59 protein-coding genes and 1 riboswitch (1 of these 60 running past the window's edge) are annotated in these 53,687 nt (G+C 66.1%); of the genes, 26 read left to right on the top strand and 33 right to left on the bottom strand.

Annotated elements, in window-relative coordinates; all coding sequences use genetic code 11:
* The 11 genes from IEG05_RS03720 to IEG05_RS03670 form a co-directional block, all read right to left on the bottom strand.
* Nucleotides 1–940 carry the 5' portion of a D-amino acid dehydrogenase gene (locus IEG05_RS03720; RefSeq protein WP_046617410.1) on the bottom strand. It extends 320 nt beyond the left edge of the window, so only the first 940 of its 1,260 coding nucleotides appear in the window; the start codon lies at nt 938–940; the stop codon falls past the left edge of the window.
* A 159-nt stretch (nt 941–1,099) separates the two neighbouring features.
* A riboswitch (glycine riboswitch) is annotated at nt 1,100–1,187 on the bottom strand.
* 188 nt (nt 1,188–1,375) lie between these two features.
* Complete coding sequence (gene madM, locus IEG05_RS03715; protein ID WP_191121668.1) at nt 1,376–2,140, bottom strand: malonate transporter subunit MadM; 765 nt, start codon at nt 2,138–2,140, stop codon at nt 1,376–1,378.
* A 3-nt stretch (nt 2,141–2,143) separates the two neighbouring features.
* Nucleotides 2,144–2,542, bottom strand: a complete 399-nt coding sequence (gene madL, locus IEG05_RS03710; RefSeq protein WP_046617408.1) for a malonate transporter subunit MadL — start codon at nt 2,540–2,542, stop codon at nt 2,144–2,146.
* A gap of 120 nt (nt 2,543–2,662) precedes the next feature.
* Complete coding sequence (mdcH, locus tag IEG05_RS03705) at nt 2,663–3,589, bottom strand: malonate decarboxylase subunit epsilon (RefSeq protein WP_046617407.1); 927 nt, start codon at nt 3,587–3,589, stop codon at nt 2,663–2,665.
* Entirely contained in the window at nt 3,586–4,203 is a 618-nt protein-coding gene (locus tag IEG05_RS03700; protein ID WP_046617406.1) for a malonate decarboxylase holo-ACP synthase, read from the bottom strand. The genes mdcH and IEG05_RS03700 overlap by 4 nt, the downstream gene beginning before the upstream one ends.
* Before the next feature lie 71 nt (nt 4,204–4,274).
* Nucleotides 4,275–5,060 (bottom strand): biotin-independent malonate decarboxylase subunit gamma, encoded by a 786-nt coding sequence (mdcE, locus tag IEG05_RS03695; protein WP_191121667.1) that lies wholly within the window; start codon nt 5,058–5,060, stop codon nt 4,275–4,277.
* A complete protein-coding gene (locus tag IEG05_RS03690) occupies nt 5,057–5,923 on the bottom strand; it encodes a biotin-independent malonate decarboxylase subunit beta (protein ID WP_046617404.1) in 867 nt (288 codons plus the stop codon). The genes mdcE and IEG05_RS03690 overlap by 4 nt, the downstream gene beginning before the upstream one ends.
* The gene (locus IEG05_RS03685; protein WP_014818584.1) at nt 5,916–6,215 is read right to left on the bottom strand and encodes a malonate decarboxylase subunit delta; all 300 of its coding nucleotides are present in this window, start codon (nt 6,213–6,215) and stop codon (nt 5,916–5,918) included. Before IEG05_RS03685 ends, IEG05_RS03690 begins: the two co-directional genes overlap by 8 nt.
* 2 nt (nt 6,216–6,217) lie before the next feature.
* Nucleotides 6,218–7,090 (bottom strand): triphosphoribosyl-dephospho-CoA synthase, encoded by an 873-nt coding sequence (locus tag IEG05_RS03680; protein WP_046617403.1) that lies wholly within the window; start codon nt 7,088–7,090, stop codon nt 6,218–6,220.
* A complete protein-coding gene (mdcA, locus tag IEG05_RS03675) occupies nt 7,090–8,757 on the bottom strand; it encodes a malonate decarboxylase subunit alpha (protein ID WP_046617402.1) in 1,668 nt (555 codons plus the stop codon). Before mdcA ends, IEG05_RS03680 begins: the two co-directional genes overlap by 1 nt.
* Nucleotides 8,758–8,930: 173 nt before the next feature.
* Nucleotides 8,931–9,695, bottom strand: a complete 765-nt coding sequence (locus IEG05_RS03670) for an SDR family oxidoreductase (RefSeq protein WP_046617401.1) — start codon at nt 9,693–9,695, stop codon at nt 8,931–8,933.
* A 250-nt stretch (nt 9,696–9,945) separates the two neighbouring features.
* On the opposite strand from IEG05_RS03670, the gene phnC reads away from it, so the two are divergent.
* The 13 genes from phnC (at nt 9,946) to phnP (ending at nt 20,520) form a co-directional block, all read left to right on the top strand.
* Nucleotides 9,946–10,776: a phosphonate ABC transporter ATP-binding protein gene (gene phnC / locus IEG05_RS03665; RefSeq protein WP_191121666.1), complete on the top strand. Its 831-nt coding sequence runs from the start codon at nt 9,946–9,948 to the stop codon at nt 10,774–10,776.
* Between the two features lie 48 nt (nt 10,777–10,824).
* Entirely contained in the window at nt 10,825–11,829 is a 1,005-nt protein-coding gene (gene phnD, locus IEG05_RS03660; protein WP_046617399.1) for a phosphonate ABC transporter substrate-binding protein, read from the top strand.
* A gap of 62 nt (nt 11,830–11,891) precedes the next feature.
* Complete coding sequence (gene phnE, locus IEG05_RS03655; protein ID WP_046617398.1) at nt 11,892–12,686, top strand: phosphonate ABC transporter, permease protein PhnE; 795 nt, start codon at nt 11,892–11,894, stop codon at nt 12,684–12,686.
* Nucleotides 12,687–12,720: 34 nt separating this feature from the next.
* Nucleotides 12,721–13,428 carry a phosphonate metabolism transcriptional regulator PhnF gene (phnF, locus tag IEG05_RS03650; protein WP_046617397.1) on the top strand — a complete coding sequence of 236 codons (708 nt, stop codon included), beginning with the start codon at nt 12,721–12,723 and terminating at the stop codon, nt 13,426–13,428.
* An 11-nt stretch (nt 13,429–13,439) separates the two neighbouring features.
* Entirely contained in the window at nt 13,440–13,886 is a 447-nt protein-coding gene (phnG, locus tag IEG05_RS03645) for a phosphonate C-P lyase system protein PhnG (RefSeq protein WP_046617396.1), read from the top strand.
* Nucleotides 13,886–14,494, top strand: coding sequence for a phosphonate C-P lyase system protein PhnH (gene phnH / locus IEG05_RS03640; protein ID WP_046617395.1), 609 nt, complete (start codon nt 13,886–13,888; stop codon nt 14,492–14,494). The genes phnG and phnH overlap by 1 nt, the downstream gene beginning before the upstream one ends.
* On the top strand, nt 14,494–15,603 hold the full coding sequence (locus IEG05_RS03635) for a carbon-phosphorus lyase complex subunit (protein ID WP_046617394.1): 1,110 nt from the start codon (nt 14,494–14,496) through the stop codon (nt 15,601–15,603). Before phnH ends, IEG05_RS03635 begins: the two co-directional genes overlap by 1 nt.
* Nucleotides 15,600–16,469 (top strand): alpha-D-ribose 1-methylphosphonate 5-phosphate C-P-lyase PhnJ, encoded by an 870-nt coding sequence (locus IEG05_RS03630; protein ID WP_046617393.1) that lies wholly within the window; start codon nt 15,600–15,602, stop codon nt 16,467–16,469. Before IEG05_RS03635 ends, IEG05_RS03630 begins: the two co-directional genes overlap by 4 nt.
* Nucleotides 16,466–17,278, top strand: a complete 813-nt coding sequence (gene phnK, locus IEG05_RS03625; RefSeq protein WP_046617392.1) for a phosphonate C-P lyase system protein PhnK — start codon at nt 16,466–16,468, stop codon at nt 17,276–17,278. The genes IEG05_RS03630 and phnK overlap by 4 nt, the downstream gene beginning before the upstream one ends.
* Before the next feature lie 11 nt (nt 17,279–17,289).
* A complete protein-coding gene (gene phnL / locus IEG05_RS03620) occupies nt 17,290–17,994 on the top strand; it encodes a phosphonate C-P lyase system protein PhnL (protein ID WP_046617391.1) in 705 nt (234 codons plus the stop codon).
* On the top strand, nt 17,984–19,129 hold the full coding sequence (locus IEG05_RS03615; RefSeq protein ID WP_046617390.1) for an alpha-D-ribose 1-methylphosphonate 5-triphosphate diphosphatase: 1,146 nt from the start codon (nt 17,984–17,986) through the stop codon (nt 19,127–19,129). The genes phnL and IEG05_RS03615 overlap by 11 nt, the downstream gene beginning before the upstream one ends.
* A 96-nt stretch (nt 19,130–19,225) precedes the next feature.
* Entirely contained in the window at nt 19,226–19,780 is a 555-nt protein-coding gene (phnN, locus tag IEG05_RS03610; RefSeq protein WP_046617389.1) for a phosphonate metabolism protein/1,5-bisphosphokinase (PRPP-forming) PhnN, read from the top strand.
* Nucleotides 19,771–20,520, top strand: coding sequence for a phosphonate metabolism protein PhnP (gene phnP, locus IEG05_RS03605; RefSeq protein WP_046617388.1), 750 nt, complete (start codon nt 19,771–19,773; stop codon nt 20,518–20,520). The genes phnN and phnP overlap by 10 nt, the downstream gene beginning before the upstream one ends.
* A 271-nt stretch (nt 20,521–20,791) precedes the next feature.
* Here phnP and IEG05_RS03600 read toward each other — a convergent pair whose 3' ends face one another.
* Both IEG05_RS03600 and IEG05_RS03595 read right to left on the bottom strand, forming a co-directional pair.
* On the bottom strand, nt 20,792–21,034 hold the full coding sequence (locus tag IEG05_RS03600) for a hypothetical protein (RefSeq protein ID WP_046617387.1): 243 nt from the start codon (nt 21,032–21,034) through the stop codon (nt 20,792–20,794).
* A 71-nt stretch (nt 21,035–21,105) separates the two neighbouring features.
* Nucleotides 21,106–21,534 carry a DNA methylase gene (locus IEG05_RS03595; RefSeq protein WP_017244205.1) on the bottom strand — a complete coding sequence of 143 codons (429 nt, stop codon included), beginning with the start codon at nt 21,532–21,534 and terminating at the stop codon, nt 21,106–21,108.
* A 371-nt stretch (nt 21,535–21,905) separates the two neighbouring features.
* On the opposite strand from IEG05_RS03595, the gene IEG05_RS03590 reads away from it, so the two are divergent.
* The 3 genes from IEG05_RS03590 to IEG05_RS03580 all read left to right on the top strand — a co-directional run bounded on the left by IEG05_RS03590 (nt 21,906) and on the right by IEG05_RS03580 (nt 25,429).
* Complete coding sequence (locus tag IEG05_RS03590; RefSeq protein ID WP_014818565.1) at nt 21,906–22,859, top strand: TAXI family TRAP transporter solute-binding subunit; 954 nt, start codon at nt 21,906–21,908, stop codon at nt 22,857–22,859.
* A gap of 138 nt (nt 22,860–22,997) precedes the next feature.
* On the top strand, nt 22,998–25,025 hold the full coding sequence (locus tag IEG05_RS03585) for a TRAP transporter permease (RefSeq protein ID WP_046617385.1): 2,028 nt from the start codon (nt 22,998–23,000) through the stop codon (nt 25,023–25,025).
* Nucleotides 25,022–25,429, top strand: coding sequence for a DUF1850 domain-containing protein (locus tag IEG05_RS03580; RefSeq protein WP_044313714.1), 408 nt, complete (start codon nt 25,022–25,024; stop codon nt 25,427–25,429). The genes IEG05_RS03585 and IEG05_RS03580 overlap by 4 nt, the downstream gene beginning before the upstream one ends.
* 959 nt (nt 25,430–26,388) lie before the next feature.
* On the opposite strand, the gene IEG05_RS03575 is transcribed toward IEG05_RS03580, so the two are convergent.
* The 3 genes from IEG05_RS03575 to IEG05_RS03565 form a co-directional block, all read right to left on the bottom strand.
* A complete protein-coding gene (locus IEG05_RS03575; RefSeq protein WP_042925848.1) occupies nt 26,389–27,108 on the bottom strand; it encodes a ferritin-like domain-containing protein in 720 nt (239 codons plus the stop codon).
* Nucleotides 27,109–27,118: 10 nt separating this feature from the next.
* Nucleotides 27,119–28,288 (bottom strand): hypothetical protein, encoded by a 1,170-nt coding sequence (locus tag IEG05_RS03570; protein ID WP_046617384.1) that lies wholly within the window; start codon nt 28,286–28,288, stop codon nt 27,119–27,121.
* A gap of 216 nt (nt 28,289–28,504) precedes the next feature.
* On the bottom strand, nt 28,505–29,563 hold the full coding sequence (locus IEG05_RS03565; RefSeq protein WP_046617383.1) for an aminopeptidase: 1,059 nt from the start codon (nt 29,561–29,563) through the stop codon (nt 28,505–28,507).
* Between the two features lie 145 nt (nt 29,564–29,708).
* Here IEG05_RS03565 and IEG05_RS03560 point away from each other — a divergent pair, with 145 nt between their 5' ends.
* From IEG05_RS03560 to IEG05_RS03550, 3 genes are all read left to right on the top strand, one after another.
* Complete coding sequence (locus tag IEG05_RS03560) at nt 29,709–30,134, top strand: PA0061/PA0062 family lipoprotein (protein ID WP_019405990.1); 426 nt, start codon at nt 29,709–29,711, stop codon at nt 30,132–30,134.
* Nucleotides 30,135–30,227: 93 nt separating this feature from the next.
* Nucleotides 30,228–30,644, top strand: coding sequence for a PA0061/PA0062 family lipoprotein (locus IEG05_RS03555; RefSeq protein WP_023446384.1), 417 nt, complete (start codon nt 30,228–30,230; stop codon nt 30,642–30,644).
* A 40-nt stretch (nt 30,645–30,684) separates the two neighbouring features.
* Nucleotides 30,685–31,683: an LLM class flavin-dependent oxidoreductase gene (locus tag IEG05_RS03550; RefSeq protein WP_046617381.1), complete on the top strand. Its 999-nt coding sequence runs from the start codon at nt 30,685–30,687 to the stop codon at nt 31,681–31,683.
* A gap of 359 nt (nt 31,684–32,042) precedes the next feature.
* Here IEG05_RS03550 and IEG05_RS03545 read toward each other — a convergent pair whose 3' ends face one another.
* The 6 genes from IEG05_RS03545 to IEG05_RS03520 form a co-directional block, all read right to left on the bottom strand.
* Nucleotides 32,043–32,258: a dodecin gene (locus IEG05_RS03545; protein WP_014818555.1), complete on the bottom strand. Its 216-nt coding sequence runs from the start codon at nt 32,256–32,258 to the stop codon at nt 32,043–32,045.
* 170 nt (nt 32,259–32,428) lie between these two features.
* Complete coding sequence (locus IEG05_RS03540; RefSeq protein ID WP_046617380.1) at nt 32,429–32,644, bottom strand: KTSC domain-containing protein; 216 nt, start codon at nt 32,642–32,644, stop codon at nt 32,429–32,431.
* Entirely contained in the window at nt 32,641–34,446 is a 1,806-nt protein-coding gene (locus IEG05_RS03535) for an ABC transporter ATP-binding protein (protein ID WP_046617379.1), read from the bottom strand. Before IEG05_RS03535 ends, IEG05_RS03540 begins: the two co-directional genes overlap by 4 nt.
* Nucleotides 34,443–35,597, bottom strand: coding sequence for a glycoside hydrolase family 1 protein (locus IEG05_RS03530; protein ID WP_046617378.1), 1,155 nt, complete (start codon nt 35,595–35,597; stop codon nt 34,443–34,445). Before IEG05_RS03530 ends, IEG05_RS03535 begins: the two co-directional genes overlap by 4 nt.
* 89 nt (nt 35,598–35,686) lie before the next feature.
* Nucleotides 35,687–36,907: a UDP-galactopyranose mutase gene (glf, locus tag IEG05_RS03525; RefSeq protein ID WP_046617377.1), complete on the bottom strand. Its 1,221-nt coding sequence runs from the start codon at nt 36,905–36,907 to the stop codon at nt 35,687–35,689.
* Nucleotides 36,895–38,079, bottom strand: a complete 1,185-nt coding sequence (locus IEG05_RS03520) for a glycosyltransferase family 1 protein (RefSeq protein WP_046617376.1) — start codon at nt 38,077–38,079, stop codon at nt 36,895–36,897. Before IEG05_RS03520 ends, glf begins: the two co-directional genes overlap by 13 nt.
* A gap of 418 nt (nt 38,080–38,497) precedes the next feature.
* Here IEG05_RS03520 and galE point away from each other — a divergent pair, with 418 nt between their 5' ends.
* On the top strand, nt 38,498–39,559 hold the full coding sequence (gene galE / locus IEG05_RS03515) for a UDP-glucose 4-epimerase GalE (RefSeq protein ID WP_046617374.1): 1,062 nt from the start codon (nt 38,498–38,500) through the stop codon (nt 39,557–39,559).
* Nucleotides 39,560–39,617: 58 nt separating this feature from the next.
* Here the strand turns inward: galE and IEG05_RS03510 are convergent, their stop codons facing one another.
* Both IEG05_RS03510 and IEG05_RS03505 read right to left on the bottom strand, forming a co-directional pair.
* Nucleotides 39,618–40,118 (bottom strand): DUF3060 domain-containing protein, encoded by a 501-nt coding sequence (locus IEG05_RS03510; RefSeq protein ID WP_046617373.1) that lies wholly within the window; start codon nt 40,116–40,118, stop codon nt 39,618–39,620.
* Nucleotides 40,119–40,421: 303 nt separating this feature from the next.
* Nucleotides 40,422–41,324: a LysR family transcriptional regulator gene (locus IEG05_RS03505; protein WP_046617372.1), complete on the bottom strand. Its 903-nt coding sequence runs from the start codon at nt 41,322–41,324 to the stop codon at nt 40,422–40,424.
* 182 nt (nt 41,325–41,506) lie between these two features.
* Between IEG05_RS03505 and trpB the strand changes: the two genes are divergently transcribed.
* The 3 genes from trpB to IEG05_RS03490 all read left to right on the top strand — a co-directional run bounded on the left by trpB (nt 41,507) and on the right by IEG05_RS03490 (nt 44,049).
* Nucleotides 41,507–42,718, top strand: coding sequence for a tryptophan synthase subunit beta (trpB, locus tag IEG05_RS03500; protein ID WP_046617371.1), 1,212 nt, complete (start codon nt 41,507–41,509; stop codon nt 42,716–42,718).
* Complete coding sequence (gene trpA, locus IEG05_RS03495; protein WP_046617370.1) at nt 42,715–43,536, top strand: tryptophan synthase subunit alpha; 822 nt, start codon at nt 42,715–42,717, stop codon at nt 43,534–43,536. Before trpB ends, trpA begins: the two co-directional genes overlap by 4 nt.
* A gap of 183 nt (nt 43,537–43,719) precedes the next feature.
* Nucleotides 43,720–44,049, top strand: a complete 330-nt coding sequence (locus IEG05_RS03490; protein WP_042925870.1) for a DHCW motif cupin fold protein — start codon at nt 43,720–43,722, stop codon at nt 44,047–44,049.
* Between the two features lie 110 nt (nt 44,050–44,159).
* Here the strand turns inward: IEG05_RS03490 and IEG05_RS03485 are convergent, their stop codons facing one another.
* From IEG05_RS03485 to IEG05_RS03470, 4 genes are all read right to left on the bottom strand, one after another.
* Nucleotides 44,160–44,348: a DUF1289 domain-containing protein gene (locus tag IEG05_RS03485; RefSeq protein WP_046617369.1), complete on the bottom strand. Its 189-nt coding sequence runs from the start codon at nt 44,346–44,348 to the stop codon at nt 44,160–44,162.
* A gap of 2 nt (nt 44,349–44,350) precedes the next feature.
* Nucleotides 44,351–44,722, bottom strand: a complete 372-nt coding sequence (locus IEG05_RS03480; protein WP_191121665.1) for a hypothetical protein — start codon at nt 44,720–44,722, stop codon at nt 44,351–44,353.
* Nucleotides 44,723–44,928: 206 nt separating this feature from the next.
* Nucleotides 44,929–46,170, bottom strand: a complete 1,242-nt coding sequence (locus IEG05_RS03475) for a type II toxin-antitoxin system HipA family toxin (protein WP_052742188.1) — start codon at nt 46,168–46,170, stop codon at nt 44,929–44,931.
* Nucleotides 46,167–46,403: a helix-turn-helix domain-containing protein gene (locus tag IEG05_RS03470; RefSeq protein ID WP_224742675.1), complete on the bottom strand. Its 237-nt coding sequence runs from the start codon at nt 46,401–46,403 to the stop codon at nt 46,167–46,169. The genes IEG05_RS03475 and IEG05_RS03470 overlap by 4 nt, the downstream gene beginning before the upstream one ends.
* A gap of 258 nt (nt 46,404–46,661) precedes the next feature.
* Here IEG05_RS03470 and yghU point away from each other — a divergent pair, with 258 nt between their 5' ends.
* The 3 genes from yghU to IEG05_RS03455 all read left to right on the top strand — a co-directional run bounded on the left by yghU (nt 46,662) and on the right by IEG05_RS03455 (nt 49,216).
* Nucleotides 46,662–47,504, top strand: a complete 843-nt coding sequence (yghU, locus tag IEG05_RS03465; RefSeq protein WP_023446402.1) for a glutathione-dependent disulfide-bond oxidoreductase — start codon at nt 46,662–46,664, stop codon at nt 47,502–47,504.
* 297 nt (nt 47,505–47,801) lie between these two features.
* Complete coding sequence (locus IEG05_RS03460) at nt 47,802–48,611, top strand: hypothetical protein (protein WP_191121664.1); 810 nt, start codon at nt 47,802–47,804, stop codon at nt 48,609–48,611.
* 212 nt (nt 48,612–48,823) lie between these two features.
* Nucleotides 48,824–49,216, top strand: a complete 393-nt coding sequence (locus IEG05_RS03455) for a hypothetical protein (RefSeq protein ID WP_046617500.1) — start codon at nt 48,824–48,826, stop codon at nt 49,214–49,216.
* Nucleotides 49,217–49,313: 97 nt separating this feature from the next.
* Here IEG05_RS03455 and IEG05_RS03450 read toward each other — a convergent pair whose 3' ends face one another.
* The 5 genes from IEG05_RS03450 to IEG05_RS03430 form a co-directional block, all read right to left on the bottom strand.
* The gene (locus tag IEG05_RS03450) at nt 49,314–49,817 is read right to left on the bottom strand and encodes a DUF4126 family protein (RefSeq protein ID WP_046617366.1); all 504 of its coding nucleotides are present in this window, start codon (nt 49,815–49,817) and stop codon (nt 49,314–49,316) included.
* Nucleotides 49,818–49,914: 97 nt separating this feature from the next.
* Nucleotides 49,915–50,127 carry a hypothetical protein gene (locus IEG05_RS23220; RefSeq protein WP_224742674.1) on the bottom strand — a complete coding sequence of 71 codons (213 nt, stop codon included), beginning with the start codon at nt 50,125–50,127 and terminating at the stop codon, nt 49,915–49,917.
* 321 nt (nt 50,128–50,448) lie between these two features.
* Complete coding sequence (locus IEG05_RS03440; RefSeq protein ID WP_042925877.1) at nt 50,449–50,742, bottom strand: GNAT family N-acetyltransferase; 294 nt, start codon at nt 50,740–50,742, stop codon at nt 50,449–50,451.
* 212 nt (nt 50,743–50,954) lie between these two features.
* Complete coding sequence (locus IEG05_RS03435; RefSeq protein WP_191121663.1) at nt 50,955–51,581, bottom strand: Type 1 glutamine amidotransferase-like domain-containing protein; 627 nt, start codon at nt 51,579–51,581, stop codon at nt 50,955–50,957.
* A gap of 156 nt (nt 51,582–51,737) precedes the next feature.
* The gene (locus IEG05_RS03430) at nt 51,738–53,549 is read right to left on the bottom strand and encodes an ABC transporter ATP-binding protein (RefSeq protein ID WP_191121708.1); all 1,812 of its coding nucleotides are present in this window, start codon (nt 53,547–53,549) and stop codon (nt 51,738–51,740) included.
* Nucleotides 53,550–53,687: the final 138 nt, after the last annotated feature.

The raw sequence follows: 53,687 nt of genomic DNA, 5'->3' as shown, positions 1-53,687 counted from the left end.
CGCGGAAGCGGTCGTCGCCGAGGCGGCTGCTGACCAGCTTGGTTTCATCGTCGAGCAGGCTGACGATGGGTGCCGAGGCACGGCTGACTTCGTCGGCCAGGTTGACCGTGATCGAGTAGCCCTTGACCGGATAGATGTTCACCCGGTCGCCGAGCTGCGCGGCGAGATCGCGGCTGGCGGTGCCGGCGCAGATCACCAGGCCGTCGAACTCCAGCCGCTCGCCACCGGCAACGCCGCCCAGCGTCACGGTCGCGCGCTTGCCGTCAGTGGCCACCGCCTGCACGTCCTCGCCATACAGGCAGCGCACGCCGAGGCGCTCGATCGCCGTGGCCAGACCATGAGTGAACTTGTGGATGTCGCCGGTGGAATCGCACTCGGTGAAGTAGCCACCGTAATAGGTGCCGGCCAGGGTCGGTTCGATGGCGCGCATCTCTTCCGGCGTCACGCTGCGCCGCGGCAGACCGCCTTCGGCAAGCAGGCGCGAGACCAGCCCGGCATGCTCGAAACCGGCCTTGTCGCGGTAGATGTGCAGGATGCCCTTCTTCTTCAGGTCGAAGTCGATGCCTTCGGCTTCCGCCCAGGCGAACAGATGCTCGCGCGCGGCGATGGCCAGACGCGCGGTTTCGACGGTGTTCTGCCGGTAATTGGGGATCGAGCCGATGAACTCGGCGAACCAGGAGAGCTTGTGCCAGCTGGGCTTGGGATTGACCAGCAGCGGCGCATCGCTCTTGAGCATCCACTTGAGGCCCTTGACGATGGTCGACCAGTGGTTCCAGACCTCGGCATTGGAGGCCGACAGCTGGCCGCCGTTGGCGAACGAGGTTTCCATCGCAGCGTAGCGGTGCTTTTCCAGCAGGGTGACCGAGAAGCCGCGCTTGGCCAGGGCATAGGCGGTGGTGACGCCGGTGATACCGCCACCGATGACTGCGATTGTTTTCATTGTTGTCGCTCCAGAACGTCAGGGGGTCATAGCCCGTGCGCCCAACGCGCGGCGGGCGCCCCCTCTGTTCTGGACCTGAGAGATTCACGAGCGCGTGACGGCTCGCTTGCTCCTTCGGTGCGCCCGGCGACGAAAACCGGGCGGCTCTTCAGAGTGTCAGCAGTGATAGCGGTCCTTTTGCCTGAGAGTTTCCGGGGCGGTTGCTCCTTCGGCGCTGCCATGCGGCAGTCTCTCCCGCAATCACATCGATTCGCGTCAGCGCCGCTTGCGGCATTCTGTCGCGATTCGAAGCCTACCCTGCCAGAAAATGCGAGCGCTGTAACCCCCACGTTCGGATGACGCGGACGGGAGACTCGAGGCATCCATGGAACGCGCTGCGGAACCGCGCTCGCCTGGAGCGACAGGACCGAGCCCGGCCGCTCACCGGCGCAGCGGTTAGCCCAACAATCCGCGCATGACGAAGAACAGCAGCGATGGCCCGAGCAGGCAGCCCAGCGCGGTGTAGAACGCCGCAGTCAGGCAGCCGTAGGGCACCAGGCGGGCATCGGTGGCCGCCAGGCCGCCGGCCACACCGCTGGAGGTACCGATCAGGCCGCCGAAGATCACCGCCGCACGGGGGTTGTTCAGGCCGATCATCGGCGCCACGAACGGCGTCGCGATCATCACCAGAATCGCCTTGACCAGAGCTGCGGCGATCGACAGCGCCATGACTTCGGAGCTGGCGCCAATCGCCGCGCCGGTGACCGGGCCGACGATGTAGGTCACAGCGCCCGTGCCGATGGTGGTCAGGCTGACCGCGTCGGTGTAGCCGAACGCCATGGCCACCGCGACACCGGCGATGAAGGAGGAGAACACGCCGACGAACAGCGCCAGCACACCCACCAGACCGGCGCGCTTGAGCTCCTCGACGCTGACGCCGAAACCGGTGGCGACGATGGCGAAATCACGCAGCATGGCGCCGCCGAGCAGGCCGATGCCGGAGAACAGCGCGATATCCACCAGGCCCTTCTGCCCGCCGGTCACCACGCCGCCGATGTACGACAGCAACAGGCCGATGAGGATGGCGACCGCCGAGCCGTGCAGGCGGCCGTTGGTGAGCTTGTCCGACAGCCAGTAGGAGATCCACATGGTCGCGCCGATGATGGCGAAGCCGCTGATCAGGCCGTAGCCGGAGATCACTTTCATCAGAGATTCGTACATGGATCAACCCCCCGTGGTCAGTGGCTTGGCTTCATCGGCTTCAAGCTTTTTTCGGCCGATCCGGTCGAGCACCGGCACCAGCGCGAAGGCCACTGCGACAGCCGCCACACCGGCGAGAATGGCCATCGGGCCGCCGCTGAGGGCGCCATAGACGTTCTGTTGTGCCGCCATCGCGACCACGATCGGGATGTACACGGCACTCCAGAATTTCACCCCCTGTTCGGTCTCCATGTTGAACAGGCCGCGCTTCTTCAGGTAGCTGCCGAGCAGGATCAGCAGGACCATGGCGATACCCACGCCGCCGACGTTTGCCGGTACGCCCAGCAGCTTGCCCAGCAGCTCGCCGGCGAAAATGCCGGTGAGGGTACACAAGGCCAGGAAGGCCACACCAAAGATGATCATTGTTCTTGTCCTTTTTGGTTGCGCCGCCTGCAGAGGGCTTGGCGCGTGTTGTCGAGGTAGTTGTTTTTATCCATCGATCAGCCGCGAGTAAGGCTTGCTCGCGCTGAATGTGCACGCGGTCTATCGGCTCTGGCTGCCCTCCTGACGCAGCAAGGCGTCCAGTGTGTCGAGCCGGGCGCCGTCGAATGCGGCCAGCGTACCCTGTTCGAAAACCCGTCGTGCCAGGCCGGTCAGTACCGAGCCCGGGGGCAGTTCGATATGCAGACGCACGCCGCGTTCGTAGGCGGTGCGCAGGGTGCCGTGCCAGTCGACGACGCGGCACATGTTGAAGGCCAGGTCGTCGCGCAGACGCTCGATATCGAATATCGGGCGTGCGGACGAGCTGCTCAGATAGCGAACTTGCGGAGCGCGCAGGCTGACGTCGGCGAAGGCTTCGGCCAGCTGCCGCGCCGGCTGCTCGAGCAGCACGCAATGCGACGGCACGCTCATCGCCAGGCGCCGCGCACAGGAGGCGCCGAGGGCCTTGGCGCGGGCGGCGACCGCGGCCATGGCGGCGTCGCTGCCGGCGATGACGAGCTGGTTGTCGGCGTTGATATTGGCCAGGTAGGCGGGCTCCGCGGCCTCCGTCAGCAGGCCCTCGACAGTGCCCAGCGACAGGCCGAGGATGGCGGTCATGCCGTAGCCGTGCGGGTACGCCCGCTGCATCAGCTCGCCACGCAGCGCAACCAGTCGCACCGCATCGCGATAGTCCAGCGCCCCGGCGACCACCGCCGCGGCATAGGCGCCGATGGACAGCCCGGCGACATAGTCCGGCCGCTGGCCATCGCGCATCAGCAGCCGCGCTCCGGCGACACCGGCGATCAGCAGGCAAAGCTGCACGGCACGGGTCGATTGCAACGCGTCGGCCGAATCAAGCAGCAGCGCATCCTCACCCAGCACCGCACTGGCCTGCGTCAGGCATTCGTGCACTTCGGGCTCCTGCGGCAGGCGCTGGAGCATGCCGGGTTTCTGCGCGCCCTGGCCGGGAAAGGCGAACAGGCTGCTCATGCCGCACGCCCCGCTTGCCAGGGATCGCCGACCAGCCGGGGGCCATCCGCGGTCTTGACCAGCACCCGCGCGCCGTCACCGGCCCATTCCCTGAGCGCCACACCGCCCAGCGGGGTCTCCAGCTGCAGGTCGACGCGGCAGGCGCGGCGTTCCAGCAGCTGCAGCAACGGGCGCGCCTCGCTGCGTGGCAGCGGATGCTCGGTTCTGAGCAGCAGATCGAGATCGCTGTCTGGATGCGCCGTCGGCAGTCCGGTGGCGAGCTGAAAGCCCGCCGAGCCGGTGACGCCCCATACATACCCCAGCGCATCGAGCAACGGGCGTAGCTCGGCCAGCACGCGGAACACCGGCAGATCCTCACTGGCCTGACGAGCGAGCAGATCTTCCGGCGCCAGCCGATGACCAATCTCCTCAACCGGCATCAGCGCGGCCAGGCGTTGATCACGCGTCGCCCCGCGCAACCCGACCGCCACCTGCCCAGGCGCGATGACGGCACGCCGCACCACCACCGGCTGGCCAGCCGCGAGCACAGCGACCGCCCAGGCGGGCGCATCGGCCGGCAGTTGCTCGGGACGCATGCCCCAGAGCAGGTCGTGGGGGCGGGGAGTGTCGTGCATCTACAGCCTCCTCGTGATTGTTGTTGTCGAGTCGCTGATGGGTTCGGCGGATACTGTCGCTCAGGTGTTCGCTACCACTGCGCGCGCAACAGCTCGCGCACCCGCGACGACGCCTCGCGGTTCGGCGCACCGAGTCGGCCGCGCAGGTCGCTGCTGCTGCCGATGTCCGCCACGGCCTTGTCCAGGCAGTCGCGCACCCGCTGCAGGTCGTCCGCCGAGGGCTGCTCGATGCTGTCCACCGAGAGGGTTTCCCAGAGCAGGCCGAGGGTCGCGTAGTTGTCGATGTCGTAGGCCATCGGCGGCACCGATTCGGCCAGCGCTTCCAGCTCCTCGACGCTGCGCAGGGTGATGCGCGCCGCGGCGGCCTTGCCCATGGCATGCACCATCACGCCCGGATCGCGCAGGGCGATGATCCGCTGGGCCTGATAACCGTGGGCGAGAAAGGCGCCGGACATGGCCTTGCCCACCAGCAACGCGATCACCGGATGCCCGGCCAGCCGCGCACGGGCATAGCCGTCCACGGCACCGGCTAGCGCCTGGTGAATGCCCAGCGCCTCCTCGCGGCGGCCATAGGCCTGGCTCGGCACGTCGACCACCGCAACCACCACACGCTTGTCCGCCTTGTCGCGATCGGCGGCGATCACCTCGTCCAGCGCCTGGCCCAGCGCCCAGCCATCGAGCAGGCCGACCTCGCCGTTGCGCGCGCGCGAGAAGGGATTCTCGGCATCCGGCACCACGGCGATATAGCGGGCGGCGCGCTCACCGAGCGTGCCATCGACCACCTTTACCGAGGCCGGATAACCTGCCAGTACCTGACCGCCGGCCAGGGCTTGCAACCAGTTCAGTCCACGGCTCATTGGGCATCTCCTTCGTAGAGGGCTCGCACGGCGGCAGCATCGAGCTGCGTGCGGGTATCGACGTCCGCCAGCCGCTGGAGAAACCAGGCGTGGCGACGGCTGCGCGGCTGCACCGGCTTGCCGAGTGCGAACAGCTCGTGCAGCTGCGCGCGGATCGCATCGGTGTCGTCGGCGACATAGGCGTCCACCAGACCCGAGGCGTAGCGCTGCTCGCCGCCGGTCAGGCTCCAGATGAACGGACGGTCACGCGAGTCGTACTCATCGAGCCCGGCTTCCTGTTCGATCACCTGCGGACCGTTGAGACCGACGCGGGCCTCACGGGTGACGACCAGGTAGCTGCACAGCCCGGCGGCGATGGACATGCCGCCGAAGCAGCCGACGGAACCGGCGACCACGCCGATCACCGGCTGGTAGTCGCGCAGCTCGACGATGGCCGCCTGGATCTCGGCGATGGCGGCCAGGCCCAGGTTGGCTTCCTGCAGACGCACGCCACCGGTTTCCAGCAGGAGCACGGCGCGGGTCGGGATGCCCTTGCGGTTGTCTTCGGCAGCCAGTTCCAGCGCACCGGCAATCTTCGCGCCGCCGACCTCGCCCATGCTGCCGCCCTGGAAGGCGCCTTCGATGGCGGCGATCACCGCCGGCTGGCCGTCTATGGTGCCTTTGGCCACCACCACGCCGTCGTCGGCCTGGGTGACGATGCCCTGCTTGGGCAGCCAGGGCGAGCTGACGCGATCGAACGGGTCGAGCAGTTCGCGGAAGCTGCCTTCGTCCAGCAGTGCGCGGGCACGCTGGCGGGCACCGAGTTCGACGAAGCTGCGCGACGCGAGTAAACGGGCCACGGTGTTAGCGGACACATCAGTCATGGCCGACCTCCTCCAGTCCCTGCTCCAGGCGCAGACGCACTACGCCGGGTGTGGCCCCAAAATCGTGAATATCGATGTTCAGTGCTGGCAGGTTCTGCTCGCGGAACATCCGCTCGAACAGTTGCTGCCAGCGCTGCTCGGCGCCGTTGACCGAGGTGACCACTTGGATCGCCAGCTTGCCGGCCTGACCGGGTTCCAGCAGCACTTCCAGATCGCCCGAGCCGACCACGCCGACCAGGGCCTTGCCGCGGGCGGGTTGCCCGGCGGCGAATTCGAAAGACAGGGTTTCCATGTTCAGTTGCTCCCAGTCGGCGCCGGCGCATGCGGCGCCAGACGGTCGAGGAAAAGGGTGGAGGCCAGGAGGTCGGCGGCGCCCCCCGGCGAGGCGTTGAGGGCGAGCATGTCGCGATCGAGCAGGCGCAGCTGGCGACGACCGGCGAGGGTCGCGGCACCACCGGCTTCGAGCACGGCGCGGGCACCAGCCTGCATGCGGGTCAGCCCTTCAAGACCGGCGCGATGCAGCACGCAGGTGTCGGTCAGGCTGCTCATGATCGCCAGCAGTGCATCGAGCCTGGCGTTCTGCTCGCCGGCGCCGGCGCGGCGACTGGCCAGCAGCTGCGGCAAGCCGTGCTCGATGACCGCGGGAAAGCCGTGCTGCGCCTGTTCGCGGGCGCCGAGCACGCCGTAGCGACGGCAGACCCGCGCGCCGTGACTGTCCGGGTTGTGCGGCGCGGCCGGGTCGTCCAGCCGCGCCAGGGCGGCCGCGCTGGCGGCGATCCCGCCGGCCGAAGCGCCGCTTTCCAGCATGGCCGCCGCGCTGAGCAGCCCCAGCGCCCAGATCGCGCCGCGATGGGTGTTGACCCCGGCGGTGACGCGCAGCATCTCCGCTTCGCCGTCGCGGCCCAGCTGGCCGAGGGTTTCACGCAGCGCCTGGCTGACCCGACCTTCGCACCGCGCGGCATCGGCCATGGCGGCGAACGCCGGCCACAGCGACTGCGCCGAGGCGTGCATCAGCCCCAGGTGCAGATCGCTGTGCGCGCCACTGCCGCGTCGGTCGACCAGCCCCGGCTTGGGCGACAGGTCGGCCTCATCGACCAGCGCCTGCACCGCCAGATCGGCCAGGCGCTCGGCCGCGGTCGGCGCCTGTCGTGCAATGAGTGCGCTCATCACCAGCTCCTGAACTTGGCAGGCGGGTTGTAGAGGCCGCCGGACCACTCCACCAGCTCGGCGATGCTCTTAGCAGCGAGCAGTTCGCGGGTGGCGTCGTTGCGGCGGATGCCGAGGTCTTCCGGCAGGGCGATCAGCCCTTCGCGGCGCATGCGCTCGGTGTCCTTCGGGTTGTGCCGCAGGCCGATGCTGGTGACGCCGGCCACCGCGGCGATCATCGCCTGGCGTTCCTCCAGCGAGCGGGCCTTGTACAGGTAGGCGATGCCTTCCTCGGTGAGCAGGTGGGTGACGTCGTCGCCGTAGATCATGATCGGCGCCAGCGGCATGCCGCTCTTCTTCGCCACCTCCACCGCGTCGAGCTGCTTGACGAAGGTGGGTTTGCCGCCTTCCTGGAAGGTCTCGACCATCTGCACCACGAGCTTCTTGCCGCGCTCGAGCATGGTCACCGGGGCCTCGCCGCCGGGCATGGCCATGTCCAGCCAGGCCGGGGTCGGATGGCGGCGACCGCGTGGGTCGTGGCCCATGTTCGGCGCGCCGCCGAAACCGGCCAGACGCCCACGGGTGACGGTGGAGGAATGGCCGTCGCCATCAACCTGCAGGGTGGCGCCGATGAACAGGTCCACGGCGTATTGCCCGGCCAGCTGGCACATCATGCGATTGGAGCGCATGGAGCCGTCGCGCCCGGTGAAGAACACGTCCGGGCGCTGGGCGATGTAGTTCTCCATGCCCAGCTCGGTGCCGAAGCAATGCACGCTCTCGACCCAGCCAGTCTCGATCGCCGGGATCAGCGTCGGGTGCGGGTTGAGCGTCCAGTTGCGGCAGATCTTGCCTTTCAGGCCGAGGGATTCGCCGTAGGTCGGCAGGATCAGCTCGATGGCCGCGGTGTTGAAACCGATGCCGTGGTTGAGCGACTGCACGTTGTGTTTTTCGTAGATGCCGCGGATCGCCATCATCGCCATCAGCACGTGCACCGGCTTGATATGGCGCGGGTCGCGGGTGAACAGCGGCTCGATGTAGAAGGGCTTGTCCGCCACCACGACGAAATCGACCCAGCTCGCCGGGATGTCCACGCGCGGCAGTTCGTCGACGATCTCGTTGACCTGGACGATGACGATGCCGTCGCTGAAGGCGGTCGGCTCGACCAGCGCCGGGGTGTCTTCGGTGCTGGGGCCGGTGTAGATGTTGCCGTGGCGATCGGCCTGGAAGCCGGCCACCAGCGCGACGTTGGGGATCAGGTCCACCAAGAGGCGCGAGTAGAGTTCGATGTAGGTGTGGATGGCGCCGACTTCCAGCAGGCCGTCCTCGAGCAGCTGGCTGATGCGCAGGCTCTGCGGGCCGGCGAAGGAAAAGTCGAGCTTGCGCGCGATCTGCCGTTCGAACAGATCCAGGTGCTCGGCGCGGCTGACGCTCGGCATGATCATGTGCAGGTCATGCAGCTTGCCGGGATCGGCCTTGGCCAGGGAGCGGGAGAGGAAGTCCGCCTGCTTCTGGTTATTGCCCTCGAGGACCACGCGATCACCGGGGGCGATCAGCAGTTCCAGGGCCTCGACGATCCGCTCGCTGGGCAGCACCACGCCATCGGCGAGGCTGCGCACCTGATCGAGACGCCGGGCTTTTTCAGCGCGACGACGCGACCACTGCGGCGGTGGGGAGATTGTTGTTGTCATGGCGACTCCACAGTTTTTCCGCTTGTGGAGCGCACAGTAGGGACGTGACCGAAGGGTCATCAATCAAGCAGCGGACGCAATCGTTACGTTTGGGTTAACGATATGTCTGGACGGCCGGTTTGCCGGGGATGCAGCAGGCGCGGCGCGTTGCACGCCACGCCTCCTGGAGCCGATTACTTGTCGCGATCGATATTGAACGGCGACCAGGCCTGGCGTGTCGGCATCACTTCCAGGCGGTTGATGTTGATGTGATCCGGCAGGGTGGCGACGTAGAAGATCTGCTCGGCGATGTCCTCGGCGGTCAGCGGCGTGGTACCGCGGTACAGCCGGTCGCTGGCGTCCTGATCACCCTTGGTGCGGACCAGAGTGAACTCGGTCTCGGCCATTCCCGGCGCGATGTCGGTGACGCGCACGCCGGTGCCGAGCAGGTCGCAGCGCAGGTTGTAGCCGAACTGCTCGACGAAGGCCTTGGTCGCACCGTAGACGTGGCCGCCCGGATACGGCCAGTGGCCGGCCACCGAGCCGATGTTGACGATGCTGGCGCCCTTGCCGGTGGCGATCAGCGTCGGCAGCAGCGCGTGGGTGACGTTGACCAGGCCGGTGATGTTGGTGTCGATCATGGTGTGCCAGTCAGCGAGGTCGACCTGCTGCGCCGGCTGCGGCGCCAGCGCCAGGCCGGCGTTGTTGACCAGGCAATCGATCTGGCTGAACTCGCTGGGCAGCTGCTCGACCACCTCCTTCACCGCGCCGGCATGGCGCACGTCGAGGGTGGCGATGTGCACCGGCACCTTCGCCGACAGCTCGCTCTGCAGCGCTTCCAGGCGCTCGCTGCGTCGCCCGGTGAGGACCAGCGCCCAGCCGGCCTCGGCGAAGCGGCGGGCAGTGGCGCGGCCGAAGCCGGAGGTGGCGCCGGTGATGAATACGATCTTCTGTTTCATGCTCTTCCTCTTTTCTGACAGGCCCGACCGTCGTGTAGGCGACGCGGCAGCTCGCTGACCAGCTTAGGGGCGCGCGCCGCGAAGGCAAAGCCTTGCGTGCGCCGACTGGCCGCTACGCTGACCGTCGAAGCTTCACCGAATGGTCATCGCAGGTTCACGGACGCTTAGCGGGACTGCAACAGAGCCTGACTACCTTCTCGTCTAGACAAGTTGGCCGACCTCCCCGGCCGCGCAGACGAGAGGGCAAGACATGAATGCGGCTATTCGAGTCGAGCGACTGAACAAGACCTTCGCCGGCAAGCAGGCGCTGTTCGACCTGGGCCTGGCGATACAGCCGGGCGAGATGGTGGCGCTGATCGGCGCGTCCGGTTCCGGCAAGTCCACGCTGTTGCGCCATCTGGCCGGCCTGGCCTGCTGCGACCGCTCCGCCGGTGGACGCATCGAGGTGCTTGGCCGCGAGGTTCAGGCAACCGGCCGTCTGCACGGCGAGGTGCGCCGCCTGCGCGCCGACATCGGCTACATCTTCCAGCAGTTCAACCTGGTCAACCGCCTCAGCGTGCTGGACAACGTCCTGCTCGGCTTTCTCGGTCGCATGCCGCGCTGGCGCGGATCGCTGGGCATGTTCAGCGACGAGCAGAAGCGCCAGGCCATGGCCGCACTGGAGCGCGTCGGCCTGGCCGAGCGCGCCGCGCAGCGCGCCTCGACGCTCTCCGGCGGCCAGCAGCAGCGGGTGGCGATCGCCCGTGCGCTGACCCAGCAGGCCGAGGTGATTCTCGCCGACGAACCCATCGCCTCGCTCGACCCGGAGTCGGCGCGCAAGGTCATGGAAATCCTCGCCGACATCAACCGCCAGGACGGCAAGACCGTGGTGGTAACCCTGCATCAGGTCGACTACGCCCTGCGCTACTGCTCCCGCGCCGTGGCGCTCAAGGGCGGGCGCATTCATTACGACGGCCCCTCGGCGGCACTCAGCGACCACCTGCTCAACGATCTCTACGGCGCCGATCTGGACGCCAGCCTGCTGTTCTCCGATCGCGCCCACAGCGCCGAGCCGCGTCAGCTGCAGCTGGTCAACAGCTGAGCCGCAGGTCAACCCGACAACCAACGCCACACCTCAGGAGTGACCTCCATGTTGAAACGCTTCAGCCGCGCCCTCGCCGCCTCCACGCTGCTCGCCGGTGCGATGTTCGGCACCGCGCAGGCCGCCGAGACCATCACCTTCGGCATCATTTCCACCGAGTCCTCGCAGAACCTGCGCAGCGTCTGGGACCCCTTCCTCGCCGACATGAGCAAGCAGACCGGCTACGAGGTGAAGGCCTTCTTCGCCCCCGACTACGCCGGGGTCATCCAGGGCATGCGCTTCGACAAGGTCGATCTGGCCTGGTACGGCAACAAGTCGGCGATGGAGGCGGTGGATCGCGCCGGCGGCGAAATCTTCGCCCAGACCGTCGCCGCGAACGGCAGCCCGGGCTACTACAGCCATCTGATCGTGCACAAGGACAGCGCCCTGAACTCGGTCGAGGACGTGCTGAAGAACGCCAAGAGCCTGACCTTCGCCAACGGCGACCCGAACTCCACCTCCGGCTACCTGGTGCCCGGCTACTACGTGTTCGCCAAGAACAAGGTCGACGCCAGCCAGGCCTTCAAGCGCAGCCTCAACGGCAGCCACGAAGTGAACGCGCTGTCAGTGGCGAACAAGCAGGTCGATGTCGGCACCTTCAACAGCGAAGGCATGGAGCGCCTGGAGATCACCGCGCCGGACAAGGCCGCGCAACTGAAGATCGTCTGGACCTCGCCGCTGATCCCGGCCGACCCGCTGGTCTGGCGCAAGAACCTGAGCGACGAGCAGAAGAACAGGCTGCGCGAGTTCTTCATGAGCTACGGCGCCAAGCCGGCCGAGAAGGAAATTCTCGCCGCGCTGCAGTGGGCACCGTTCCGCGCCTCCGACAACGACCAGCTGCTGCCGATCCGCCAGCTGGAACTGTTCAAGAAGCGCAGCGAAGTCGCCGCCGACAGCAAGCTCTCCGACAGCGACCGCCAGGCGCAGCTGCAGGGCATCGACGACGAGCTGGCCAAGCTGGAGCAGCGCATGGCCGAGCGCGAGCAGAAGAACGCCGCCGCCAAGGCCAGCTGAGCAACGCCGGGCGTGGCGCGCTGGCGCCACGCCCCCGTCCGTGTCGTTTGTGAGAACCGAACATGACCACTCTGAGCACCACCCCGCCACTGGCGGGCAACGACAAGCGCAGCTGGTTGCGCCTGCTCGGCTGGGGCCTGTGCCTAGCCGTGCTGGCCTGGTCCTGGCAAGGCGCGGAGATGAATCCGCTGCTGCTGATTCGCGACAGCGCCAACATGGCGACCTTTGCCGCCGACTTCTTCCCGCCGGACTTCAGCAACTGGCAGCTGTACCTCAAGGAGATGGTCACCACGGTGCACATCGCCCTCTGGGGCACCCTGCTGGCGATCGTCTGCGCCATTCCGCTGGGCATTCTCAGCTCCGAGAACATCGTGCCCTGGTGGGTCTACCAGCCGGTGCGCCGACTGATGGATGCCTGCCGGTCGATCAACGAGATGGTCTTCGCCATGCTCTTCGTCGTCGCCGTCGGCCTCGGCCCCTTCGCCGGCGTGCTGGCGCTGTGGATCAGCACCACCGGCGTCCTCGCCAAGCTGTTCGCCGAAGCGGTGGAAGCCATCGAGCCGGGCCCGGTGGAAGGCGTGCGTGCCACCGGCGCCAGTGCGCTGCAGGAAGTCATCTTCGGAGTGATTCCGCAGGTGCTGCCGCTGTGGATTTCCTACTCGCTGTACCGCTTCGAATCCAACGTGCGCTCGGCCACGGTGGTCGGCATGGTCGGCGCCGGCGGCATCGGCGTGATCCTCTGGGAAGCCATCCGCGGTTTCCAGTTCGCCCAGACCGCCGCCCTGCTGCTGATCATCATCGCCGTGGTGAGCCTGATCGACCTGCTCTCCCAGCGCCTGCGCAAGCTCTTCATCTGACGGAGTGAGGGCCTGCGCGGCCTTCGAAAAAACCATGCAGTTGTCTAGACAACCCAGCGAACCGCTCTACCTCGAACTGGCCCAGGTGCTGCGCGGCGAGCTGCGCCACTACCGCATCGGCGACTTCCTCCCCGGCGAGATGCAGCTGGCGCGGCGCTTCGCGGTCAACCGCCACACCCTGCGCCGTGCCGTCGACGAGCTGGTACAGGAAGGCCGCCTGCTGCGCCGCCAGGGCAAGGGCACCCAGGTGCTGCAGCGCCCGCTGGTGTATCCGCTGCAGGCCGACAGCGCCTACAGCGAATCGCTGGCCGCCCTCGGCTTGCGTACCGAGGCGCGCCTGCTCGCACGTCGCCAGCTCAGCGCCAGCGCCGAGGAAGCGCGCCACCTGCAACTGGCCGAAGGCGCCGCGCTTATCGAGCTGAGCACCCTGCGCCTGCTCGACGGCGAGCCGGTCAGCCTGATCCGCCACCGCTACTGCGCCAGCCACGCCGAACGGCTCGCCGACTACCAGGGCGGCTCGCTGCGCCGCTACCTCGGCGAACGCGACCTGCCGCTGACGCGCCGTTTCAGCCTGATCGGCGCACGCCTGGCCGATCGCGACGAGGCCGCACAGCTGCTGATGCCCCTGCGCATGCCGCTGCTGTCGGTGTTCACCCTGTCCTGCGATGCCAGCGGGCGACCGGTGGAGATCGCCCTCTCGGCCAGCCGTTCCGACCGCTTCCAGTACCAGGTCGCCACCTGATGGAGAACCCCATGCACACCCGCGAACAATCCCCGCGCCAGCGCTGGATGGCCGTGCTGGCCCGCGCCAGCGCCGCCGACCTGGCGCCTTTCGAGAGTGACCTGCGCGACTGCGCCTACCAGCTGATCCGCCCCGCGGAAATCGGCATGACCCTGGTGCGCGGCCGCATGGGCGGCACCGGCGCGCCGTTCAACCTCGGCGAGATGAGCGTCACCCGCTGCGTGGTGCGCCTGGCCGATGGCAGCACCGGCTACAGCTACCGCGCCGGCCGCGACAAGCGCCAGGCCGAGCTCGCCGCGCTCGCCGATGCCCATCTGCAAGGCCCGCAACAGAGCCGCTGGGTCAATGAACTGATCGAACCGCTGGCCGCCGCGCAGGCCCGACGCGCCGCGCAAAAGGCTGCCGAAACCGCTACTACCCGCGTGGAGTTCTTCACGCTGCTGCGAGGAGAAGACTGATGAATCGCGCCCCATCCGACCTGTTGCAGGCCGCCTTCTCCGACCCGGTGCTGGATGCACAGAAGAGCTTTCGCGCCGCGCTCAAGTCCTTGGCCGAGCCGGGCACGTGCCAGCCGCTGGTCAACGTCGCCGCCATCGACCATCTGCAGGCCGCCAGCTACGCGCTGTGCCTGAGCCTGCTGGATAACGACACACCACTGTGGCTGGCGCCGGCCTTCGACACCCCGGCGATTCGCGCCAACCTGGCCTTCCACTGCGGCTGCCCGATCGTCGAGGCGCGTGAGGAGGCCATGTTCGCCCTGCTCGACGCCGCCGCGCTGGACGACCTCTCCGGCTTCTACAACGGCAGCGAGCGCTACCCGGACCAGTCCTGCACGCTGCTGATCCAGCTCGACCGGCTCGACCGCGGCCCGGCGCTGAGCTGGCAGGGCCCAGGCATCGACGGCAGCCGCCTGGTCGGCCTGCCGCTGAAACCGGCGTTCTGGCAGCAGCGCGCCGCACGCAATGACTTCCCGCGTGGGCTCGATGCCCTGTTCTGCGCTGAAGGCGAAGTGCTCGGCCTGCCGCGTAGCACGCGCATCGGCGATTCGCTGCAGGAGGTGGCCTGATGTACGTCGCGGTCAAGGGTGGCGAACAGGCCATCGACAACGCCCACGCGCTGCTGGCGAAGAAGCGCCGTGGCGATACCGGCATCGCCGAACTCGGCGTCGAACAGATTCGCCAGCAGCTGCCGCTCGCCGTGGCGCGAGTGATGAGCGAAGGCTCGCTGTATGACGAGGAACTCGCCGCGCTGGCGATCAAGCAGGCCGCCGGCGATCTGGTCGAGGCGATCTTCCTCCTGCGCGCCTACCGCACCACGCTGCCGCGCTTCGCCGAAAGCCTGCCGCTGGACACCGCTGCCATGCAGCTCAGCCGGCGCATCTCGGCGACCTTCAAGGACGTGCCCGGCGGCCAGCTGCTCGGCCCGACCTTCGACTACACCCACCGCCTGCTGGATTTCGCCCTGCTCGCCGAAGGCGAACGCCCCGGCCCGCAGGTGGATGAAAACACCACGCTGAGCAACTGCCCGCGGGTACTCGGCCTGCTTGGCGAGGAAGGCCTGATGACCCCGGAAATCGACCGCGGTGAGCCGGTGCCGGACCTCACCCGCGAGCCGCTGGAGCTGCCGACGAGCCGCGCCGAACGCCTGCAGGCGCTGGCCCGCGGCGACGAGGGCTTCCTGCTGGCGCTGGGCTATTCGACCCAGCGCGGCTACGGCCGCAACCACCCGTTCGCCGGCGAGATTCGCATCGGCACCGCCGAGGTGTGGATCGAGCCGCAGGAGCTGGGCTTCCCGGTCTGCCTCGGCGAGATCGAGCTGACCGAGTGCGAGATGGTCAACCAGTTCGTCGGCGAGAGCGCCGAGCAGGCGCAGTTCACCCGCGGCTACGGCCTGGCCTTCGGCTATGCCGAGCGCAAGGCGATGGGCATGGCGCTGGTCGACCGCGCGCTGCGTGCCGGCGAGTACGGCGAGGAAGTGCAGGGCCCGGCGCAGCAGGAGGAATTCGTCCTGATGCACTGCGACAACGTCGAGGCCGCCGGTTTCGTCTCGCACCTGAAGCTGCCGCACTACGTCGACTTCCAATCCGAGCTGGAGCTGATCCGCAAGCTGCGCCAGCCGCAGACCGAACCGGCCGAGGTAGCCGCCGAGACGCCGGCAAAGGAGAAACGCGCATGAATGCACAGGCCATTCCCGCCCGCGAGGCGGGCTACAACTTCGCCTACCTCGACGAGCAGACCAAGCGCATGATTCGCCGCGCACTGCTCAAGGCGGTCGCCATTCCCGGCTATCAGGTGCCCTTCGGCGGCCGCGAGATGCCGCTGCCCTACGGCTGGGGCACCGGCGGCATGCAGCTGACCGCGGCCATTCTCGGCGCCGACGACGTGCTCAAGGTGATCGACCAGGGCGCCGACGACACCACCAACGCGGTGTCGATCCGCCGCTTCTTCGCCCGCACCGCCGGGGTCGCCACCACCGAACGCACCCCCGCGGCGACGGTGATCCAGACCCGCCACCGCATCCCGGAAACCCCGCTCGCCGCCGGGCAGATCATGGTCTACCAGGTGCCGATCCCCGAGCCGCTGCGCTTCATCGAGCCGTCGGAAACCGAGACGCGCACCATGCACGCGCTGGGCGACTACGGCGTGATGCACGTGAAGCTCTACGAGGACATCGCCACCTTCGGCCACATCGCCACCAGCTACGCCTACCCGGTGACGGTGGACGGGCGCTACGTGATGGACCCCTCGCCCATTCCCAAATTCGACAACCCCAAGCTGGACCTGAGCCCGGCGCTGATGCTGTTCGGCGCCGGCCGCGAGAAGCGCCTCTACGCCGTGCCGCCGTATACCCGCGTGGTCAGCCTGGATTTCGAGGATCACCCCTTCCAGATCCAGCAGTGGGAGCAGTGCTGCGCCATCTGTGGCAGCGGCGATTCCTACCTCGACGAGCTGATCGTCGACGACGCCGGCAGCAAGCAGTTCGTCTGCTCGGATACCGACTATTGCGCGCAGCGCGCCCAGCAACAGGAGAGCCGCCCATGAGCGCCGCCGAACAACTGCTGCCCGCCGCGGGCGTCGGCACCGAGCCACTGTTCGCGGTGCGCGACCTGACCCGCCTGTACGGCCCGGACAAGGGCTGCCAGGGTGTGTCCTTCGAGCTCTACCCCGGCGAAGTGCTGGGCATCGTCGGCGAGTCGGGCTCGGGCAAGTCCACCCTGCTCTCACTGCTCTGCGGCCGCTGCCCGCCGGATCGCGGCAGCGTGCAGTACCGCGACGGCGCCGGCGACTGGCTCGATCTCTACGCCGCCAGCGAGGCCGAGCGGCGCACGCTGCTGCGCACCGAGTGGGGCTTCGTCGAGCAGAACCCGCGCGACGGCCTGCGCATGGGGGTTTCCGCCGGCGCCAACATCGGCGAGCGGCTGATGGCCCAGGGCGTGCGCCATTACGGCCAGCTGCGCGCCGCCGGGCTGGACTGGCTGCAACAGGTGGAGATCGACCCGGCGCGCATCGATGACCTGCCACGGACCTTCTCCGGCGGCATGCAGCAGCGCCTGCAGATCGCCCGCAACCTGGTTTCCAGCCCGAAGCTGGTGTTCATGGACGAACCCACCGGCGGCCTCGACGTGTCGGTGCAGGCACGCCTGCTCGACCTCTTGCGCGGGCTGGTGCGCGAGCTGGACCTGGCGGTGGTGATCGTCACCCACGATCTCGCGGTGGCACGCCTCCTGGCTGACCGGCTGATGGTGATGCGCCGTTCGCGGGTGGTGGAGTCCGGCCTGACCGACCAGATTCTCGACGACCCGCAGCACCCCTATACGCAGCTGCTGGTGTCCTCGGTGCTGCAGCCATGAAGGAATCCGTCATGACGAACCTGATCGAGGTCCGCGACCTCGCCAAGACCTTCACCCTGCACCAGCAGCACGGCGTGAGCCTGCAGGTGCTGCGCGGGCTGAACTTCACCGTCGCCGCCGGCGAGTGCCTGGTGCTGCACGGCCAGTCCGGCGCCGGCAAGTCGACCCTGCTGCGCACGCTGTACGGCAACTACCTGCCGGCCGGCGGCAGCATCCGTATCCGCCACGCCGGCGACTGGCTGGAGCTGGTTGGTGCCGAGCCACTCCAGGTACTCGCCGTGCGCCGGCAGACGCTGGGCTATGTCAGCCAGTTCCTGCGGGTGATCCCGCGGGTGCCGGCGCTGGAGGTGGTGATGGAACCGGCGCTGGCGCGCGGCTGGACGCGTGTCGATGCCGAGGCGCGGGCGGAGGCGCTGCTGACCCGGCTGAACATTCCCGAGCGCCTCTGGCAGCTGGCCCCCGGCACCTTTTCCGGCGGCGAGCAGCAGCGCGTCAACCTGGCCCGCGGCTTCATGGTGAGCTGGCCGGTGATGCTGCTCGACGAACCCACCGCCTCGCTGGACGAAGCCAACGCCCGCGTGGTGCTGGAACTGATCGATGAGGCCAAGGCCGCCGGCAGCGCGCTGATCGGCATCTTCCACGACCGCGCGATCCGCGAGGCAGTCGCCGACCGTTACCTGGACATGACGCAGGAGGACCTGGCCCATGCCAGCTGAACAGATACTCAGCAACGCCCGCCTGGTGCTGGCCGATCAGGTGATCCACGGCAGCCTGCTGATCCGCGACGGCCTGATTGCCGGCATCAGCGCAGGCGCCAGCAGCCTGCCGCAGGCCCAGGACCTGGGCGGCGACCTGCTGCTGCCGGGGCTGGTGGAACTGCACACCGACAATCTGGAAAAGCACATGAGCCCGCGCCCCGGCGTCGACTGGCCGTCCGCCTCGGCGGTGCTGACCCATGACGCGCAGATCGTCGCCGCCGGCATCACCACGGTGTTCGATGCGCTGTCGATCGGCGACATCAATCCCAAGGGCAAGCGTATGCAGCAGCTCGGGGTGATGCTCGAGGCCATCGCCGAGGCCGAGGCGGCCGGACAGACCCGTGCCGAACACCGCCTGCACCTGCGCTGCGAGGTCAGCCATCCGCAATGCCTGGAGCTGTTCCGCGAGCTGGTCGAGCAGCCGCTGGTGCAGCTGGTCTCGGTGATGGACCACGCGCCGGGCCAGCGCCAGTTCGCGCGCATGGAGAAGTACCGCGAGTACTACATGGGCAAGTACCACCTGAGCCCCGCGGAGATGGATCATTTCGTCAGCGAGCAGCTGGCCAACTCGGCGCGGCACAGCGACCAGCAGCGCGCCGCCATCGTCGACATCTGCCGCAGCCGCGACCTGGCGCTGGCCAGCCACGACGATGCGACCCTGGAGCACGTTAGCGAGTCGGCGGATTACGGCATGGCCATCGCCGAATTCCCGACCACCTTCGAGGCCGCCGAGGCCAGCCACGCACGTGGGCTGAAGGTGCTGATGGGCGCGCCGAACATCGTCCGTGGCGGCTCGCACTCGGGCAATATCGCCGCTGCCGACCTGGCCCGGCGCGGCGTGCTGGACATCCTCTCCAGCGACTACTACCCGGCCAGTCTGCTGCAGGCGGCGCTGGGCCTGGCCGAACAGGACAACGGCTACGACCTGCCGCGCGCCATTGCCACCATCAGCCTGGCGCCGGCACGCGCGGCCGGACTGGATGATCGCGGCGAGATCGCCGTCGGGCTGCGCGCCGACCTGGTCCAGGCGCAGGTGCACAAGGGCCAGCCGGTGATCGGCCAGGTCTGGCGCCAGGGCCGGCGCGTGTTCTGATGCATTCGCGCCCGCACCATGATGTCCCCTGCGGGGCGGCTTGCCGCTACCATGCCGGTCCACGCCCCGCGTTCTCCCGTCTCTGGAGGTGATCTGATGCAAGGCCGCCTGATCTACCTGATCGGCCCGTCCGGCGCTGGCAAGGACAGCCTGCTCGACGCTGCCCGCGCGCCGCTAGCCGAGCGTGGCGTGCGCATCGCTCGGCGGGTCATCACCCGCTCGACCGAAGCCATCGGCGAAGCCGCACACTCGGTGAGCATCGAACAGTTCGAGCGCCTGGAGGCCGAGCGGGCGTTCGCCCTCGCCTGGCGCGCGAACGGGCTGGCCTACGGCATTCCCGCCGAAATCGACGCCTGGCTGGCGGCTGGCGAGGATGTGCTGGTCAACGGCTCGCGCGGCTATCTGCCCGAGGCGCGGCAGCGCTACCCGGACCTGCTGGCGGTATTGCTGACCGTCGAGCAGGACGTGCTGCGCGAGCGCCTGCTGACCCGCGGCCGGGAGACGCCCGAGCAGATCGAGGCGCGCCTGGCGCGCAATGCACTGTTCAGCGGTGAACTGGACGACTACGTCCGCGTGGACAATTCCGCTTCGCTGCAGAGCAGCGTCGAACGCCTGCTGCAGCTGCTCGACGAGCACCGCCAATGCGGCTGACCCTGCTCGGCACCGGTGGCGCCGCACAGGTGCCGGTGTACAACTGCGCCTGTCCGGCCTGCCGCGCCGCGCAGCTCGACCCGCGTCGCCGCCGCCGTGCCTGCTCAGCGCTGGTGGAATGTGGCGATCAACGCTGGCTGCTCGACAGCGGTCTGCCTGATCTCTGCGAGCGCTTCGCCCCCGGCAGCTTCAACGGCATCCTGCAGACCCATTACCACGCCGACCACGCCCAGGGCCTGCTGCAGCTGCGCTGGGGCGTGGGACTGCGCATCCCGGTGCACGGCCCGGACGATCCCGACGGCCTCGCCGACCTCTACAAGCATCCCGGCATCCTCGATTTCAGCGAGCCGTTCGCCGCCTTCGAAGAACGCATGCTCGGCACGCTGCGGGTCACCGCGCTGCCGCTGGTGCATTCGAAACCCACCTTCGGCTATCTGCTGGAAGGCAATGGGCGCCGTATCGCCTACCTCACCGACACCGTCGGCCTGCCGGACAGCACGCGCGAACGGCTGCAGGACACCGTGCTGGATGTGCTGGTGCTGGACTGTTCGACACCGCCGCGCGACGCGCCACCGCGCAACCACAACGACCTGACCCGCGCGCTGCAGAGCATCGACGACCTGCAGCCGGCGCAAGCCGTGCTGACCCACATCGGCCACGAGCTGGATGCCTGGTTCATGCAGGCGTCACGGGAACTGCCGGGCAACGTGTGCCTGGCATACGACGGGATGGCGCTCTAGCGCTTCGCAGATAGGCGTTTCCATGGACCAGAGGCGGGAGAACACCGAGCCGCCTGCTCGCAACGCGTGGAAAACGCTTCGCGGTTTTCCACCCTACCGATGGCGATGGCGATGGCGATGGCGATGGCGATGGGAGCGTAGAGTGGATAACGCGAAGCTTATCCACCATGGGTCTGGCGAAACGTCGGGCAGGCCTCCGACGCGTGGAAAACGCTGCGCGGTTTTCCACCCTACGGCCATGAGCATGAAGCGGATTCCGGGCTGACGGCGGCTAGCGCCCCGGCTGCGGGCGGAAACCCGGCACGCTGCTCGGGCGCTCGATCCGCGCGGCCGGCATGCTGCAGTTGAGGTCACGGAACGGGCGACCGTCGAGTTTCTGCCAACCCTCGCCCGGTGAGGTCTGGCGGCAGATGATGGTGCCGTCGACTTTGCTCTGCCATTGGTAATAGGGCGCCGGTGCGGCGCTGGCGGCGATGGGCAGGAACAGACTGAGGACGAGCAGAACGATGCGCATGGCGGACTTCGGCGTTGCGATGGCGCCACTCTAACCCTTCGGCCGCGCTACGCAAGCGCCGTCCGGCGCGCTCAGTACCAGACCCTGGCGGCCTCGCGCATGAAGATTTCCACGGTCTTCGGCCCGATCCCCTCGAATTCCGCCAGCCGCCGTTCCAGGTCCTTGCGGTTCTCGCTGAGTTCATGGATGCGCCCGAGCTTGCCGCCATATTCCTGGTTGAGCTTCTCGCAGAGCTTGAGCAGCCGCTCGGCGGTGGACTCGTCGTAGCGTACGTAGTGCCCTTCGCCGAGCATGTCCACCAGTTGCTGCCAGCTGCAGTTGCCCAGTTTTCGCGGCGTATCGCGCTTGTGCTTGTCGACGATCACGCGATACGCCTCGGCGGCGATGTCCTGCTGGATGCGCTTGCCGAACAGAAAGCTGGCGAGAAACCACTTGAACAGCGCGTGCTCACCGTCACTCATGTCGATGCCCAGATCCTTGGCGCTGATTTCCGCGCTCATGACGAGCCCTCCATCGAACGATTCGTCTGCATTCGAAGCCCACGCGCCGGGCAAGTTTCGCGCTCACTTCCGCCCCGATAAGCGGTTTCTTGCCGAGACCTCCCATTGCATAGGCGGATTTTTGCCTATCGCCCCTGTCCATGCAGGCAGCAGCCCTTGTAGCAGGGGCTATGCGTGCCTGGCACGGCTTCTGCTAATGGCAATGTGCTCGATGCGATTCCAACGACAAGAAGAGCTACCAGCGATATCCATCCTCCGGACCTCTCCGGTGTCATCGCCCCTCTGCTTGTTCGTCTGGCGCGTTCCCGAACGCGGCATCGTCTATCGTCAACATGCTGCGTCAACCAATAAAAACGAAACGGAGATCCACCATGAGACTGACCAAACGCCTGGGCCTGCTCGCTGCCGCTGCGGCCTTCACTGCCAGCACCGCGGCCGTCGCTGCACCGACCTTCATCAACATCCTCACCGGCGGCACCAGCGGTGTGTACTACCCGATCGGCGTGGCCCTGTCGCAGCAGTACAACAAGATCGATGGCGCCAAGACTTCCGTGCAGGCCACCAAGGCTTCGGTGGAAAACCTCAACCTGCTGCAGGCCGGCCGTGGCGAACTGGCCTTCTCCCTGGGTGACTCGGTTGCCGACGCCTGGAACGGTGTCGAGGACGCCGGCTTCAAGGCTCCGCTCAAGCGCCTGCGCGCCATCGCCGGTACCTACAACAACTACATCCAGATCGTTGCCAGCGAAGAGTCCGGCATCAAGACCCTGGAAGACCTCAAGGGCAAGCGCATCTCCGTCGGCGCGCCGAAGTCCGGCACCGAGCTGAACGCCCGCGCGATCTTCAAGGCCGCCGGTCTGGACTACAAGGACATGGGCCGCGTCGAATTCCTGCCCTACGCCGAGTCGGTCGAGCTGATCAAGAACCGCCAGCTGGACGCCACCCTGCAGTCCTCGGGCCTGGGCATGGCCGCCATCCGCGACCTGGCCAGCACCATGCCGGTAACCTTCGTCGAGATTCCGGCCGCCGTGGTCGAGAAGATCGAGAGCGACGCCTACCAGGCCGGCGTGATTCCGGCCGGCACCTACGACGGTCAGGATGCCGACGTGCCGACCGTGGCCATCACCAACATCCTGGTCAGCCACGAGAAGGTCTCCGATGAAGTGGCCTACCAGATGACCAAACTGATGTTCGACAACCTGTCGTCCCTGGGCAACGCCCACTCCGCCGCCAAGGACATCAAGCTGGAAAACGCCACCAAGAACCTGCCGATTCCGCTGCACCCGGGTGCCGAGCGCTTCTACAAGGAAGCCGGGGTTCTCAAGTAACCCAGCGCTGACAGACGGGCGGAGCGGGCCCTGCGGCCTGCTCCAGCCCGCATCCTTGTAGCAGCAGGCTTGCCCGCGTTGCCTCGTTGGCAAGCCTGCTTCTACAGGCCCCCACCTTGCAGTGAGAGAGTGATACCCATGAGCGAAAGCCAAGGGCTGCACGCCAGCCCCAGCGAATGGCCGAGGGCGCTGTTCTACGTCGCCCTGCTGTTCTCCATCTATCAGATCGTCACCGCCGCCTTTCACCCGGTGTCCAGCCAGGTGCTGCGTGCCGGTCACGTCGGTTTCCTGTTGCTGCTGGTGTTCCTCTGCTATCCGGCCCGCGGCAACGGCAAGCCGTTCCAGCCAGTGGCCTGGCTGCTTGGCCTGGCCGGTTTCGCGACCTTTTTCTACCAGTGGTATTTCGAGGCGGACCTGATCCAGCGCTCCGGCGACATGACCACCACCGACATGGTGGTCGGCCTGACGCTGATCGTGCTGGTCTTCGAGGCCGCTCGCCGGGTGATGGGCATCGCCCTGCCGATCATCTGCGGGCTGTTCCTCGCCTACGGCCTGCTCGGCGAATACCTGCCCGGTGATCTCGCCCACCGTGGCTATTACCTGGACCAGATCGTCAACCAGCTGTCGTTCGGCACCGAAGGCCTGTACGGCACGCCGACCTACGTTTCGGCGACCTACATCTTCCTGTTCATCCTGTTCGGCTCGTTCCTCGAGCAGGCGGGGATGATCAAGCTGTTCACCGACTTCGCCATGGGCCTGTTCGGCCACAAGCTCGGCGGCCCGGCCAAGGTGTCGGTGGTGTCCTCGGCATTGATGGGCACCATCACCGGCTCCGGCGTGGCCAACGTGGTCACCACCGGCCAGTTCACCATTCCGCTGATGAAGCGCTTCGGCTATCGCCCGGCGTTCGCCGGTGGCGTAGAAGCCACCTCGTCGATGGGCAGCCAGATCATGCCGCCGGTGATGGGCGCAGTGGCGTTCATCATGGCCGAAACCATCAACGTACCCTTCGTCGAGATCGCCAAGGCCGCGCTGATTCCGGCCCTGCTGTACTTCGGCTCGGTGTTCTGGATGGTCCATCTGGAAGCCAAGCGCGCCGGCCTCAAAGGCCTGCCGAAGGACGAGTGCCCGAGTGCCTGGGCCGCAGTGAAGGAACGCTGGTACCTGCTGATTCCGCTGCTGGTGCTGGTCTGGCTGCTGTTCTCCGGACGCACACCGATGTTCGCCGGCACCATCGGCCTGGCGCTGACGGCGATCGTCATCCTCGGTTCGGCAATCATCCTCAAGGTGTCGTCGTTCGGCCTGCGCATCGCCTTCTGGATAGCCCTCGGCCTGCTCTGCGCCGGTTTCTTCCAGCTCGGCATCGGGGTGATCTTCGGCGTCATCGCGGCTCTGGTGGCCGTATGCTGGTTCATCAAGGGCGGTCGCGACACCCTGGTCATCTGCCTGCACGCGCTGGTCGAAGGCGCGCGCCATGCAGTGCCGGTGGGTATCGCCTGCGCCCTGGTCGGGGTGATCATCGGCATCGTTTCGCTGACCGGCGTGGCCTCGACCTTCGCGGGGTACATCCTCGCGGTCGGCGAGAACAACCTGTTCCTTTCGCTGATCCTGACCATGCTGACCTGCCTGGTGCTGGGCATGGGCATCCCGACCATTCCCAACTACATCATCACCAGCTCGATCGCCGCACCCGCGCTGCTCGACCTTGGCGTGCCGCTGATCGTCTCGCACATGTTCGTCTTCTACTTCGGCATCATGGCCGACCTCACCCCGCCGGTGGCGCTGGCCTGCTTCGCCGCCGCGCCGATCGCCAAGGAGAAGGGCCTGAAGATCAGCATGTGGGCCATCCGCATCGCCATCGCCGGTTTCATCGTGCCGTTCATGGCGGTGTACAACCCGGCGCTGATGATGCAGGGCGGCGACTGGGGCGCCACGCTGTACATGCTGTTCAAGGCCGCCTTCGCCATCGGCCTGTGGGGCGCGGTGTTCACCGGCTACCTGCAGCGGCCCATGGCACTGTGGGAGAAGCTGCTGGGCTTCGTCGCCGGTGCGGCAATGATCCTCGCCACACCGATGAGTGACGAGATCGGCTTCGCCCTCGGCGCGATCTTCCTCGCTCAGCACATCTGGCGCGCCCGCCGCGCCGAGCGTCTGGCGGCCGCATGATCGGTCTGTGCCTGGGGTTGGCAGGCGTGGTGTGGGCCGAAGTGCCCGCCCCCGCCTTCACCCTGGCGTGGAACCACACCATCGAGAAGATCCGCTGGGAAGAGGATTACCGCGTGACGCCGGACGGGCTGCTGCTCGGCGAAGCGCGGGTCAAGGGTTCTGGTGCCGGGATGGAAATCCCGGATGACGCCGAACTGCGCGACGGGGCCTGGCACTACCAGCGCCAGATGCCTGCGTTGCCACTCCTGCGACTGGGGCGAACCCCCGAGGCAGGGGATTACCAACTGTGTTTCGACCAGCGTTGCCACGCGATGAGCGAATGGCTAGGCCCGCCACAAGCGGACCAGCCGGCGCTGGAAGTCTGGGGCTGTACTGTGCAAGCGGCGAGTGTCGGGAACGATTGACCGGCTGGCCGGTGATCGTTAGAGAGGGGTGTTCGCGCAAGCGGCACCCCTTTTTCTTTGGTTTTTCACCATTTCATCAGCGACATGCTGCGTTGAATGAAATTTTTGCTTCATGCTCATTGGCGAGTCGCCTGAAAGCCTGGTTTCGCCCTGCTGGGCGAGTCACTTTTTCCAAACGCCGAAAAAGTAACCAAAAACGCTTTGCCCCTGCATCCGGCCCTGCGCTTCGCTCCGGGTTCGTTCACTACGCCGCCGCTCCGAGGGTCGCCGTACAAGGGCCATCCATGGCCCTTTACGGCTCTCGCCGCATCCCTGCGGCTCGCCCCTCTGCGCGACGGCTCCGTTCACCCTCCTGAAGGGGCGTTTGGAGTCGCCTGGAAGGCTGTGCAAGATGAACAGATGGTCCGATTTACCCGGCGTTCAGATGTTCACTTTATGGCTCCAAAGCTCCACGTTCATATGCGCGGGCTCATCCCTCGTACTTGCATCAAGAGCGCGAACATCTGTACGGCATGCTCAGGCAGGAGCGTGGCCACCATCGTCCGCTTTACTTGGTTTCCTGTGCACACGCTATCAGGCGATGCCATTCGCCCCTTTCAGGAGGCCGAGTGGAATCGTTGCGCAGGGGAGCGAGCGGCATGGATGCCGCGAGAGGCGTAAAGGGCCATGGATGGCCCTTGTACGCCGGCCCCGGAGCGACGATGGAACGAGGGAAGTCGAGCGCAGCGAGACCCGGATGCAGGGGCAAGACTTTTTGGTTCCTTTTGGGGCGACTGCCAAAAGGAACTCGCCCAGCAGGGCGAAACCAACCTCCCAAGCACCTCGCAAATAGTCCAAAAAACACAACACCCACAGCCCAGCCCGCTCCCCAAACGCCGCATCAGCTTTTTCCAGAGCCCAGAAAAAAAGACGCACACCCCTTTCGGTGATGTGCGCCAAAGCGTCCCACTCGCACGCTATTACTTGGTCTGCATGATCAGATCCCGCCGCATCAGCGTCTTGATCTTCACCAGATGGTCGTCTTCCTGAGTCTTCGCATGAACGAAGCTATCGGCGATGTTCGGATGACCGGCCGCCTGCGCCAGTTCGATCAGCAGTTCCCAGGCGGCGTTGTCAGCCAGCTCGGCCGTCAGCAGTGCGTTCATGCACTGCGCGACGTTGGTCCGCGGATCGGTCAGCACCTGCATGATGCCCATCGCCATGACCCCGGCGACATCCGCGCTGGGCGTCTGCGCGGTGGGGTCGGCGCCGAGTTTTTCCATCGCCGCATGCACCAGCATCATGTGCTCGAACTCTTCGTCGCGGATGTGCTGCAGCACGCCCACCAGGTCGTTGCCCGAGTCCAGATTGCGCGCCTTGGCGATCATCGCCTCGTACAGGCGCACGCCGTTGCGTTCGAAGGCCAGGCGCTCGCCGAGCTTGTCGATGAACACCTCGGGGCTCTTGCCCTTCATCATGTCGAAGCTGGTCTTGAGCATGCCCTTGGCCGAGCCAGGCACCGGCACGGAGCCGATGCGGTCGGCCTCTTCGTTGCGTTCGGCACGCTCGACGAGCATGCCGCGCTCATCTCCCGGCACGTCCGGGTGGATGTCGTTGACGGCATCGAGCAGGCGCTTGTTGTCCTTCGGGGACATCTGCACGCCGGTGTAATTGGTACCTACTTTCGCTGCAGTAGCCATGTTCGTCTCCTCAGGAAGCCTTGCGCATCAGTTCGCCACCCGGTGCCCACTGGTAACCCGCCGAGACGATGTCCGAGGCGAGCCCTTCCGAGGCGAGGTGGTTGCGGTAATCGAGCGAGGACTGCGGCTCCTTGGCCTTGTCCACATAGGCCGGGCCGGCAGTGCGCAGGTTGACCTCGGCGGCCAGCACCTGGCGGACGAAATCGCGCTGGCTCTTGAACTCGACCATCTTCGGTAGCGGACCGGCGAGAATCTCGGCCGGGTCGCGGCGCTGGAGTTTCTTGAACCATTCGCAGGCGACATTGAGGTGGCCCAGCTCGTAGTCGAGGAAGCGCTCCCACATGGCCTTGATCCGCGGGTTGGTCTCCTGCTCGGCGCAGCTGGCGTACATGTAGACCTCCATTGCCTCGTGCACCAGCCACTTCTCGATATGGCTTTCGCTGGGGTCGGAGAGCGAGCCGTATTGGGTCACGTGCTGTTCTTCCACCGAGGCGATCTCGGCATACAGCTGGCGCGCCAGCGGGTCGGCGAACAGCGGGCCGATGTTCATGTAGTAGTCATGGGTCTGGTATTCCGCGCCGGTGATCAGCGCCGCGTGGATCTTAGTGATCAGCGCGGCGCTGTCCTTCTCGTAGTTGTCGCGGATGTCGTTCTCCGGGTGCCGGTGGTGCTCGGACGTCTTGCGGCCGGGAACGATGTCGGTGTAGCCCTGCAGGATGTTGTTGGCATCCTTGCCCTCGAGGCGATCAAGCATCGCCGAGTAGCGGTACAGGTGGTCGAAGTCCTCCAGCAAGCCGAAGCGATAGGTCTGCGCCTGGTAGGGGTCGGGCTCGTTCTGTGCCACGGCGGCGGTCACCTCGATGGCGACCTGCTCGTAGGCGACGGTGGTTTCCAGTGGCGAGTGGTCGGCGCCGATCAGCCAGTTGATCATGGTCGCCTGGTGCTGCTCGGTACGCCGGATCTGCGCCAGCGGCAGGCGCAGTTCCTTGTTGAAGCGGGCGATGCCGTGGCTCAGGCGCAGGGCGTCGGTCTCGACCCCGTTCATGAGGATGATGCGGACACGGGTAAAGGCATCGTCATCGAGCTTGCTGATCGGCTTGCCGGCCATTTCCTTCCATGTGAATTTCTGCTTCTCCAGTGGCGTGCCTTTGTTGTCGAAAATTCCGGAAATGGTCTCCATGGAGCCTCCGTTGTTATGCGTGGATATCAGGCATAGGTGGATCGCCGCCGTATGAATCGGCGACCTAGTAAAGAGGACCGGAGAGCTGGAGAAAGGATTCGCACCGTTCAGCGGACAGAGTTATCGCAGCCGATGAACGGCAGATCGGAGATTTTCGACGCAAGAGCCATAACGGCGTGTAACGCCCACGGCAACAGGCCGCGCCGTTTCGCTTGTTCAGTCAGTCAGTTTCGAAAGCCTGGCTTCCCGCTCGTCGGCAGGCAGTTCCGTTAGCTCCGCAACCGCCTGGTGAAAGCGCGCCCAGTCCCGCTCGCACCGCTCGAACAGAGCAGCAAAGGCCGGTACCCAGCGGTCATACAGGCCGAACGGCAACAGCGTGGCGTTGTTCAGTGGCTGGGCGAACCAGCGATCGAAGCGCCTATCGCCGTTCCACTGGCTGTCGCGCAGATGTCGATAGCGCTGACGCAGCGTTGCGAACTCGGCCTGCTTCAGCGCGCGCAACTCGGTTGTCGAGCGACCCGAGGCATACAGCTGGTCCAGCCGCCGGCGGGTATCGAGTAGCAGCTCAACCAGTTGCCGATAACGCACCCGCGCCTGTTCATCCCGCTGCGGCAGGTCGCGATGGGCACGCCACTGGCGCAGGCCCTCGCGCTCGACAAAGGTGGCGTAGGACTCGTTGAAGGCGGTGTCGCCGGGCAGATACAGCTGCTGATGAGCCAGTTCGTGGAAGATCAGCGCCGCCAGCTGCTCGTCGTTGCGCCGTAGCATGGAGCTGAGCAGCGGATCGGCGAACCAGCCCAGCGTGGAATAGGCCTCGACACCCGCCACATGGGTATCCAGCCCGCTCAGCCGCAGCCGCGCCGCCTCGCCGCGGGCGGCACCCTGGCGGAAGTAGCCGCGATAGGCCACGCAGCCGGCGATGGGAAAGCAGTGCTCCAGCGGCTTGACCGAGAACTCCTCGGTGGCGAACAGGTTCCACACCACATAAGGCCGACCGAGTTCGGCGTAGAGCCGATAGCTGTCGTTGTCTGGCAACTCCAGCGCCTGGCTGGCGAAGCGACGCGCCTGCAACACCTCGCCCAGTCGTTGGCGCAACGCCGCATCGCGCGATTCATCGACGATCAGCGCCTCGATGGGTTCGCGCTGGCGCAGCAACTCCAGCTGGCCGGCGGCGAGCTGGCCGTAATAACTGCAACCATTCAGACAGACGGCAAGCAGCAGGGGAACCCAGCGCAGGCTGCGGCTGTCGATGGAGGCGGCGTTGGGCTTGGGCATCGGGTGTACCGCTCAGTTGTCGGGCTGGCGCCGGCGCGCGTAGCGCACCCTACAAAGGCCGTGCTGCCGATTGCAACCTGCGGCAGCCCATGACGTCCTCAATCGAACCCTTGCCGGCCACTGATCACCGGCTGGAGCCTTGTACATGCGCGGTTTCCTTCTCGTCACCCTGCTCGCCAGCCTGGCCGGCTGCTCCATGTGGATGCCCAAGCCCGATCCTGAGCAGGCCTGGGTCGAGCTCAACCCGAACGGCGAGACCCAGCTGCAGGCGGTCGCCGTGGACGGCAAGACGCTGGAGGACGATCGCTATTTCCAGGTACCGCCCGGCAGCCGCAAGCTGGAGATGCGCTACCGCTTCGAGGTCAATGGCGCCAACGTCGGCCCCGGCAGCAACCCGCTGCCTCGCGACTGCAAGCTGACCCTGGAATACGACAAGTTCACCGCCGGCGCGCGCTATCGCCTGGTGGCCGGCGGCTATGGCTTCCGTCCCTGGGCCAAGCTCTACGACCAGCACCAGTACGTGCTGGCCCGCGCCGAGGAAAAGGGCTGCGGCGACCTCGCCGGCCGCTGAGTCCGCGTTGAAATACGCCGTCATCTGGCGCACCCTCGGCAGCATCGGTGAGGTGCAGCGCGTCTCACCCCGCCATTCGCCGAGGATCCAGCCATGCGTCGCGCACTCCCCCTCGCCCTGCCCGCCCTTCTCGCCCTGGCCGGCTGCGCCGGGCCATTGCCGCAACCCGACCCGAACATGGCCTGGGTCGACATGACCGCGCAGCCCAGCGATATCTTCATGTCCGACCAGCTGGACGGCAAACGCACCCCCGACGGCCGCTATTTCCAGGTCCCGCCGGGCGCCCATGAACTCGAAGCGCGCTACGAATTCGAAGTGACAGGGGGCGACTTCGGCCTGTTCGGCGAAACCCACACCATTCGCTGCACCCTGGTGATCCGCTACGACGACTTCCAGCCCGGCCAGCGCTACCTGTTCCAGGCCCGCTCGCTGGGTTTCACCCCGCAAGGCTGGTTGCGCGACGAACAGCGCAACGTGCTGGTCGAGGCAGAGGCCGAGCACTGCCACTGAGCGCGCTCGCACCCGACCGCCTTACGTCATGAGGTAAACGATGTCCCGCATTGCAAACACCCGCTTCTCCGCTCTCGACCTGGCGCCGATCCGCGACGACGGCACGCCGGCCCAGGCGCTGCACAATGCCCTGGCCCTGGCGCGCCACGTCGAGGGGCTTGGCTTTCAGCGCTTCTGGGTGGCCGAGCACCACAACATGGACGGCATCGCCAGCGCCGCCACCGCGGTGCTGCTCGGCTACCTGGCCGCCAACACCAAGCGCATCCGCCTCGGCGCCGGTGGGGTCATGCTGCCGAATCACGCGCCGCTGGTGATCGCCGAGCAGTTCGGCACGCTGGAAGCGCTCTACCCGGGCCGCATTGACCTCGGGCTCGGTCGCGCGCCCGGCGCCGATCAGTTCACCGCCCATGCGCTGCGCCGCGACCGCATGGGCAGCGCCGACGACTTCCCGCAGGACGTCGAGGAGCTGGAGCTGCTGCTCGGTCCGCGACAGCCCAATCAGCGCGTCATCGCCATGCCCGGCGTCGACAGCAACATACCGATCTGGCTGCTCGGCTCCAGCCTGTTCAGCGCCCAGCTGGCCGCGGCCAAGGGCCTGCCCTACGCCTTCGCCTCGCACTTTGCGCCGCGCTACATGCACCAGGCGATCAAGCTCTACCGAGACAACTTCAAGCCTTCGGCGGTGCTCGACAAGCCCTACGTGATGCTCGGCGTACCGCTGATCGCCGCCGACAGCGACGAGCACGCCGAGTACCTGGTGACCAGCGTCTATCAGCGCATTCTCTCGCTGATCCGCGGCCAGAGCCTGGTGCTGCGCCCGCCGGTGCAGAGCATGCAGGGCCTGTGGCTGCCGCATGAGCAGCAGGCCGTGGGCGATTTCCTCGGCCTGGCGCTGATCGGCGGCCCGGAAAAGGTTCGCGCGCGTCTCGACGTACTGCTCGAGCAAACCCAGGCCGACGAGCTGATCTTCACCTGCGACCTCTACGAAACCGCCGACCGCCATCGCGCCTTCGAGATCGTCGCCGAGCTGCGCCAGTAGAAAACCGGCCGCTGCCCTGACCGGCGGCGGCCTACCTCGGCCCTGTCGGCGAACCCTGCCGCCGGCCACCGTTCCAATGGCACACACACCTGGGCGCAACACCGCGCCCCGCCATCGGAACACGCATGAATTTTCTCGAATGGATGGCCGTGCTCGGCGTCCTGCTGCTGATCCTCGCCCTCGCCTCGGCCTTCCTGCGCTGGCTGCCAGCTGCCGGACGAAGCGCATACCATCATCGGCCTGGTGTTATCGGTGGTAGCGCTGAGCATCGTGCTGCACGGACTCAGCACCCAGCCGCTACTGCGTCGCTACGAACGCAGCCGCGCTGCCGCCGACTGAACGGCGGCCGCGCGTGGCGATCAGCTGTTCTCGAGGCGGAAGCCGACCTTCATGGTCACCTGGAAATGCCCGACCTTGCCGTTCTCGACGTGGCCGCGAATCTCGCCAACCTCGAACCACTCGACGTTCTGCAGCTTGCTGCTGGCTTCGGCGATGCCGTTTTGAATCGCTTCGTCGACGCTGTTGCGCGAGGAGCCGACGATTTCAATCTTCTTGTACGTGTGATGATCCGACATTGAACAATCCCCTTCTGGTCTGAAGAGCCTCCGCTCGGTAATGACGCGTCCTGTTGATTGAGGCCCGCAGAGCGCCCCGGAAGTTCAGCGGAACGGTCGATCCGCCGATGGCGGGCGGCGAATCACCCTGGTGGATAACGCGCAGCTTATCCACGCGGTTCCCGGCACGATCACTCCACGCGCCGATAGCGGTAATGCTGCGGCTTGAACACCTGATTGAAATGCCGGCCCAGCGAGTCGGCTTCGAGCAAGGCCTGCACCGCATCGGGCGGGACCTCTTCATAGCGGTACAGCGCGCCGCTGCTGAATTCCACTTCCAGCACTTGCTGCTCGGAGTCGTAGCCAAGCGAGCGCAGGCTGCGCGAGGTCACCGCTGCGCGTTTCATGCGCTGGGATCGGCTTGCTGGGCGAAGCCGTCGGCCTGCATGCGCCACAGCGCATCGAACTCACCGCCGTGGCGGCGCAGCTCCTGCGGCGGGCCGTCTTCGACGATGCGGCCGTCACGCAGCACGATGATGCGGTCGAAGCTCGCAAGCGTGGACAAGCGGTGCGCGACGGCTACCACGGTGCGGTTATGGACCAGGTTGTTCAGGGCTGCCTGGATCTCCGCCTCGGATTGGGTATCGAGCGCCGAGGTGGCCTCGTCGAGGATCAGGATCGGCGCGTCCTTGAGGAATGCCCGGGCGATGCCCAGGCGCTGGCGCTGGCCGCCGGAGAGCATCACGCCGCGCTCGCCGACCAGGGTGTCGTAGCCCTGCGGCAGTTCACGGATGAAACCGTCGCAGAAGGCGCTGCGCGCCGCCTCGACCACCTCTTCATCGCTGGCGTCCGGGCGCCCGTAGCGGATGTTCTCGCGGATACTGCGGTTGAACAGCGCGGTCTCCTGCGGGACCACGGCGATCTTTTCGCGCAGGCTGTCCTGGCTGACGCTGCGAATATCCTGGCCGTCGACCAGGATGCGGCCACTCTGCACGTCGTCGAGGCGCTGCAGCAGGTTGATCAGGGTCGACTTGCCGGCCCCGGACGAGCCCACCACGCCGACCTTCTGCCCTGCCGGAATGTGCAGGTCGAGATCCTCGAACACCACGCCGCGGCCCGGATAGGCGAAGCGGATGCGCTCGAAGGTGATGTCGCCTTCGGCTAGCATCAGCTGGGTATCGGTGTCCTCCAGACCGTGGGGCTGGACGATGATGCGCAGGGTGTCGTCGATGGCGCCGAGCTGCTGGGTGGCGTCCACCAGCGCCAGGGCCAGGTCACGTGAGCCGTGCAGGATACGAAAGGTCAACGCGCTGACCAGCACCACGTCACCGGCGGTGACCGAACCGCCGATCCACAGCTGGATCGCCCAGATCAGCATGCCGCCGGCCATCACCGACAGGCAGATGTCGTGCATCACACGGGCCTTTTCCAGGTACATCCAGCTGCGTCGCTGGGCACGGGCCTCGTAGCCGATCTCATGGGCCAGGCGTTCGGCCTCGCGGTCGCGGGCGGAAAAGGCCTTGATCGTCCAGACGTTGGAGACCGCGTCCACCAGCTCGCCGCCGACCCGCGCCGATTGCGCGGCGAAACGCTGATGCTTGGCGCGGCCGCGGATACCGAAGCCGGTGATCAGCGCGGCGACAATGGCGACGAAGACGATCAGCGCCACCGCCATCTGCCAGCCGACGGTGAACAGCACCACCACGGCGCCGAGAAAGTCGACGATCGGCGGCACGATCTTCCAGGCCAGCCCGCCGTAGATGGCGCCAGCCGCCTGGCCAACGGCAGAGATGCGATTGCCCAGCGAGCCGGCGAAATGCTCGGTGAAATAACGCATCGGGTGGCCGGTCAGGTGCCTGAACAGGTCGACGCGGATATCCACCACGCTGGCCACCACGGTGCGGCAGCCCAGCCAGCCACCCAGGCGCCACAGCACGTTCTCGCTGACGATCAGGCCGATGAACAGCCCCAACGGCCACCAGACGTTGGCCGACGCGCGATCCGCAGTGCCCTGGGCCATGGCGTCGACCAGCAGCTTCATGCCGTACTGCACCGCCACCGCGCAGCTGGCCGCGCCGATGATCAGCGCCAGCAGGCCACCGAAATGCCAGGGCCGGGCGCAGATGTAATGCCAGAGAAAGGCGACCGGGCGGCTGGGTAGCGGCAGCTCGTCCGGCTTGGCCTGAGGCACGGCGGCCGCCTGGTTCATGGCGTGGCTTCGGCTAGCTGTAGAGTCGGGCTGGAGTGGCTGAAACGCATCTGCTGCAGCCGCAGTTCATCAGCCAGCCCTTCATGCACGCAGCGCTTGCCGTTTTCGTCGGGAAAGCCGAGCAGCCCGACCGGGCAGTGCCGCTCATCGGTCCAGCCCGGGTAATCCAGCACCGGATACAGGCAGATGCCTTCCACCGGCACCCCGGCCTGCATGGCCAACCCGGCCTGCTCGCTGACATAGCGCAGCCAGTCCCCGCGCACGTCGCCTTCGGCGCCGGTTTCGGCTATCAGCAACGGCCTCCCATAACGCTGATGGATTTCCCGCAGGATGCCCTTGAATGGTCGGTAATCCGGGTTGTCGCGCTCGATGGTACGGCCATCACCGTGGTACCACTGGTTGTTCGAGTAGTAGTTGATGCCCAGCACGTCGAGGTACTCCGGCGCGCCGCCAAGCCCCGGCCATTGCTCGCCGCATAGCATGTCCCAGGCCTCGAATTGCGACTGGCGGAAACGCTCGGCGTCTCGCTGTGGGCCGGGCCGGTCGTTGCCCGCGACCACATGGATGGCCGGATCGACCTGGACGAAGCGCGCCCGTGGCTCGACCGCGCGGATCGCCTGCATCGCGGCGATGGTGGCGCGCACCAGTTGGTGCTTGAGTTCGAAACCACGGCCGCGGGCCATCGGATTGAAATAGGCCTCGTCGCCACCGGCCCAGGCCCAGAAGGAAATCTCGTTGAGCGGTGCATAGAACGGCACCTCGCCGGTCTCGTCCTTGATCAGCTGCGCGGCCGCGGCGGCATAGCGCGCGAAGCGCTCGACGAACTGCGGTCGCCAGATGTCGATGTCGTCCGGCCAGCCGTAATGGCACAAATCCCAGATCACCTGGGTGCCCTGGCGCTGCGCCGCCTGCAGCATCGGCAGGAAGCTCGACCAGTCGTACTGCCCCGGCGTGCGCTCGATCAGGTGCCAGCGCAGGCCATCGCGCACGCTGTGCAGGCCATGCCGGTGCAGCTCGGCGTAGTCGTGCGCGGCCCAGCGGTCATGGCCGGTCGCGGCGATCAGATCGAGACGGCGCCCGTCGCTGCGCCGGTGGTTGGAACACTCGAAACCGCCAAGGAAAAAGCTCTTGAACAGACTGGGGTGATGCATCGCTGACCTCATGGATGACTCGATGGCCGTCAGGGCGGCCGAGGCCTCGCCGTCGTCCGGCGAGCCTCAGGCATAACGACCGCTGCGCTTCAGCCGAGTTGCTCGGGCACCGCTTGCGGCTGCGTTGCCAGCTCGGCTTCCTCGATGCGCTTGTACAGCGCCAGCGCCTGCCCCACCACCTGATCCATGTTGTAGTACTTGTAGGTGCCGAGCCGGCCGACGAAGGTCACGCCAGGCGTCTCGTCCGCCAGCTGCTGGTAGCGCTTGTACAACTCGGCGTTCTCTGGCCGTGGGATCGGGTAGTAGGGATCGCCCTCGGCCGCAGGATATTCGTAGGTGATGCTGGTCTTCGGGTGGATCTGTCCGGTGAGGTGCTTGTACTCGCTGATGCGCGTGTAGGGCACGTCTTCGCTCGGGTAGTTGACCGTGCCCACCGCCTGGAACTGCTCCTGCTCGAGCTGCTTGTGCTCGAACTTCAGCGAGCGGTACGGCAGCTTGCCGAAGCGGTAATCGAAGTACTCGTCGATCGGCCCGCAGAAGATCAAATGATCATGCTGCACCTCGTCGCGGATCTCGCGGTAATCGGTGTTGAGCATGACCTTGATGTTGGGGTGCGCCAGCATCTTCTCGAACATCTTCGTGTAGCCATGCCTGGGCATCTGCTGGAAGCTGTCGGTGAAATAGCGGTCGTCGGTGTTGGTGCGCGTGGGGATGCGCGATGTCACCGACTTGTCCAGCTGCGACGGGTCCAGCCCCCACTGTTTGCGGGTGTAGCCGCGGAAGAACTTCTGGTACAGCTCGCGGCCGATGCCGTTGATCACCACATCCTCGCTGGTCTGGATGTTCTCCACCGGCTCGGCGCGGCTGGCGAGAAAGTCGGCCGCCTCCTCTTCGGTGGTCATGTTCAGACCGTAGAGCCTGTTCAGCGTGGTCATGTTGATCGGGATCGGCACCTGCTGGCCATCCACTTGCGCCAGCACGCGGTGTTCGTAGGGGCGCCACTCGGTGAACTGCGAGAGGTAGTCGACGATGCGCTGGGCGTTGGTGTGGAAGATGTGCGGGCCGTAGCGGTGAATCAGCACGCCGGATTCGTCGTGGTAATCGTAGGCGTTGCCGGCGATATGCGGGCGCCGGTCGACCACCAGCACGCGCTTGTTCAAGCCCCTGGCCAGCCGCTCGGCGAGCACGCTGCCGGCGAAACCGGCGCCGACGATCAGGTAATCGAAGCCGCGCCTGCGCGCCTGCGGCTCTTCGCCGGCACCGCCGCCGAGACGTTCCGGGTTGCTGTCCTGCGGGCTCATATCGCGCATTGCATCTTCTCCTTCATCAGGCTCCAGGTGTGATCCCAGGACATGTCGCCGAGGATCTCGTCGGCCTTGGCCAACAGCGCATCGCGGTCCTCGGCGTCGGCCAGGGCGGCTTCGGTGGCGGCGACGAACGCCTCGGCGCTGTCGGCGATGCGCACGATGCCGGTGTCACCGTAGGTACGCACCACATCGGTGATCGGCGTGGACACCACCGGGCAGCCACCGGCGAGGTATTCGGGGGTCTTGGTCGGGCTGATGAAGCGGGTCGATTCGTTCAGTGCGAACGGCATGATCGCCACGTCCCAGCCCGACAGGTATTGCGGCAGCTCGTCGTAGGTCTTGCCGCCGAGGTAGTGGATGTTGTCGCGCTGCGGCAGCTCGGCCGGGTCGATCTTGACCACCGGGCCGATCAGCACGATCTGCCACTCCGGCTTCATCCGCGCGACCTGCTCGATCAGTTCGAGGTCCAGGCGCTCGTCGATCACGCCGTAGAAGCCCAGACGCGGACGGGGAATTTCCGCCTGGTCATCCGGGTCATGCTGCGGCCGGCGCGCGGCGGCGAAGTGCGCGACATCCACGCTGCTGGGGAACGGGTGGGCGTTGTCGTGGCGCTGGCGCTTGGCCTCGTAGAGGCTGTAGCCGCCGGTGAAGACCAGGTTGGCGCGGCACATCAGCTCCACCTCGCGCTCGATCAGCTGCGGCGGCGCCCCGCGAAAAGCCGAGAGCTCGTCCATGCAGTCGTAGACGATCAGGTTCGGCGCCAGGTGATCGGAGAAGGCTAGGCTCATCGGCGTGTAGTACCAGAGCATCAGCTCGCCCACGCCGAGCTTTTCCAGGTAGTCGTCGAGCAGCTGGCGTTGCACGCGGATCGCCTCGTCCCCCTCGCAACCGGCGGGCAGCCGCGGGATCAGCACCTGCACGCCATTCTCCTCGGGGCGTACTTCCAGCCAGGGCTGGGCGTCCTCGGTGGGAATGGGTTCTTCGTGGAAGAGCACGTTGTAGTCGCGGGCGAAGCGCGACATCAGGTGCTGCGGGCGCTGGTAGACGAAGCTCCAGCGCAGATGCGAGAGGCACAGCAGCGTCGGGATCTGGTCGTCGAAGACCACTTCGGCCGGCGCCTGCTGCGCGTTGCGGGATTTACCGATGTCGTACTGGAACGGGCCGGCCCAACTCATGTAGCACCTCATTTCGGTAGCCGTGCCCGGGCGTTCCTGCCCACTCACCATGCCACGTCGATGCCAGCGCTGCCCTGCGTAAGGCGTGTCATCGCGCCACGACTACGAGCCGTCAGATGCCCTGCAACCCGCGTCGCCCGCCGGTAGTGGACGGCAATCGGCGGTTCGGGTTCCCGCCAATCATCCGATAGCGCAGCCCGTCGGCCGTCCGGCGGCTGGATGGAACTCGCCAGAACCTTGCCCCGTCCGTATCAACAGGACGCCTTAACACCGGCACCGGAACCACGCGCGCAGCTCGTCGTCGCCGTCCCGTTCCGTTTCGCCGATTCCAGATTACGGAGACTCATGCAGCGCCATTCACTGGCCAGCCGCAGTGTCCCGAGCGTGTCGAAAAGACAGCGAATGCGGAGGTAGACAGATGATTCTGGTAACAGGAGGGGCCGGCTACATCGGCTCACACGCGGTGCTCGAACTGCTGCAGGCCGGGCATGAAGTGCTGGTGCTGGACAATCTGTGCAACAGCTCGCAGGCCGCTCTGGACCGAGTCGAGCAGCTCGCCGGGCGACCGCTGCAGTTCGTCAGGGGCGATGTGCGCAATCGCTCGCTGCTCAAGGCGCTGTTCGCTGCCTACCCGATCAGCGCGGTGATGCACTTCGCTGGGCTCAAGGCTGTTGGCGAAAGCGTGCGCGAGCCGCTGCGCTACTACGAAACCAACGTCGGCGGCAGCATCGCGCTGTGCCAGGCGATGGCCGAAGCCGGCGTGTTCAAGCTGGTGTTCAGCTCATCGGCGACGGTCTACGGTGAATCGCCGGTGATGCCGATCACCGAGGACCGCCCCACCGGCGTGCCGACCAACCCCTACGGCCAGTCCAAGCTGATGGCCGAGAACGTGCTCAAGGGCCTGGCCGACTCCGATCCGCGCTGGTCGATCGGCCTGCTGCGCTACTTCAACCCCATCGGCGCCCACGAGTCAGGGCTGATCGGCGAAGACCCCAACGGCGTACCGAACAACCTGCTGCCCTACATGCTGCAGGTCGCGGTCGGTCGTCGAAAGCAACTGAACGTCTATGGCAACGACTACCCGACCCCGGACGGCACCGGCGTGCGTGACTACATTCACGTGGTCGATCTGGCCAAGGGGCACCTGAAAGCGCTGGAGCGACTGCAGCTGATTCATGGTGTTTCCACGTGGAACCTCGGCACCGGCAAGGGCCACTCGGTACACGAGATGATCACCGCCTTCGAGGAAGTCACCGGGCGCCCCCTGCCCCACGTGATCAAGCCACGCCGCAGCGGCGACATCGCCCAGTGCTGGTCGGACCCGACCAAGGCCGAACAGGAACTCGGCTGGCGCGCCGAAAAGGACCTGACCACCATGCTCGCCGACGCCTGGCGCTGGCAGAGCCGCAACCCGCGCGGCTACGCCGAGGAAAAAGTCGCCGCCGCAGAGGTCGCTTCGCAGACCGCCCTGGCCAGCTGAGCCCCGGTCGTGCGGCGAATCGTGCCGCACGACCAATCGCCCGGACGGCGAAGTCCGCCTATCGCCGGTCGATCTGATGACCAGCGCCGGACAAGGACATCGCCGGCTCATCACCGCTCCACTGCAAGCGGTTGTCGATGCCAGCCACAGTGACCTGCGCCGGGCCGTCGAACGCCAGCTCCAGCCCATGCTCGGCGCCCGACACTTCGACGATCGCCGTCTGGCCACGCCCGAGGATGGTGGTGCGGATATGGTTCTTGTTGGTGTCCACGGTCAGGCGGTCGACGGACTTCGCCGTTACGCTGTTTCCGATGCCGGACACTTCCAACGCGGACGCCTTTTCCAGGCTGATCTCATGGTCTGTCCCGTAGACCTGCACCACACCACAGTCCCCAGTGAGGCTGATCTTGTTGGCGTTACCGGAGATGTTTACGTCCTTGCCAAGGCAGGGCACATCCCGTGACAGCTCGATACCATCCAGTTCGATCGGTTGAGCATGGGCAGCCGCCGCCAACAGCAGGCCGGCCGCGAGCATCGCAGCAGAAGCGCAAGCATTCATTCGCTAAGTCCTTTCGAGGCAGAAGAAGGCATCGGAAAAAACCGCTGCGATCGTTGATCGCTCCGCTGCCGTGCGGCGTAGGACTCGATGGCGACGACCGAGTTCAAGCGGCCGCGGGCGCGCGGTCAGGGCGAGTTGCGTCATGCAGCACGCGCGAGTAACCACCCGCTGTTCGCGCCCGTAGCGATCTGCGCTTTCCAATCGCCGCATTCATGCCACAGAACGAACCGCATCCAAAGGAGCTCCGCTCTGTGGGAGCGATCTCGATCATGAATAGCCACGCCGATGCTTCCGCCTGGCTCTTTATCCGGGCTTCTGCGCACTGCGCAACTCGTCCCGCAGCCACGCCGCCAGGCGCTCGGCACGCCGATCCAGCCGCCGTGCCGGCACCCAGAGCGCCAGCCGGGCGCTGGTTTCGACGAAACCCCAGGGCGCGAGCAGCCGCCCCGATTTCAGATCGTCGGCGACCAGCTGCTGCGGCGCGATAGCCACACCCAGCCCCGCCAGTGCCGCCTCCAGAAGGAAGTACAGGTGCTCGAAGCTCTGCCCGAGGCGCAGCTGCGTGGGGTCCAGCTGCTGCCGGCGAGCCCAGCTCGGCCAGGCCTGCGGGCGCGAGGCGGTATGCAGCAGCGCTTCGTCGAGCAACGCCGCGGGCGGTGCGCTGCGCAGTTCGGCACAGCGCGGATGGTAGGGGCTGAGTACCGGGCCGATGCGCTCGACGGCCAGCTCGAACACCTGCATGTCCGCTGGCCACGGCGGCTCGGCGTACCACAGCGTGGCATCCAGCCCCGGTTTGCGTGGATCCAGCTCGCCCTCGCTGGCAGACAGCTGCAGACGCAACTCGGGCAGGTCGCGATTGAGCCGGTCCAGCCGCGGGATGAACCAGCGCGCCAGCAGGCTGCCGGGACAACCGAGAACGAACGGCGCCTCGGCCGTCTGCCGCTGCAGCTCGGCACAGGTGCTGCGCAGGCGCTCGAAGGCCTCGCTGGCGGCATCGCGCAAGCGCACCCCGGCATCGGTGAGTTTTACGCCACGACCTTCCTTGATGAAAAGGCCTATGCCCAGCTGCTCCTCAAGCTGCTTGACCTGCCGGCTGACGGCCCCGTGGGTGACATGCAGCTCGCTCGCCGCTTCGCTGACACTACCCAGGCGGGCGGCCGACTCGAAGGCGCGCAACGCGTTGAGCGGGGGAAGATCCTGAGCCATAAGCGTGAGTTTTCCTGACAGGTCGTGGCGATCTTATCGCTTTTAACCCGGCGCCCATAGCCGTACCCTGAGGCGATCGTATCATCCGTCGCCTGTGGCAGCGGTCTTGACCGCGAATGCGCCGAAACGCGTTCAGGACAAGTACCCAAGCACAGGCCCGGCAACCGTTACAGGAGCCTCACATGACGTCATACCGCAGCGGTCCCGACGACCGCGGCCTGTTCGGCCGCTTCGGCGGCCAGTTCGTCGCCGAAACCCTGATGCCGCTGATCAACCAGCTGGCCGCCGAATACGAGAAGGCCAAGAGCGATCCGGCCTTCCTCGAGGAGCTGGCCTATTTCCAGCGTGACTACATCGGCCGCGCCAGCCCGCTGTACTTCGCCGAGCGCCTGACCGAGCAGTTCGGCGGCGCGAAGATCTACCTCAAGCGCGAAGACCTGAACCACACCGGCGCGCACAAGATCAACAACTGCATCGGCCAGATCCTGCTGGCCAAGCGGATGGGCAAGCAGCGCATCATCGCCGAGACCGGCGCCGGCATGCACGGCGTGGCCACCGCCACCGTGGCCGCGCGCTTCGGCATGCAGTGCGTGGTCTACATGGGCACCACCGACATTGAGCGCCAGCAGGCCAACGTCTTCCGCATGAAGCTCCTGGGCGCCGAGGTGATCCCGGTCACCGCCGGCACCGGCACGCTGAAGGACGCGATGAACGAAGCCCTGCGCGACTGGGTGACCAACGTTCACAACACCTTCTACCTGATCGGCACCGCCGCCGGCCCGCACCCCTACCCGGCCATGGTGCGCGACTTCCAGTCGGTGATCGGCAACGAAGTACGCGAGCAGATCATGCAGAAGGAAGGCCGGCTGCCCGACTCGCTGGTCGCCTGCATCGGCGGCGGCTCCAACGCCATCGGCCTGTTCCACCCGTTCCTCGATGACGAGTCCGTGCAGATCGTCGGCGTCGAGGCGGCCGGTCACGGCATCGACACCGGCAAGCACGCCGCGAGCATGGCCGGCGGTGCGCCGGGCGTGCTGCACGGCAACCGCACCTTCCTGCTGCAGGACGCCGACGGCCAGATCACCGACGCGCATTCCATCTCCGCCGGCCTCGACTACCCAGGCGTAGGTCCCGAGCACGCCTGGTTGCACGAGATCAAGCGCGTCGAATACGTGCCTTGCACCGACGACGAAGCGTTGAAAGCTTTCCACCAGTGCTGCCGCCTGGAAGGCATCATCCCCGCGCTGGAATCGGCCCACGCCCTGGCCGAAGCCTTCAAGCGCGCGGCGAAGCTGCCCAGGGATCACCTGATGGTGGTCAACCTCTCCGGCCGCGGCGACAAGGACATGCAAACCGTCATGCACCACTACGACGAACAGGAAGAACATATATGAGCTCGGTGAACTCCCGTCTGCAGTCGCGCTTCGCACAGCTGAAGCAGGAAAACCGCGCCGCGCTGGTGACCTTCGTGACCGCCGGTGACCCGGACTACGCCACCTCGCTCGCCATCCTCAAGGGCCTGCCGGATGCCGGTGCCGACGTCATCGAGCTGGGCATGCCGTTCACCGACCCGATGGCCGACGGCCCGGCGATCCAGCTGGCCAACATCCGCGCCCTGGCGGCGAAGCAGAATCTACCGAAGACGCTGCAGATGGTCCGCGAATTCCGCGAAACCAACAGCATCACCCCGCTGGTACTGATGGGCTACTACAACCCGATCTTCGCCTATGGCGTCGAGCGCTTCGTCAGCGATGCGAAAGAAGCCGGTGTCGACGGCCTGATCGTCGTCGACCTGCCGCCGGAGCATAACGACGAACTCTGCGACCCGGCCCAGAGCGCCGGCATCGACTTCATCCGCCTGACCACCCCGACCACCGACGACCAGCGCCTGCCGGTCGTGCTCAACGGCAGCTCGGGCTTCGTCTACTACGTCTCGGTGGCCGGCGTGACCGGTGCAGGTTCCGCCACTCTGGAACACGTCGAGGAAGCGGTAGCGCGCCTCAAGCGCCACACTGACCTGCCGGTGTGCGTCGGCTTCGGCATCCGCACGCCGGAACAAGCCGCCGCCATCGCACGGCTTACCGAGGGCGTGGTGGTGGGCTCGGCGCTGATCGACCAGATCGCCGGGGCCAAGAGCCCGGAAGACGCGGTGGAAGGTGTGCTCGGCCTGTGCCGCCAGCTCAGCGCCGGAGTACGCGGCGCCCGCGGTTGAGGCTTTAGTGCGGTAACCGAAAAGCCGCTGTACCCGTGAGAGGGCAGCGGCTTTTTCGTTCGTGTACGGGCGTTCGTTGCCTCAGGAACGGCCTATCCGGTGGGCTTCAAGCCACCACGGCGCCGTATCTATCACCACTGCTTTTCTGCAAGACCACTCACTCATTGCCTACAGGCGTCAGACATGGACATCAACGACCTCCCCTTCGGTACTACCGACTGGGCGACTATTGAACCCACCCTGCATCCAGGCGAAACCGGCAGCGCTTACTGGCGCACCCGCCAGTTTGGCCCCATCCGCGTGCGCTTGGTCGAGTACACCCCGGGTTATCTGGCCGACCACTGGTGCAGCAAGGGCCATATCCTGCTGTGCCTGGAAGGCGAACTGCACACCGAGCTTCCTGATGGGCGCCGCTTCATCCTTACGCCGGGCATGAGCTACCAGGTCGCCGACGGCGCCGAGCCGCATCGTTCATCTACCCAAGTGGGGGCAAAGCTGTTCGTGGTGGATTGATTGCGTCACCTCTGCACCTGAGGCGCACGACGCGGGATCAGCGCCTGCGATGCAGATGCGCGGTGGACGATCAGACCGCCATCGACAGCAGAGGCGCCCCATCGCTCGGCTCAGCCTTTCTTTTTCTTCTTTTTCAGCGCCTTCAACCGCTGCGCCGCGCGCTCCACGACGGCCTTCTTGTCCGGGCGCTTCATGCGTTTCCATTTGCGGATCTCGTCCTTGGTGCGGCCGCAGCTGGTACAGACTTCGTCCGTGAGCTTGCAGACGGAAATGCACGGATTCTCGACGTCCTTGCCCACGGTCAGTGCCGTGTCGTGGCGTTGCGGGCTAGGCGACGTTGCCAGTCACCGCCATCGTCGCGCCGGCAGGCTTCCTCGCTGTCGGAGCGCACCGGTGCGCGCAGAGCGCTCATGTCGATGCCTGCCTCGGCCAGCGCCGCCTGGGTCAGTGCCTGCATGCGCGCGCCCTGCCCTTGGCCAATCGCCAGCGCCCGCTGTGCCTCGGTGACGAATACCCAGGTGACCTGCAGGCTCTCGGGGAAGCGCGCGTAATCGACCTCATGGGCGAGCCAGCTGAAGCCGACGACCTCCGCCTTGCCCGCCTCGCAGGCCTGGCTCAGGCAACTGGCAAGTTGCCGTTCCATACGGGTCTGATCGCGTTTGCTGAGGGGCATCGTGCCGTCCTGTATCCGGGTTAGGCCCCGAGTGGATGGGACAGTAGGAAGGAGTCTAGCGCGACCGCTGCATGCCGGATCGTCGGCACCGCTTGTTGTCAGTACCACTGATCGATTACTGACTATGGTTGCCACGCTCGCGGCAATCTCACACAGCGAGGCGCTAGCGTGGGCTGTAGGCAGTCATGAAGGAAGGACCCTGGGCGCTACAGCTTGCGGTAGCGGCGGCACTGCTGAACGACGTATTTGCGCACATGCTGCACCTTCGCCCAAGCCACCTCATCCATGCCAACCGTCTGCAGTTCAGCTTGCAACTCGGCGCTATTGGCAGCTGGCTCGATCAGATCCAGCATTTGCCGCAGCTCCCGAAGTACGAACGGCGGCGCAAGGCCCATGTGGCGCGCCAGCTCTTCCCAATCGGCTCTGCGCAGCTGCTGCGGATGGAAGTTACCGCCCACCGCGAAACCAAGACTGGGGCTGTATGGCAGCACCATCGTACATACCAGGTCATAGGCCGGCGCCAATGACCAGCGCCCCTTGGCGTCTTGTAACAGCGAAATGTTCTTGGCATGGCCATCGCTGTTGCCGGCCAGCACGTTGAATATCTGCCAGCGCAGCAGCTGGCGCACCTGCAGCGCAGGCATGGCCGTCACCGCGCGCAACAGGTCTGCGCAGGCAGCCAGCGTCGGGCCGCCCTCTTCCTGGTACTTGAGCCGCCGCGGATAGCCAAGCGCCTGGCACATGTCCTCCTGGTGCACACGCTCGATCTGGTTATCCACTCGCTCACGATCGTAACGAGTCACAGCAAGATAGTGAGCCTTCCCTGCCTGACCTGCGTGCGAGTCGGGAACCACAAGCCCAGCGATCCGAGCCAGGCGGTTCATATAGAGCTCGTTGAAAACCAACGCCGGCTTTAGCGAGAACTTGATCAGATGCGAAGAAGCGGCGGTGCCGCGCGGGAGGTAGAGCTGGCCGCCTTCGAGGATTACGGGAATCTTGTCCTGGGCGCCGGCAAGCGAAAGCCGTGTCGCCTTGCCCGGCTGGAACAAGGCGTAGCGCTCCTTACCCTGCGCCCACCGCGCCAGCTGATTGGGGTCGACCGGTTCCTGGCCAGATTCGATCAACGCATCGGCCCGCTCCGGGTCAACAATGCGCAACGCACCGGCACAATCACCACCGATGGCGGCCAACAGCGAAAAGTCGTCATCGGCGATCCCAAGCCGGTTCACCAGCAACTGCCGCGAAGCTTCTTCGGGAAGCAGATTGGCAAACCAGTTGTGTGCCGTGCCGAGCCTTGGCGCAAACATACCGGTTGCAAGCGGCAAGCTATTGGAGATTGCAAACCGCGCTGCTTCGCTATAACGAAAACCCATGCTGCGGCCGTCGTCACCCAGCCAAAGCTCACCGATACGGCAATCACCCCGGTAGACGCCGAGCAGTCCGCTCACAGGTCGCTCCCGTCACGTCTAGCCGCCAACAGCTCGATGCCAAGCGTATGACACACGTTCAGCACCCGCCCGAACGAACAGCTCTCGCGGCCATTTTCCAACTCGCTCAGAAAGCGCACGCTCACGCCACATAGGCCGGCAGCGTCCACCAGACGCAGCCCCTGACCCTTGCGGGTGCGCTGGATCATCTTGCCCAGCTCGGCCATCGAAACAAATGCGGTAGGCTCAGCCATTTTCCCGTTCCGTACAATTTGTCCTTCGGAAACAGCTCACTTCCGCTTTTTTCCCAATAGGGAAAATACTCTCCACTGCTGGCCGGTGCACTGGATTTTTTACCGATCGGGAAAAAAATTTCTAGTTCGTCTCAAAAACCCCCTCGCCGAACAAACCATCGCCCATTGATGACCAATATCGACCCGCTTGATTTCGACAGCGCTGGCCGAGGGCGTAGCATGCCCTGAACATCCCCAGAGCCACCGAGGAGATTGTTCATGCCTGATACCCCTTACGTCCCGCCGAAGGTCTGGACCCACGACGCGCCCTCGGGCGGCAAGTTCGCCAGCATCAATGCCCCCACCGCCGGTGCGCGGGAGGAGAAGGTGCTGCCGGTGGGCAAGCATCCGTTGCAGCTCTACTCGCTGGCCACGCCCAATGGCGTGAAGGTCTCGATCATGCTTGAGGAGCTGCTCGCCGCCGGCCACAGCGGCGCCGAGTACGATGCCTGGCTGATCAACATCGGTGAGGGCGATCAGTTCGGCAGCGGCTTCGTCGAGATCAATCCGAACTCGAAGATCCCCGCGCTGGCCGATCACAGCGTCGCAGGCAAACCGCTACGGGTGTTCGAGTCCGGTTCGATCCTGGTCTACCTGGCGGAGAAGTTCGGCGCCTTCCTGCCCACGGAAATCCGTGCGCGTACCGAGACGCTGAACTGGCTGTTCTGGCAGATGGGTTCGGCGCCCTTCCTCGGCGGCGGCTTCGGCCACTTCTACGCCTACGCGCCCGAGAAGTACGAGTACCCGATCAACCGCTACGCCATGGAGGTAAAGCGCCAGCTCGACGTGCTCGACCGCCAGCTGGCGGAGAACCGCTACGTGGCCGGTGACGACTACAGCATCGCCGACATGGCGATCTGGCCCTGGTACGGCGTGCTGGCGCGGGGCGAGCTGTACGACGCTGGCGAATTCCTTTCCGTGCAGGACTACAAGCACGTCCAGCGCTGGGCCGCGGAGGTCGCCGAGCGCCCGGCCGTGATCCGCGGGCGCAAGGTCAATCGCACCTGGGGCGATGAATCCGAACAGGCCCCCGAGCGCCACAGCGCTGCCGACCTCGACTGAAGCGCAACCGGATCGGGCGGTGGAAGGCGCGAAGCCTTTCCACCGCCCGCCATCTTGCGCAGGCAGGCTGCCCAGCCCACCTCCCTAATCGCCGCGCAGTCCTCCGCGCAGCGACTGCACGGCCCTCCTCCGACCGCTGATCCTCCACGCTGAACTATGCCGGTGCGCTCCTACCCAATATTCATGAGCGCCGTTAAATCCGCGACAGACGCGGCCAGCATCAGCACACGGCCGCCGCCATCGCGACAGGTGCAGAGCGCTCACAACCCGGTTGTTCAACACAACGTGAGGTGGATCATGAGACATACACTGGTAGCAGCGTTCGCAACGCTGACCGACGCCAACCGCACCCGCGGCGATCTGATGTCGCGGGGCATAGCGCGCGAACAGATTCACGCCATTGGTGCCGAGAGCGCCGATATCCATGCCTACGATGCGCCCTACACCACCACTCCCGACGTCCCGGTGGATCGTACGCATCACGAATCCAAGGTCACGCACTTCTTCAAATCGCTGTTCGGCCATGAACCGCACGAAACGCACCGCCACTACGCCACCGCCTATCCAGATGCCGTACGCCGCGGTGCGCTGGTGATCGCTGTGGATGTCGACGATGAAGATCAGCTGGCCAAGGCGCGCGATGCCCTGGAATACAACGGTGCCATCGACATCAACGAGCGCGGCGGCAGCGGCGCAGTCGAAGGCTATCCAGGCCCGAGCAGTCCCTATGCTGGCGCGACCAGCGGCGACAGCCACCTCGACAAGCACTTCAGCGCAACCGGCACGGCAACCGCTGGCAGCGACCGCCCTCTGAGTGGCGCGCACACCGGCGACGGTGCCCACATCGGCAATACAACCGCGCCCGGCGCCGATCCGACCGATTACAACGACCGCAGCTCGGCCGACACCGGTCGCTATGACATCGGCGGCGCGGCCAAGCGCGCCGGCACCGACTACCCGGAAACCACCGCCACCACGGCACCCACCGGTGCTGGCGCGACCGGCCACGGCAGCAGCCCTGACACGCCGGAAGTGGCACCCGGCGTCGGCACCCGTGACGCCGGCCTCTGCCGCGACCGCATTTGCGTGATCCAGCGACCGAGCTGACCGCTGCTGCGCAGTACCACGGGCCGCATCACGCGGCCCGTTTTATGTCATGTCCCGACCGGGCAGCCGCACCCTGACGACGCGCAATCCATCACGGCTTAAGCCTGCTGCGACGATTGGCGCAGGGCCGGACTGCTGAGTGCTGGATGCACCTGGCGTATTCTGGCGCTTCAGGCGGCCCGAGCGCCGCCAAGCATGTAGAGGGCCACGCCATGCCTACGCTGGGAACCATCTCGTCCTGTCTGATGCTCTGCCTTGCCGCTTCGAGCGCCTGGGCCGCACAACCCGCCATGGAGCAGACGGAAGGCGACTCGAAGAGCGCCTTCGTCCTGCATGAAGGCGGCAACATGCACACCGACCAGGCGGCCCTGCGCGAGCGTCGCGCCAAGGCGTACGAAGTGGAGCTGCGCGAAGCCCATGACGAGCTGATGGCCGCCAAATACGCCATCACTCAAAAGTACCTGGCCAAGCTGCCCGCCCACGAGCGCGAAGCACTGCGGGCCGAAGTGGCCGCGCAACACGCCACCTTCGCCTACCGCTACCCCGAAGCCCACGCGCGCTTGCTGCAGAGCAATCCGCACAAGACCGAGATCAGCCAGGACTGACGGGTCCCGAGGGCAACCCGCGTAGGGTGGAAAACGGCAACGCCTTTTCCACGCGTCCACATCACCGCCCCGCGAAACGCGCGGAGTACATGGCTTCTTACCGCCCGCGCCGACCCTCGCCCAACGCCCGCCGCAGCCCGGCTCGGCCAATCACCAACGCCAGACATTCCTCCACCGCACCCAGGGCCGCATTGACCAGCGGCCTCGGCTGATAGGGCTTGCGCAGGCTCAGCCCGACCCTGGATGCGACCAGCGCCGCCGTCGCACCGAGCAACGCCGGCACCAGCACCGGCTCGCGACGGACACCCGCCAACGCGGCCGCGCTGACGCCGCCGGACAGCGCACGAAACATCATCGACGGCACGATGGTGCGATCCGGCGCAAAGGGCATCTTGTCGCCGATCATCTCGCTGGCCGCGAGCGTTGGCAGAAAGGTCTGCGCGGTGTCCGACGTCAGCAGTTGCGCGGCCTCCCCCGCCCCGGCGAGATCATCGCGCTCGCTCAACGCCCGGCTGACCAGCATCGGCGCCAGCATGCTGCGCATGCCCGTCACCGCCCCGATCGCCAGGGCGGCCCATAACAGATTGCTCGAAGTCGACATCGTCAGATCTCCCGGTGGTTATCAATACCGACCGGGCGCCCGCCGCACGCGTTCGGCGGCTCAGCGCAGACGGCGACGGATGACAGCCCCGCCGTCGTCACCACTGGGAGAACCCATAAACCAGCACGCCGAGGCCGAAGCCCATCTGCGCCAGCAGCAGCACGCGAATGGCGAAGGTGTAACTGATCACCCGGCTCTGCCCCCGGGCATCGGTGGCGAACAGCCGGTAACTCTCGGGAAACTCGGCTTCCATCTCCTTCAGCGCCGCGATGGTCAGCTCCAGCAGCTGCCGGCTGCCGGCTGCGCGCATCCACCAGCCAGAACACCTGCGCCAGCAGCATGGTGAAGGCGCCCAGCAGGATCAGCAGCCCCGGTGAGAAGCCCCGCTGCAGCGCCGCCAGCACACCGCCATCGGCGAATATCGCCAGCACCACGAAGAAGTTGAAGCCCCGCAGGCGCTGCTCGGCATTGAGTTTGAAGTGCGCCCAGACAAACTCTCGACCATCCATGCGCTTCTCCTCCGATGCACCAACCCAACACAGTGGCTGACGCCCTCACTCCGCATCCACGGGCGTCACCGTCGATAAGCCGAAGGCCAGCGTGATGCTGTTGCAGGGGTGACTGCGAACCCTCAGGCCGGATCGACCAGGTCCTGCCATTCCTTGTGGCGCTCGATGTAGCTGGCGATGAACTCGCACTGCGGCACCACACGCTTGTCGCGGCGCCGTGCATCCGCCAGCGCGGCCTTGGCCAGCACACTGCCCAGCCCCTGCCCGGACAGGCTGGGGTCGACCTCGGTATGGGTAAAGACCATCCGCTCGCCCTGCTCGTTGTACTCGGCAAAGCCGAGCGGCTGGCCGTCGACCAGCAACTCATAGCGCTGCTGCGCGGCATCGTGGCGGACGGTGGCTTGTCGATCGCTCATGGTGGGCTCCCTCTCAGTTAATGACTGCGCTAGAGGTACGAGTGAGCGCAGTGTATGAGGGTTCAGGTGGCGCGACGACGAACCGGAATGTGCCGTGCGCGTTGCTCAGGGCCTTGCAAGCTCGCGCCATGCCACTGCTCCAGAGGTAGCGGCGGCAAGGTCATTTGGTAACTGATAGAGGCTTGGCAGAGCAGCAAGCCTTGAAGCTGGCGTTAGCCTCGTTTGCCGCTCGTTTGGATTTCAGCGTGACCACCCGACATGACGATCGCCTGGTTATTGCTGAATGGGCGAAGCGCCAATGCCTGCCCATACTCCTTCAGCACCTGCTCGACGGCCTCGTCGAACGGCGCATTCCGGTAATGCGGCAGCGGGTAGAAATCGACCAGCCCCAGTGCGGTGTAGGACTCCAGCTCAGGCGCCGCAGTGACGTCGTCCAGCGCCCGAATATAGTCAATGCTCGGGGCGAGTATCGCGGAGCCGGCGGATTCGCCGATATAGCACTTCCCGGCCCTGACCTGTTCCGCGATCAACCTGTCCGCGCCTGTGCGCTTCAGCTCCTGCAGCAGAAAGAACGTGTTGCCGCCGGACACATAGATGTAATCGCCACGTTCGAGCTTGCTGACGATCTCGCCCTGAGTTGCAGTTGAAACCTCGAGCTCATCGATCACCAGACCGGCTTTGATAAGCGCGTGCTTGGCCGCAACAAGGTAGGAATTGACCTCCTCGGCAAGGCTTGCCGTAGGAATCAACGTAACCGTCTTGCCGCTGCACTCGCCTTTGGTGAACGTGACAAACAAGTCCACGACTTCAGCAAAGGAGGATGTCAGGAAAATATTCATGGTTACCTCTGCGCTCGATTGAATTTGGGCTTGCTTCTTGAGAAAACGGCCGGACAGCTGATACAGACCTGCTGCGCTGCGTGGGAGTGCCGCGAGTGCACCATGTTCCTACCGCCTGGACGAACTCACCCGCTACCGATCCCACGCCCGTTCGAATCAATCCATTCCGACAAACCCACCGGTCTGGTGCTGCCACAGCCGCGCATAGAGCCCGCCGCGGGCGATCAGCTCGGCGTGGGTGCCGGTCTCGATCACCTGCCCCTGGTCGATCACCACCAGCCGATCCATGCGCGCGATGGTCGACCGCCGGTGGGCGATGGCGATCACCGTCTTGCCTTCCATCAGGGTATCCAGACTCTCCTGAATCGCCGCCTCGACCTCCGAATCCAGCGCCGAGGTGGCTTCGTCGAGCACCAGGATCGGCGCGTCCTTGAGCAGCACCCGGGCGATGGCGATGCGCTGCCGTTGCCCGCCGGAGAGCTTCACGCCGCGCTCGCCCACCATCGCCTCGAAGCCCTTGCCGCCCTGGCTATCGTCCAGGGTCTTGATGAACGCATCCGCGCGGGCCTTGCGCGCCGCGGCCCAGAGTTCTTCCTCTGTGGCGTCGGGCTTGCCGTAACGCAGGTTGTCGCGGATCGAACGGTGCAGCAGGGAGGTGTCCTGGGTGACCACGCCGATATTGGCGCGCAGGCTTTCCTGGCTGACCTCGGCGACGTTCTGCCCGTCGATCAGGATGCGCCCGCTTTCCAGGTCATAGAGGCGCAGCAGCAGGTTGACCAGTGTCGACTTGCCCGCGCCGGACGGCCCGACCAAGCCGATCTTCTCGCCCGGGCGAATGTCGATGCTTAGCCCGCTGATCACCCCGCCGCTTTTGCCGTAATGGAAATGCACATCCTCGAAGCGCACGCCGCCCTGCTCCACCTGCAGCGGCCTGGCGTCCTCGGGGTCGAGCACATCGCGCGGCCGGACGATGCTCTTCATGCCGTCCTGCACAGTGCCGACGTTCTCGAAGATGCCGTTGACCACCCACATGATCCACTCGGCCATGTTGTTGATGCGGATCACCAGGCCCAGCGCCAGGGCGATGGCGCCTGTGGTGATCAGCGCCTCGCTCCACAGCCACAGCGCCAGCGCGCCGGTGCCGACGATCAACAGGCCGTTCATGCAGGTGATGAGGAAATCCAGGCTGGTGATCACCCGCGACTGCAGGCGGAACTTGCCAAGCAGCTCCTGCATCGCCTCGCGGGCGTAGCTCTCCTCCTCCCGCGAATGGGCGAACAGCTTCAGCGTGGCGACGTTGCTGTAGCCGTCCACCACCCGCCCCATCACCTTCGAACGCGCCGCGGACGCCGCCGCCGAGCGCGCGCGGATACGCGGCACGAAGTACCAGAGTGCGGCGCTGTAGCCGACGATCCACAGCAGCAAGGGCACGATCAGGCGCAGGTCAGCAGCGGCGAACAGATACAGCGCGCTGCCGGCATAGACCACCACATGCCAGAGCGCATCGATCACCTGCATGGCCGAATCGCGCAGCGACGGCCCGGTCTGCATCACGCGCTGAGCGATGCGCCCGGCGAAATCGTTCTGGAAGAAGTTCAGGCTTTGCTTGAGCACGTACCGATGGTTCTGCCAGCGGATCAGATTGGTCAGCCCCGGATTGATCGCCTGATGCGTCAGCAGGTTGTGCAGGCCGAACACCAGCGGCCGGATGACCAGCGCCACCGCCGCCATCCACAGCAACTCGTTGCGGTGCTCGGCAAAGAAGGTCCGCGCGTCATCGGTCGCCTGAGCCATATCGATCAACTGGCCGAGAAAGCTGAACAGCGCCACCTCGATCAGCGCCGCGAAAAAGCCCACCACCAGCACAGCCGTCATCAGCGGCCAGACCTGCTTCAGGTAATGGGCATAGAAACGCAGCATTCCGGCCGGCGGCGCAACGTCCGGGCTGGGCTTGAAGACATCGATCAGGTTTTCGAAACGTAAGCGTTCATTCCACGACGTACTGGACTTACTTTACGTCCCGAAGGGGCCTTAGCAATTCCGGTGAGACCTTGTACTGTTTCGTGCCGTTCTCGGCCAGGACGATCACGCTCTTGCGGTTGATCT

The organism is Stutzerimonas kunmingensis, assembly GCF_014764705.1.
Lineage (GTDB): Bacteria > Pseudomonadota > Gammaproteobacteria > Pseudomonadales > Pseudomonadaceae > Stutzerimonas.
The sequence above is the reverse complement of the archived record's forward strand: the minus strand, read 5'-3'. Positions and strand labels throughout refer to the sequence as shown.

What these genes read in the sequence shown, in the direction of transcription:
- madM (WP_191121668.1), bottom strand. Translation starts at nt 2,140, where the DNA reads ATGTACGAATCTCTGATGAAAGTGATCTCCGGCTACGGCCTGATCAGC.
- madL (WP_046617408.1), bottom strand. Translation starts at nt 2,542, where the DNA reads ATGATCATCTTTGGTGTGGCCTTCCTGGCCTTGTGTACCCTCACCGGC.
- mdcH (WP_046617407.1), bottom strand. Translation starts at nt 3,589, where the DNA reads ATGAGCAGCCTGTTCGCCTTTCCCGGCCAGGGCGCGCAGAAACCCGGC.
- IEG05_RS03700 (WP_046617406.1), bottom strand. Translation starts at nt 4,203, where the DNA reads ATGCACGACACTCCCCGCCCCCACGACCTGCTCTGGGGCATGCGTCCC.
- mdcE (WP_191121667.1), bottom strand. Translation starts at nt 5,060, where the DNA reads ATGAGCCGTGGACTGAACTGGTTGCAAGCCCTGGCCGGCGGTCAGGTA.
- IEG05_RS03690 (WP_046617404.1), bottom strand. Translation starts at nt 5,923, where the DNA reads ATGACTGATGTGTCCGCTAACACCGTGGCCCGTTTACTCGCGTCGCGC.
- IEG05_RS03685 (WP_014818584.1), bottom strand. Translation starts at nt 6,215, where the DNA reads ATGGAAACCCTGTCTTTCGAATTCGCCGCCGGGCAACCCGCCCGCGGC.
- IEG05_RS03680 (WP_046617403.1), bottom strand. Translation starts at nt 7,090, where the DNA reads ATGAGCGCACTCATTGCACGACAGGCGCCGACCGCGGCCGAGCGCCTG.
- mdcA (WP_046617402.1), bottom strand. Translation starts at nt 8,757, where the DNA reads ATGACAACAACAATCTCCCCACCGCCGCAGTGGTCGCGTCGTCGCGCT.
- IEG05_RS03670 (WP_046617401.1), bottom strand. Translation starts at nt 9,695, where the DNA reads ATGAAACAGAAGATCGTATTCATCACCGGCGCCACCTCCGGCTTCGGC.
- phnC (WP_191121666.1), top strand. Translation starts at nt 9,946, where the DNA reads ATGAATGCGGCTATTCGAGTCGAGCGACTGAACAAGACCTTCGCCGGC.
- phnD (WP_046617399.1), top strand. Translation starts at nt 10,825, where the DNA reads ATGTTGAAACGCTTCAGCCGCGCCCTCGCCGCCTCCACGCTGCTCGCC.
- phnE (WP_046617398.1), top strand. Translation starts at nt 11,892, where the DNA reads ATGACCACTCTGAGCACCACCCCGCCACTGGCGGGCAACGACAAGCGC.
- phnF (WP_046617397.1), top strand. Translation starts at nt 12,721, where the DNA reads ATGCAGTTGTCTAGACAACCCAGCGAACCGCTCTACCTCGAACTGGCC.
- phnG (WP_046617396.1), top strand. Translation starts at nt 13,440, where the DNA reads ATGCACACCCGCGAACAATCCCCGCGCCAGCGCTGGATGGCCGTGCTG.
- phnH (WP_046617395.1), top strand. Translation starts at nt 13,886, where the DNA reads ATGAATCGCGCCCCATCCGACCTGTTGCAGGCCGCCTTCTCCGACCCG.
- IEG05_RS03635 (WP_046617394.1), top strand. Translation starts at nt 14,494, where the DNA reads ATGTACGTCGCGGTCAAGGGTGGCGAACAGGCCATCGACAACGCCCAC.
- IEG05_RS03630 (WP_046617393.1), top strand. Translation starts at nt 15,600, where the DNA reads ATGAATGCACAGGCCATTCCCGCCCGCGAGGCGGGCTACAACTTCGCC.
- phnK (WP_046617392.1), top strand. Translation starts at nt 16,466, where the DNA reads ATGAGCGCCGCCGAACAACTGCTGCCCGCCGCGGGCGTCGGCACCGAG.
- phnL (WP_046617391.1), top strand. Translation starts at nt 17,290, where the DNA reads ATGACGAACCTGATCGAGGTCCGCGACCTCGCCAAGACCTTCACCCTG.
- IEG05_RS03615 (WP_046617390.1), top strand. Translation starts at nt 17,984, where the DNA reads ATGCCAGCTGAACAGATACTCAGCAACGCCCGCCTGGTGCTGGCCGAT.
- phnN (WP_046617389.1), top strand. Translation starts at nt 19,226, where the DNA reads ATGCAAGGCCGCCTGATCTACCTGATCGGCCCGTCCGGCGCTGGCAAG.
- phnP (WP_046617388.1), top strand. Translation starts at nt 19,771, where the DNA reads ATGCGGCTGACCCTGCTCGGCACCGGTGGCGCCGCACAGGTGCCGGTG.
- IEG05_RS03600 (WP_046617387.1), bottom strand. Translation starts at nt 21,034, where the DNA reads ATGCGCATCGTTCTGCTCGTCCTCAGTCTGTTCCTGCCCATCGCCGCC.
- IEG05_RS03595 (WP_017244205.1), bottom strand. Translation starts at nt 21,534, where the DNA reads ATGAGCGCGGAAATCAGCGCCAAGGATCTGGGCATCGACATGAGTGAC.
- IEG05_RS03590 (WP_014818565.1), top strand. Translation starts at nt 21,906, where the DNA reads ATGAGACTGACCAAACGCCTGGGCCTGCTCGCTGCCGCTGCGGCCTTC.
- IEG05_RS03585 (WP_046617385.1), top strand. Translation starts at nt 22,998, where the DNA reads ATGAGCGAAAGCCAAGGGCTGCACGCCAGCCCCAGCGAATGGCCGAGG.
- IEG05_RS03580 (WP_044313714.1), top strand. Translation starts at nt 25,022, where the DNA reads ATGATCGGTCTGTGCCTGGGGTTGGCAGGCGTGGTGTGGGCCGAAGTG.
- IEG05_RS03575 (WP_042925848.1), bottom strand. Translation starts at nt 27,108, where the DNA reads ATGGCTACTGCAGCGAAAGTAGGTACCAATTACACCGGCGTGCAGATG.
- IEG05_RS03570 (WP_046617384.1), bottom strand. Translation starts at nt 28,288, where the DNA reads ATGGAGACCATTTCCGGAATTTTCGACAACAAAGGCACGCCACTGGAG.
- IEG05_RS03565 (WP_046617383.1), bottom strand. Translation starts at nt 29,563, where the DNA reads ATGCCCAAGCCCAACGCCGCCTCCATCGACAGCCGCAGCCTGCGCTGG.
- IEG05_RS03560 (WP_019405990.1), top strand. Translation starts at nt 29,709, where the DNA reads ATGCGCGGTTTCCTTCTCGTCACCCTGCTCGCCAGCCTGGCCGGCTGC.
- IEG05_RS03555 (WP_023446384.1), top strand. Translation starts at nt 30,228, where the DNA reads ATGCGTCGCGCACTCCCCCTCGCCCTGCCCGCCCTTCTCGCCCTGGCC.
- IEG05_RS03550 (WP_046617381.1), top strand. Translation starts at nt 30,685, where the DNA reads ATGTCCCGCATTGCAAACACCCGCTTCTCCGCTCTCGACCTGGCGCCG.
- IEG05_RS03545 (WP_014818555.1), bottom strand. Translation starts at nt 32,258, where the DNA reads ATGTCGGATCATCACACGTACAAGAAGATTGAAATCGTCGGCTCCTCG.
- IEG05_RS03540 (WP_046617380.1), bottom strand. Translation starts at nt 32,644, where the DNA reads ATGAAACGCGCAGCGGTGACCTCGCGCAGCCTGCGCTCGCTTGGCTAC.
- IEG05_RS03535 (WP_046617379.1), bottom strand. Translation starts at nt 34,446, where the DNA reads ATGAACCAGGCGGCCGCCGTGCCTCAGGCCAAGCCGGACGAGCTGCCG.
- IEG05_RS03530 (WP_046617378.1), bottom strand. Translation starts at nt 35,597, where the DNA reads ATGCATCACCCCAGTCTGTTCAAGAGCTTTTTCCTTGGCGGTTTCGAG.
- glf (WP_046617377.1), bottom strand. Translation starts at nt 36,907, where the DNA reads ATGCGCGATATGAGCCCGCAGGACAGCAACCCGGAACGTCTCGGCGGC.
- IEG05_RS03520 (WP_046617376.1), bottom strand. Translation starts at nt 38,079, where the DNA reads ATGAGTTGGGCCGGCCCGTTCCAGTACGACATCGGTAAATCCCGCAAC.
- galE (WP_046617374.1), top strand. Translation starts at nt 38,498, where the DNA reads ATGATTCTGGTAACAGGAGGGGCCGGCTACATCGGCTCACACGCGGTG.
- IEG05_RS03510 (WP_046617373.1), bottom strand. Translation starts at nt 40,118, where the DNA reads ATGAATGCTTGCGCTTCTGCTGCGATGCTCGCGGCCGGCCTGCTGTTG.
- IEG05_RS03505 (WP_046617372.1), bottom strand. Translation starts at nt 41,324, where the DNA reads ATGGCTCAGGATCTTCCCCCGCTCAACGCGTTGCGCGCCTTCGAGTCG.
- trpB (WP_046617371.1), top strand. Translation starts at nt 41,507, where the DNA reads ATGACGTCATACCGCAGCGGTCCCGACGACCGCGGCCTGTTCGGCCGC.
- trpA (WP_046617370.1), top strand. Translation starts at nt 42,715, where the DNA reads ATGAGCTCGGTGAACTCCCGTCTGCAGTCGCGCTTCGCACAGCTGAAG.
- IEG05_RS03490 (WP_042925870.1), top strand. Translation starts at nt 43,720, where the DNA reads ATGGACATCAACGACCTCCCCTTCGGTACTACCGACTGGGCGACTATT.
- IEG05_RS03480 (WP_191121665.1), bottom strand. Translation starts at nt 44,722, where the DNA reads ATGCCCCTCAGCAAACGCGATCAGACCCGTATGGAACGGCAACTTGCC.
- IEG05_RS03470 (WP_224742675.1), bottom strand. Translation starts at nt 46,403, where the DNA reads ATGGCTGAGCCTACCGCATTTGTTTCGATGGCCGAGCTGGGCAAGATG.
- yghU (WP_023446402.1), top strand. Translation starts at nt 46,662, where the DNA reads ATGCCTGATACCCCTTACGTCCCGCCGAAGGTCTGGACCCACGACGCG.
- IEG05_RS03460 (WP_191121664.1), top strand. Translation starts at nt 47,802, where the DNA reads ATGAGACATACACTGGTAGCAGCGTTCGCAACGCTGACCGACGCCAAC.
- IEG05_RS03455 (WP_046617500.1), top strand. Translation starts at nt 48,824, where the DNA reads ATGCCTACGCTGGGAACCATCTCGTCCTGTCTGATGCTCTGCCTTGCC.
- IEG05_RS03450 (WP_046617366.1), bottom strand. Translation starts at nt 49,817, where the DNA reads ATGTCGACTTCGAGCAATCTGTTATGGGCCGCCCTGGCGATCGGGGCG.
- IEG05_RS23220 (WP_224742674.1), bottom strand. Translation starts at nt 50,127, where the DNA reads ATGCGCGCAGCCGGCAGCCGGCAGCTGCTGGAGCTGACCATCGCGGCG.
- IEG05_RS03440 (WP_042925877.1), bottom strand. Translation starts at nt 50,742, where the DNA reads ATGAGCGATCGACAAGCCACCGTCCGCCACGATGCCGCGCAGCAGCGC.
- IEG05_RS03435 (WP_191121663.1), bottom strand. Translation starts at nt 51,581, where the DNA reads ATGAATATTTTCCTGACATCCTCCTTTGCTGAAGTCGTGGACTTGTTT.